This window comes from Sinorhizobium mexicanum, from assembly GCF_013488225.1.
In the GTDB taxonomy this organism is placed as follows: Bacteria; Pseudomonadota; Alphaproteobacteria; order Rhizobiales; family Rhizobiaceae; genus Sinorhizobium; species Sinorhizobium mexicanum.
Window position 1 is genome coordinate 3,850,722 of sequence record NZ_CP041238.1, and the last position, 55,617, is coordinate 3,906,338.

The window sequence follows — 55,617 nt, forward strand, 5'->3', positions numbered from 1 at the left end:
GCACGAGCGCCGCCTGGGCCCGGTCCAGTTCCTCGCGATTGTCGGAGGCGATGCGGTGCTGGTCGGCCCTGAGATCGAGACGGTCGAGATAGGGGCCATAGCCGAAGAACTCGGTCGCGGCGGAAATCGCCTCGCGTGTCTCGGGCGTCATCTGCGCCGGATTGCCGGGACCCGTGCCGACGATGAAAAGCTTGCCGGTCATCGCCTGTCCTCCCGGGGCCGGTCCGTCCATCCCGGGACGAGCACCAGTGAGAAATAGGGTGCCGCGTCGTCGGGCTTCTCGCCAAGCGGGATCATCGCGGAATCCTTCATCGTGCCGCGTTCGACATAAACGGCTGCGTCGAGCCTGCCGGCGGCGGCAAGCGCCCGGCGGATTTTCGGCAGGTTGCGGCCGACCTTCATGATCACTGCGGCCTCGGTATCGGCAAGCCGGCGCTGAAGCTCGCCCTCGCCCATCGTCCCGGGCAGAACCGAAAGGACATCATCGCCCTGGACGAGCGGCAGTCCTGCCAGCGACCAGCAGCCGGACATGGCGGTGATGCCCGGAATGACTTCGACCGGGAAGCGGCCGGCGAGCCGCACATGCAGGTGCATGTAGGACCCATAGAAGAGCGGGTCGCCTTCGCTGAGCACGGCGACCGTGCGCCCGGCGATAAGATGCGCCGCAACAGCCTCGGCGGAGGCATTGTAGAAATCGGTGATCTGGCTCTTGTAGGCGCAGTCGTCCTTGTCGATCTCGGTCGTCACCGGATAGTAGAGCGGCAGCTCGACGAGGCCCGGCTTCAGCAAGCCCTCGACCACCGCACGACCATTGCCGTTGCGCCCCGCCTTGGCGAAATAAGCGACGACATCCGCCTCGCCGAGCGCCCGCACCGCCTTCACCGTCAGGAGCTCGGGATCACCCGGACCGGTGCCGACGCCGATCAATCTGCCCATCTCGACCGCGCTCACAGGCCCGGCCTCGCGAGTGAGTTGAGCGCCGCGGCCGTCATTGCGCTGCCGCCAAGACGGCCGCGCACGATCGCGAAGGGGACGCCATACGAGTTTTCGGCAAGCGCGTCCTTCGATTCCGCCGCGCCGACGAAGCCGACCGGCATGCCGAGGATCGCCGCCGGCTTCGGCGCGCCGTCACGCAGCATTTCGAGCAGGTAGAAAAGCGCTGTCGGCGCGTTGCCGATCGCAACGACGGAGCCGGCCATCCGTTCGCCCCAGAGTTTCAGCGCGGCCGCAGAGCGCGTATTGCCGATCTCGGCCGCGAGCGCGACCGTTCGCGGATCGCGAAGCGCGCAGATGACGTCGTTGCCCGCCGGCAGCCGCGCGCGCGTCACGCCATGCGCCACCATTTCCGCGTCGCAGAAGATCGGTGCGCCGTTCTTCAGCGCGGTGCGCGCTGCGGAGACGAAGTCCGGCGAGAAGACGAATTGGCGTGCGGCCTCGACCGAGCCGCAGGCATGCACCATGCGCACGGCGAGATCGGCTTCCTCCTCGGAAAAGCCGGAAAGATCGGCCTCCGCCCGGATGATCGCAAAGGAACGCTCATAGATGGCGTTGCCATCGCGAATATAGTCGTAGTCCGGCATTTCTATCCCTGTTCAAACGCGGCGGCGATGCGCGCGGCCCCGAGCCGTGTAAGACAGGACCGCGCCGATTCGCCAGCGTCTTTGTTTTCCTTGACCAGCGCACCGAGATGCGCGAACGCGGATTTTATTCCATTCGCATCCGTGTAGGCGCTCGGCGCGACGGAAGCAGTACCATTTACGACAAGCGCATATCCTGATGGCGCACCGACAAGCGTCAGCTCCGCAGATGATGGTCGCGCGCATCCCTTGGGACAGCCGGAGAGATGCACGGTCAACGAACCGTCGAGCAGTTCGGGCGCGGCATCGACCATGACCCGTGCCACGGCTTTGGTTTCCATCAGTGCGGATGCGCAGGCTCCCGTGCCGGCGCAGGTGGCGATATGGTTGCGCGGATCGTCCGGGGCGATGCGAAAGCCCAACGAGAACGCGAGGCCTTGCATTATCGCAGCGGTTTCATGATCGAGTCCGAGCACGAACAGCCCGTGTCCCGGCGCAAGCCGGATCTCAGCCGCACCCAGTTCCTCGGCCTTGTGCAGGAGAGCCGTCAGGCTGGCCGCATCGGCCTGGGCGTAGGCGAAGCCCACGCCAAGCACGGTGGCGCCGTCGGCAAGCGTGTGCAGCCCGGCAACCGGCACGGCCGGTTCCATCGCCAGGATCGACGTCGCCGGCGAATACGCTCCGCCGGCCAATTCGTTTTCCACCACCGCCGCATCGAGATCACGGCCACGCGCGGCATCACCCATGGCGGCAAGCCTGCGGAGAACGGCAAGCAGGCCGGAAACGGCTTCGTGCCCATCGAGCAGTGCGACCGGCTGCGCCGTGCCCGCCGTGCCGCCTAGCGAAAGCAGCCAGGCCACGTCGTCATCCGTTTTCACCGCCTTCAAACGCAGGTCGGCAACGATGTTGTCGAGATGAAAGCGGCCGCCGCCGTCGATGATGATCGAGAGCTTCGGCGCGAGCTTGAGAGGCGGATCGAGCGCGGCGATCGCTTCGCGCAGCGCCAGCGCCAGCGGACGGGGATCGGCGATCTCGTCCGTATCGATCCCCGCAAGTGGCGGCATTTCAATCGCGACGCCGTCGGCGACCACAATGCCTGCTTCGCCGATTGCGGATGCGAGGCCGTCGACGTTTGCTGCTGTCAGGCCCCGGACCTGCAGGTTGCCCCGCGCCGTCACTTCCAGGATGCCATTGCCGAACTGCTCCGCGGCGACCGCAAGCGCCCGCAGTTCCGCTGGTGTCAAGCGGCCGGTCGCGGGCCGCAGCCGGACCAGCAATCCGTCGCCGGTCTGCATCGGCTTCGCAAGCGACGGACAAGCGCCCCGCCGCATGGATGCGTCGGCCCCGTCTGATCTGGGCGTGGCACAGCTTGTCATTGCTTTGGTCGATCCTCCCGGCACCAGGTAAGGGTCCCCGCCGCTCTCGATGGACGCTATATCACAGGTGCGCGCTTTGAGAGAGATCAAAGAGCAAGCGAGATCGCTGTCGCGCCCGCGGTGATTTACTCGTCGAAATCGGCGCCTTTGCGCAGCAGGTAGATATCCATGATCCAGCCGATGCGCTGCCGCGCCGCGGCCCGCACCCTGAGGATCTCCTCCTTCACGTCCGCGAGACGGCCGGAGATGATGATCTCGTCCGGCGTGCCAAGATAGGCGCCCCAGTAGATGGCGGCGTCCGGATCGTCGATCTTCTCGAACGCCTGCTCCCCGTCGAGCATGACCACCGCCGTTTGGCTCTTGTCCGGAAAACTTTCGGCCAGCCGCCTGCCGGTGGTGATCTCGACCGGCTTGCCGACGAGATTGAGCGGGATGCGGTGGCTGGCGCAGAGCGCCTGAAGGCTGGTTATACCGGGAACGACTTCGAAATCGAAAGCCACATGGCCTCGCGCTTTTACGCGATCCACAATGCGGATCGTGCTGTCGTAAAGCATCGGGTCGCCCCAGACCAGGAAGGCACCGGTCTGGCCTTCGGCGAGCTCGCCGAGCAGCAGTGCCTCATGGATCGCGGCAATGCTTCCGTGCCAGTCGTCGACGCTGCCGCTATAGCTCCGCCCCTCGGTCTGGCGCACCGGCACGGCGAACTCGACCGTGCGGCTGTCGCTTCTCGTCACGTAGCGCGCGCATATTTCGCGGCGGACCTCGGCAAGCTCGGTCTTCTTCGCCCCCTTGGTCGGGATGAACAGCACGTCGGCCTTGTTGAGGGCGTTGATTGCCTGAATGGTCACGTGTTCGGGATTGCCCGCACCGATGCCGATAATCAGGATATGCCGCATCTTCTTCCGCCTCACGTTGGTCGTGGGGCAGTCTTTCGCCGAAAGGAGGCAGCGGCGCAAGGTTTGTCAGCGACAGGCGCCGGCGGGACCGCGTCAGTCCGAGCGATTGAGCTCACAGACCGTCGACAAGCTCCGGGGTTTCCGGCAACCGCCAGTCAATCGGATCGAAGCCCTTGGAGACGAGGAAATCATTCGCCTTCGAGAAATGTCGGCAACCGAGAAAGCCCGAATGTGCGGAGAGCGGAGAAGGGTGCGCTGCCTTCAGCACGAGATGCCGCGATTGATCGACAAAGGCGGCCTTTCTTTGCGCGTAGGAGCCCCATAGCATGAAGACAACCGGTTGCTGCTGCTCGTTGATCACCCGGATGACGGCGTCGGTGAAACGCTCCCAGCCGCGCCCCTGGTGCGAGGCCGCCCGTCCCCGTTCGACCGTCAACACGCTGTTCAGGAGCAGCACGCCCTGGCGTGCCCAGCTCTCCAGGAAGCCGTGGCGGGCGGGCGGTATGCCGAGATCGTCCCGGAGCTCCTTGTAGATATTGACGAGCGACGGTGGCGTGCGCACGCCTGGCCGCACGCTGAAGCAAAGCCCGTGCGCCTGCCCGTCGCCGTGGTAGGGATCCTGGCCGAGGATGACGACACGCACCTTGTCGAGCGGCGTCAAATCGAGCGCGCGAAAATATTCGCTGCCCCTCGGGAAGATCTGCCGCCCCTCGTTCTTTTCCCCAAGCAGGAAGCGCTTGAGTTCGCCCATGTAGGCGCTTGAGAATTCCGGGGCCAATGCGGTCTTCCAGGTTTCCTCGAGCCTGATCGTCGGTTCCATATCCAGCCTCATTTCGCGTCGGCCAGAAATTTAAGCCGCTGAGCGGGCGCTGCAACTCGTCCCCCACGGATTTCGTTGTTGCATTCACCGTTCTGATTAGGCGGCTCGAAGAGCATTGTATTTCTCAAAATATAACGCTAACCAGTAGAGCAAATCGTTATATCCTTGGAAATATCACGACCGATGGAGGCACGAATGCAGAGGGGAAGAAGACACTGGCTCAAGGGACTGGTGCTGGTCTTGGGCATGGCCCTGACGGCCACGGCACCCGGTCCAGCGCAAGCGGCTGAAAAGGTAACCGTTTTCGCGGCGGCGAGCCTGAAGAACGCGCTCGACGCGATCAACGCCGAGTGGACCAAGCAAAGCGGTGGGCAAGCGACCGCTTCCTACGCCGCAAGCTCGGCCCTTGCGAAGCAGATCGAACAAGGCGCGCCCGCAGACGTCTTCATCTCTGCCGACCTTGCCTGGATGGACTACCTCGCCGACAAGAAGCTGATCAAAACAGACACGCGCTCTAACCTGCTCGGCAACCGCCTCGTCCTCGTTTCCGCAAAGCCGGATTCGACAGCCGTCGATATCAAACCCGGTTTTGATCTCGCTGCTCTCATCGGCGACGCCCGCCTGGCGATGGGCGCCGTCGACTCGGTTCCGGCCGGCAAATACGGCAAGGCGGCACTGGAGAAGCTCGGGATCTGGCCGGCGGTCGAACAGAAGGTGGCGGGCGCGGAAAGCGTGCGGGCGGCACTTCTCCTGGTGTCGCGTGGCGAGGCGCCCTATGGCATCGTCTACCAGACCGATGCGGTCGCCGATCCGGGCGTCAAGGTGGTGGGCACGTTCCCGGAGGACAGTCATCCGCCGATCACCTACCCGATTGCTATTACGGCCGACAGCAAGAGTGCCGACGCGGCCGCCTACATCGCGTTTGTCAGGTCGGCCAAGGCGGCAGCGCTCTTTGAGGCGCAGGGCTTCACGGTGCTCAAATAAGCCGGCGCGACACCGGTCCGCGGACGCGTGAGTGCCTGCTGAAATCATTATCGATTTATGGATAAGATCGAGTGGGCGTTCAGAGCGGGATGAGGAAAAGTGTCTGCGGTTTTCCGCTCGCATCCCGCTCTAACTTATTAGAATCGATTTCCGCGCCGCGGGTCAGACGGACCTGCGACGGAGGATTTGAGTGCGGAGGAAATTGGCGCTTGGAATGGATGGCATTGAGCGACGCCGAGTGGACGGCGGTCCGGCTGAGCCTGCGCGTGGCGACCGTCGCGATGCTGGGCAGTCTGCCGCTGGCACTGCTCGCTGCCATGGTGTTTGCGCGTGGGCGCTTCTGGGGCAAGTCGATCCTGAACGGCCTCGTGCATATGCCGCTTGTCCTGCCACCGGTGGTCACGGGCTTCGTGCTGCTGCTTCTTTTCGGTCGCCGCGGACCGATCGGCGCCTTCCTTGCCGAGAATTTCGGCATCGTCTTCTCCTTCCGCTGGACGGGTGCCGCGCTTGCCTGTGCGGTCATGGGTTTTCCCTTGATGGTGCGCAGCATCCGGCTGTCGATCGAGGCGGTCGACCGCAAGCTCGAGGACGCTGCCGCCACGCTTGGGGCCGGACCGGCATGGGTCTTCCTGACGGTCACGTTGCCGCTGATCCTTCCCGGCATCATCGCGGGTATGATCCTCTCCTTCGCCAAGGCGATGGGTGAGTTCGGGGCGACGATCACCTTCGTTTCCAACATTCCGGGCGAGACGCAGACGCTTTCCTCGGCGATCTACACCTTTACGCAAGTTCCGGGCGGCGATGCCGGGGCGATGCGCCTTGCCGTCATCTCGGTCTTCATTTCGATGGCGGCATTGATGCTGTCGGAGGTTTTCGCCGCACTCGCGGCGAAACGGTCGGTGGCGGCATGACTCTTGAGGTCGAAGCCAGTCACCGGATCGGTGCCTTCACGATCGACGCCGCGTTCACGTCCGACGGCAGCGTGACGGCGCTGTTCGGCCGCTCGGGATCGGGCAAGACGTCGCTGATCAACATCATCGCGGGACTTCTCCGTCCCGATGTCGGCAGGATCGTGCTCGACGGCGACGTGATTGCAGACAGCAGGAAGCGGATATTCACGCCGATCCACCGCCGTCGCTTCGGTTATGTCTTCCAGGAAGCGCGGCTTTTTCCGCACCTGAGCGTTCACAGGAACCTTGCCTATGGACGCTGGTTCGCCGGTGCGCAAAAGTCCGCCTCGGAATTCGGGCGGATCGTTGAAATGCTCGGCATCGGTCATCTGCTCGACCGTCGCCCCTCGACGCTCTCTGGTGGAGAACGCCAGCGCGTCGCCGTTGGCCGTGCGCTGCTCGCCTCTCCCCGCCTCTTGCTGATGGACGAGCCGCTCGCCGCGCTCGACGAGGCGCGAAAAGCAGAGATTCTCCCCTATCTGGAGCGGCTTCGCGACGAGACCAGAATTCCGATTGTCTATGTGAGCCACTCGGTCGCGGAGGTCGCGCGGCTGGCGGAGCGCGTCATCGTGATCGAGAACGGTCGGGTCAAGGCATCGGGCGACGCGGCCGTCATCTTGAGCCAGCCGGCAGCGGTGCACGCGATGGATTGGCGGGAGGCCGGCGCGCTGCTCGAGGGCGTGGTCGACAGCCACGACAGCGCGCACAATCTAACGGTCGTACGGGCGGGACAATGTCTCGTGCGCGTGCCGCAACTCTTTGTTCCGCCGGGTCACAGCGTTCGCCTGCACATCGCGGCGCGCGATGTGATGCTGGCCACTGCGCGTCCCGAAGGCATCAGCGCGCTCAACGTGTTCGAAGGAACGGTCATCGATCTTTCTCCCGATGAAAAAGGCAGCATCGACGTTCGCCTGCAGTGCGGCGGCAATGTCATTCTGGCCCGCATCACCGCCCTGTCGCGCGACGCACTCCAGCTTGCACCCGCGAAATCCGTCCACGCGATCATCAAGACCGTGGCGCTCGACCACTAAGCGTGGCGTGGTCACTCGTGCCGAGTCGCTGTCTCCATGGAAACAGCCGGTCGATCACGAACGGCCTCAAGCCAGTCGAGATCGTCATTGATTGCGGCGCAAGCCTTGGCCTCCATCGCCCGGAAGCGCTGGATCAGCATCTCGCCGAAAGCGGTGACAGCGGCACCGCCGCCCTGCTTGCCGCCGCGCTGCGATTCCACCGAAGGCTCCTTGAACATCCGGTTCAAGGCATCGACGAGCAGCCAGGCGCGCCGATAGGACATATCCATCGCGCGTCCTGCAGCGGAAATCGAGCCGGTTTCGCGGATGAGCTCCAGGAGCATGATCTTGCCGCGCCCAAGGCGATCGCCGGGCGGAAAGTCGATGCGCAGGACCGGGCGGAGTTTGTTGTCTTCGTCACGCATGCGGCGAGCATAGAGTCTCGGCCGAACCTCTGGAAGTCGGCCTGTGCTCAACCTTTCAGAGGGTCATGCCGCCGTCGATCACATGCACCTGGCCGGTCGTATAGGCAGATATATCGCTGCCGAGATAGACGGCGAGCGCCGCGATCTCCTCGGGCGTGCCGAGGCGCCCCATTGGCTGGCGTGCGATGAAGGCGGCGCGCGCCTGCTCGTAGTTGCCCTGCGCCCGCATCCGTTCCTCCAGCGACGGCGATTGCACCGTACCCGGCGCGATGGCGTTGCAGCGGATGCCCTTGCCGATAAAATCGACTGCGACCGACTTGGTAAGGCCGACGACCGCCGCCTTGCTCGCCGAATAGACGAAGCGGTTCGGGACGCCCTTCGGCGCTCCGGCGACCGACGACATGTTGATGATCGAGCCGTCGCCCTTTTCGATCATGCCGGGCAGAAAGGCGCGGATCATCCGGAACATCGATTTCACATTGAGGTCGAAGGCGAAGTCGTAGTCCTTTTCGCTCGCTTCAAGGATCGTGCCGGCATGGACGAAACCGGCGCAATTGAAGAGAACGTCGACAGCGCCGGTACGCGCTGCAAACTCGGCGATCGCCTGTTCGCTCAAGACGTCGAGCTTCGCCACCTCGATCCCCTGCGCCGCGAGTTCGGCAAGCTTTTCCTCATTAATGTCGGTCGCGACGACCGAGGCGCCCTCGCGCTTGAAGGCCTCGGCCGCCGCACGGCCGATACCTTGCGCCGCCGCCGTGATCACCGCCCGCTTGCCCGTCAGAAGTCCGCCCATGTTTTTTCCATCCATGCTTTAGCTCGCGGGCCTACGGCCCATTCCATGCCCGCCAGGAGACATCGAGGCCTGCTGATCTGTCAAGCGACCGATCGTCTCTTTATCGGAAAAAGACAGAAGGATCCTGCATCAGTTCAAGGGGGCGAAGGCCCCGAACTGATGTGGCAATTGCGCATCGTAGCCGGCGAATTGGTCGTACGGCCTTGATCGGGCGCGAGGAACGGTGCAGCGATTGCCAGAGCGGGATGAGGAAAAGCGTGCGCGGCTTTCCGCCCGCATCCCGCTCTTGCCTATTAGAGTCGATCACCCATACCCAAGAGGCACCCATGCCCGGTCCCGTTCTCGATTCTGTCACCACCGACGATTCGCTACCTCCGAAAGCCGAGGTCGTCATTATCGGCGGCGGCATCATCGGGGTCAGCACCGCGCTCTTCCTCGCCGAACGCGGCGTTCAAGTCGTGCTCTGCGAGAAAGGCGCGCTCGGCGGCGAACAATCGAGCCGCAACTGGGGTTGGGTGCGCGTCATGGGTCGCGACCGCCGGGAAATCCCGCTTGCTATGGCGGCACTGAAAATCTGGGACACGCTCGATGCGCGCGTCGGCGGCGAAACCGGATTTCGCCGCAGCGGCATTCTGTATGTTTCGGAGAGCGAACAGGATATCGCCAATCGCGATGCCTGGCTGGCGCACGCCAGGCAGCACGGCGTCGACAGCCGCCAGATCGGCCCGGAGGAAACGCAGTCCAGGATGTCGGGAGCGACCACCCGCTACAAAGGCGCGCTCTTTACGCCGAGCGACGGGCGGGCCGAGCCGCAGAAGGCGGTGCCGGCAATTGCCGCGGGCGCCAGTCGCGCCGGGGCGCATATCGTCACGGGCTGCGCCGTGCGCGGGATAGAGAGAAGCGCTGGCCGGATCAGTGCCGTGATCACGGAAAAGGGCCGAATCGAAGCCGCGGCCGTCGTCCTTGCCGGCGGTGCCTGGTCGCGGCTCTTCTGCAAGGGACTCGGAATCCGGCTACCGCAGCTGAAGGTGCGCAACACCGTGCTCAGAACGACGCCGGTTGACGGTGGACCCGAGGGCGCCGGCGCGACGGCGACCTATGCCTATCGAAAGCGGCTCGACGGCGGCTTTACCATCGCCGACGGCGGCGCCAACCTGCATCCGGTCGTCCCGGACAGTTTCGCTTTCTTCCGTGATTTTCAGCCTGCGCGAAAGGCTGAGGGCGAGGCTGTGCAGGTCGGCTTGAGCGCGCAGAGCTGGCGCGAACTCTTCGAGATCGCATCCGTTCCGCTCGACCGTCCGGGCGCCTTCGAACGCCATCGAATTCTAGATCCCCGGCCCGATCCGCGCTCCGCGTTAAGGGCGTTCGAGGCGGCAAGACAGGTCTTCCCGGCGCTGCGACAGACCGCGCCGCTGCAGATCTGGGCCGGCCTCATCGACGTGACGCCCGATGCCGTGCCGATCATTTCCTATGCTGAAAACGTCCCCGGGCTGACGATCGCGACCGGATTTTCCGGCCATGGCTTCGGTATCGGCCCCGGCGCTGGTCACCTGGTCGCCGATCTGGTCACGGGAGACCAACCGATCGTCGATCCGGCGAATTTCCGACTCTCGCGCTTCTCCGATGGCACGCCGCTCGAGATCGCGCCGCCGGTCTGAACACGCGGCTTCGAGCGTCGATCCCCGAACCGGCCGCGCAAGAAAATTTCTCGCAACGGTCGCTGCTGCCTGTTTCCCGCCGCGCACCCAAGACCCAATGGCAGTATTCTGTCTTTCTTCAGACGGCGGCCGGCCGAGACCGCGAAAACCCTTCATCTCCCCCTGAACTCATGGCAGTCTGTCAGCATGTATCCCCTTGGGAGAACGGGGATCGAGACGGCAAATCGGCGTTGGGCGGAGGAGTAAGCCACGGCGCGAGATCGTTGCCGTCACATGCCATGAGACCGGCAACGCCGTTCTCCCGAAGCATGATTTGCGTGCGATGCGCAATCCGGAAGGGAGGCCGGAACCCGCATGAGCGACCTCGACCGTTTGAGTTTGCATGTCCCCGAACCGGCCGTTCGGCCGGGCGGTCAGCCCGATTTCTCCAACGTCAAGATACCGAAGGCCGGTTCCGTTCCGCGCCCGGAGGTGGACGTCGCCCCGGAAGACATCAGGGACCTCGCCTTTTCCATCATCCGCGTGCTGAACCGCGATGGCGAAGCCGTCGGGCCCTGGGCCGGGCTCCTCTCCGATGCCGAGCTATTGGCCGGCCTCCGGCACATGATGATGCTGCGCGCCTTCGACGCGCGCATGCTGATGGCGCAGCGTCAGGGCAAGACGTCCTTCTATATGCAGCATCTCGGCGAGGAGGCGGTAAGCTGCGCCTTCCGCAGAGCCCTCCGCAAGGGCGACATGAATTTCCCGACCTATCGACAGGCCGGTCTTCTCATCGCCGACGACTACCCGATGGTCGAGATGATGAATCAGATCTTCTCGAACGAGAGCGACCCGTGCCACGGACGCCAGCTACCGGTGATGTACACCTCCAAGGAGCACGGCTTCTTCACGATTTCCGGCAATCTCGCCACCCAATATGTCCAGGCGGTCGGCTGGGCCATGGCCTCGGCGATCAAGAACGATACGCGCATTGCTGCCGGCTGGATCGGTGACGGCTCGACGGCGGAGTCGGACTTCCATTCCGCACTGGTCTTTGCATCGACTTACCGGGCGCCCGTCATCCTCAACATCGTCAACAATCAATGGGCGATCTCGACCTTCCAGGGCATCGCCCGCGGTGGCTCGGGTACCTTTGCGGCCCGCGGCTTGGGCTTCGGCATCCCGGCGCTGCGCGTCGACGGCAACGACTATCTCGCCGTCTACGCGGTCGCGCGCTGGGCGGCGGAGCGGGCGCGACGCAATCTCGGTCCGACGCTGATCGAATATGTGACCTATCGCGTCGGCGCGCACTCCACCTCCGACGACCCGAGCGCCTATCGCCCCAAGACCGAATCGGAGGCCTGGCCGCTCGGCGATCCTGTCTTGAGATTGAAGAAGCACCTGATCGTCCGGGGCGCGTGGTCGGAAGAGCGCCACGCCCAGGCGGAAGCCGAAATCATGGACGAGGTGATCCAGGCGCAGAAAAAGGCGGAAATCCACGGCACGCTGCATGCCGGCGGCAAGCCATCCGTACGAGATATTTTCGAGGGTGTTTACGCCGAGATGCCGCCGCACATCCGCCGCCAGCGGCAGAAGGCAGGGTACTGACATGGCCAGGATGACAATGATCGAGGCGGTGCGCAGCGCCATGGACGTCTCGATGGGGCGCGACGAGAACGTCGTCGTCTTCGGCGAGGACGTCGGTTATTTCGGCGGCGTTTTCCGCTGCACGCAAGGGCTTCAGGCAAAGTACGGCAAGACCCGCTGCTTCGACGCGCCGATCAGCGAATCCGGCATCGTCGGCACTGCCATCGGCATGGCCGCCTACGGGCTGAAGCCCTGCGTCGAAATCCAGTTCGCCGACTACATGTATCCGGCCTACGACCAGATTACCCAGGAGGCCGCGCGCATTCGCTACCGCTCGAACGGCGACTTCACTTGCCCGATCGTCCTGCGCATGCCGACCGGCGGAGGCATCTTCGGCGGCCAGACCCACAGCCAGAGCCCTGAAGCTCTCTTCACCCATGTCTGCGGCCTGAAGGTCATCGTTCCGTCCAACCCTTACGACGCCAAGGGGCTCCTGATTTCGGCGATCGAGGATCCCGATCCGGTGATGTTCCTGGAGCCGAAGCGGCTCTACAACGGCCCATTCGACGGCCACCACGAACGCCCGGTGACGCCCTGGTCGAAGCATGAGCTCGGCGACGTCCCGGAAGGCCACTATACGATCCCGATCGGCAAGGCCGAAATCCGCCGCAAGGGCTCGGCCGTGACGGTGGTCGCCTATGGCACCATGGTGCATGTCGCGCTCGCTGCCGCCGAAGAAACCGGGATCGATGCGGAAGTGATCGACCTGCGCAGCCTGCTGCCGCTCGATCTCGATACGATCGTGCAGTCAGTGACGAAGACGGGACGCTGCGTCGTCGTGCACGAGGCGACGCTGACCTCCGGCTTTGGCGCTGAGCTCGTGTCTCTCGTTCAGGAACATTGCTTCTATCATCTGGAGGCGCCCGTGGTCCGGGTGACCGGCTGGGATACACCCTACCCGCACGCACAGGAATGGGACTATTTCCCCGGCCCCGCGCGCGTCGGCCGCGCGCTCACCGAAGTGATGGAGGCCTGACGATGGGCGAGTTTATCCTGAAAATGCCCGATGTCGGCGAAGGTGTGGCCGAGGCCGAGCTTGTCGAATGGCATGTGAAACCCGGCGACCCGGTGCGCGAGGATATGGTGCTCGCCGCGGTCATGACCGACAAGGCGACCGTCGAGATCCCTTCGCCAGTGTCCGGCAAGGTGCTGTGGCTCGGAGCGGAAGTCGGCGACACTGTCGCCGTGAAGGCGCCACTCGTCAGGATCGAGACCGCCGCTGCAACCGGCGAGCCCCCGCCGGACAGCATCCCGGAGGCGCTTGCCGAAGAGGTGCTCGAAGAGCCCGTGGCCGTCTCTGCCCCGCCGGCGCCGAAAGCGCCGCCGAAGCCCGAGAGGATTGAGACAGGGCCAGCGCCGACCGGCGCGCCTCCGGCACGCGACATGTCGAAGAAACCGCTCGCCTCGCCGGCCGTGCGGCTCCGCGCGAAGGACAGCGGTATCGACCTCCGCCAGGTAACCGGGACAGGACCGGCTGGCAGGATCACCCATGACGATCTCGACCTTTTCCTCAGCCGCGGCGCCCAGCCGGCGCCGGCGATCACAGGTCTCGTCCGCAAGACGGCGGTGGAGGAGATCAAGGTCACCGGGCTCAGGCGTCGCATCGCCGAGAAGATGACGCTGTCCACCTCGCGCATTCCCCACATCACCTATGTGGAGGAAATGGACATGACCGCGCTTGAAGACCTGCGCGCGATGATGAACCGCGACCGCAAGCCCGATCAGCCGAAGCTGACGGTCCTGCCGTTCCTGATGCGGGCGCTCGTCAAGACCATCGCCGAGCAGCCGGGCGTCAACGCGACCTTCGACGATGGCGCCGGCATCATTCACCGGCATGCCGCCGTTCATATCGGCATCGCCACCCAGACCCCCGCCGGCCTGACCGTTCCGGTCGTGCGCCACGCCGAAGCGCGCGGGATCTGGGACTGCGCTGCAGAGCTGAACAGGCTGGCGGACGCCGCCCGCACCGGGACCGCGACCCGCGACGAGCTGACCGGTTCGACCATTACCATCAGTTCGCTCGGCGCACTTGGCGGCATCGCCTCGACGCCGGTCATCAATCACCCGGAGGTGGCGATCGTCGGGGTCAACAAGATCGCCATCCGTCCGGTTTGGGACGGGACGCAATTCGTACCGCGCAAGATCATGAACCTCTCATCGAGTTTCGATCACCGCGTCATAGACGGCTGGGACGCCGCGACCTTCGTCCAGCGGCTGAAGACGCTGCTCGAAACGCCAGCGCTGATTTTCGTTGAAGGATGATGCGATCATGAAGGAAATCTCCTGCAAGCTTCTGGTGCTTGGTGCCGGTCCCGGCGGCTATGTCTGCGCCATCCGTGCGGGCCAGCTCGGTGTCGACACCGTGATCGTCGAAAAGGCGAAGGCCGGCGGCACCTGCCTCAATGTCGGTTGCATCCCCTCGAAGGCGCTGATCCACGCAGCGGAGGAGTTTCACAAGCTCCGTGCCGCGGCATCCGGCAAGAGCCCGCTTGGACTTTCGCTGAGTGCGCCGGCGATCGACCTCGCGCGCACCGTCGCCTGGAAGGACGGCATCGTCGGGCGGCTGAACGGCGGCGTGACGGGCCTGCTGAAGAAGGCCGGCGTCAAGGCCGTGGTCGGCGAGGCTCGCTTCGTCGACGGCAAGACCGTGGACGTCGAGACCGAGACCGGCCTGCAGCGTATTCGCGCCGAGGCGATCGTCATCGCCACCGGCTCGGCACCGGTCGAACTTCCAGACCTGCCCTTCGGCGACAACGTTATCTCCTCGACCGGAGCGCTGGCGCTTAAAACGGTTCCTGAGACGCTGGCCGTGATCGGCGGCGGCTATATCGGCCTCGAACTCGGCACCGCCTTCGCCAAAATCGGTTCGAAGGTCACCGTGCTCGAAGCCATGGACCGTATCTTGCCGCAATATGACGCCGATCTTTCGAAGCCGGTGATGAAGCGCCTCGGCGAACTCGGCATCGATGTTTTCACGCGTACCGCCGCCAAACGCCTCTCGGCCGATGGCCGCGGTCTGCTTGCGGAAGAAAGCGGCCGCCCCTTCGAGGTCGCCGCCGAGAAGATCCTCGTGACCGTCGGCCGCAGACCCGTCACGGAAGGGTGGGGCATCGAGGAGATCGACCTCGATCGCGCCGGGAAATTCATCCGCATCGACGACCAGTGCCGCACCTCGATGCGCGGCATCTATGCGATCGGCGACGTCACCGGCGAACCGATGCTCGCACATCGCGCCATGGCGCAGGGCGAGATGGTTGCCGAGATCGTTGCCGGGCGTAAGCGGAGCTGGGACAAGCATTGCATCCCGGCCGTCTGCTTCACCGACCCGGAGATCGTCAGCGCCGGCCTTGCGCCGGACGAGGCGCGCGCGACCGGCGTCGAAATCAAGATCGGCCAGTTTCCGTTCCAGGCGAACGGCCGCGCCATGACGACGCTTTCCGAAGACGGTTTCGTCCGCGTCGTCGCGCGTGCCGACAATCATCTCGTGCTCGGCATCCACGCGGTCGGCCACGGCGTCTCGGAGCTCTCGGCGACCTTCGCGCTGGCGATCGAAATGGGCGCACGGCTCGAGGACATCGGCGGTACCATCCATGCGCATCCGACCCAGTCGGAAGCCTTCCAGGAGGCAGCCTTCAAGGCGCTGGGGCACGCGCTGCATATTTAAGAGGCGATAAGCGTCCTCGCAGGGAGGGACGGCCGCCCCTCATCCCGCTGCCGCGACCTTCTCCCCGCAAGCGGGGAGAAGGGGCAAGCCGTGTCCACTCATTTCCCATCACCGCCTACTTTTGAAGCTGGGGCGCGGGCCGGAATGTCAATTGCAGCATGGTAGGGCCAACGATCGAGTCGCGACCTCGTCCCCTCTTCCCGCCTGCGGGGAGAGGGCTAGTCCTCGGGTTAAACCCGAGGAGAGGGGGCAAACTCCCCTACTGCAGCAGTTCCAGCCCGACCGCCGTTGCCTCGCCGCCGCCGATGCAGAGCGAGGCGATGCCGCGTTTGACCCCGTTCGCCCGCATTGCATTCAGCAGCGTCACGACGATACGGGCGCCCGAAGCGCCGATCGGGTGGCCGAGCGCGCAGGCGCCGCCATGGATGTTGACGATCTCGTCGGAGAGACCGAGATCACGGATCGCCGCCATGGCGACGATCGCAAAGGCTTCGTTGATCTCGTAGAGACCGACGCTGCCCCTCTCCCAATTGAGCTTGTCGATGAGCTTCTCGATGGCGCCAATCGGCGCTGTGGTAAACCAGGCAGGCTCCTGGGCATGGCCGGCATGTCCGGCAACAATCGCGAGCGGTGTGAGTCCTCTCCGTTCCGCTTCGCTCGCGCGCATCAGGATCAGGGCGGCGGCGCCGTCGGAGATGGAGGAGGAATTGGCAGCCGTGACGCTGCCGCCGTCGCGGAAGGCAGGTTTCAGCTTCGGTATCTTTGCCGGATCAGCCTTCATCGGCTGCTCGTCGCGGTCGAGATTGGCGTTCCCGCGTTTGCCGCCATCGACGACCGCCACAAGTTCGCCGGCAAAGGACTTGTCCTCTGCCGCCTTCAGCGCCCTTTCGAGAGAACGCAGCGCGAAGGCGTCCTGATCGGCCCGCGAGAATTGGTAATGCTGGGCCGTATCCTCGGCATAGGTGCCCATCAACCGACCGGAATAGGCGTCCTCCAGCCCGTCGAGGAACATGTGATCCTTGACCTCACCGTGGCCGAGCCGGAAACCGCCGCGGGCCTTGGGCAGCAGATAGGGGGCGTTGGTCATCGACTCCATGCCGCCGGCGGCGATCACCGACGCGCTGCCGGAGAGAAGCGCATCATGTCCGAGCATCAGCGCCTTCATGCCCGAGCCGCAGACCTTGGAAACCGTGGTCGAGGGCGTTTCCTTTCCGAGGCCGGCGCCAAGCGCGGCCTGTCGAGCGGGATTCTGGCCGATGCCGGCCGGCAAGACATTGCCCATCAGGACTTCGTCGACCGCATCGATACTGGCGCGCTCAAGCGCCGCCTTCAGCGCGACGGCGCCGAGCTCCGGTGCTGTCAGGTCCTTCAGTCCTCCCTGAAAGGCACCCATCGGCGTGCGCGCCGCCGAAACGATGACGACCGGATCGCGATTGCTCATTGTAGTCCTCCTCACAGGAACCGTGCGGTCCTCAGCCCTCATCCCGCTGCCGCGACCGTCTCCCCGCTCGCGGGGAGACGGAATGCGCCGCCCGTGCCTGACCTCCCAGGCGTGGGCTTGACGGATGAGAAGCGTGGCGCCCCCTCGTCCCCTCTCCCTGCGTGCGGGAAGAGGGCTAGGGTGAGGGGCCGATCGCCTGCACTTCATTCAATCCGAGAACGACTATAGCCGCAGGATGCGGCGAGGCAATGGTGCCTCAGCCCATCCGTTCGGAGGCATAGCTTCCCGGGCTCGGCGGGAAGACGACGACGCGGTTGCCGTTGATGAAGCAGCGGTGGTGGATATGGGCGTGGACGGCGCGGGCGAGCACCTGGCTTTCGACGTCGCGGCCGATCGAGACATAGTCCTCGGCGCTTTGCGCATGGGTGATGCGGGCAATGTCCTGCTCGATGATCGGACCCTCATCGAGGTCGGCGGTGACGTAATGCGCCGTCGCGCCGATCAGTTTCACGCCGCGCTCATAGGCCTGCTTGTAGGGGTTCGCGCCCTTGAAGCTGGGCAGGAACGAGTGGTGGATGTTGATGATCTTGCCCGACATCTTCTTGCAGAGCGCATCGGACAAGACCTGCATGTAGCGGGCGAGCACGATCAGTTCGGCGCCGGTCTGCTCGACGAGTTCCATCAGCTGGGCTTCCGCCTTCGGCTTGTTCTCCTTCGTCACCTTGATGCAGTGGAACGGGATGTCGTGATTGACGACCACCTTCTGGTAGTCGAAGTGGTTGGAGACGACGCCGACGATGTCGATCGGCAGCGCGCCGATCTTCCAGCGGTAGAGCAGGTCGTTCAGGCAATGGCCGAAACGCGACACCATCAAAAGCACCTTCATCCGCTCTTCGGAATCGCGGATTTCCATCGTCATCTCGAAACGCTTGATAACCGGTGCAAAGCCTTCGCGCAGTTCCTCCAGCTTCGCCCCGTCCTGGCTGATGAAGCTGAGCCGCATGAAGAAGAGCCCCGTCTCGAGATCGTCGAACTGCGAGCTGTCGCTGATGTAACAGCCCTTTTCGGCAAGATAACCGGTGACGGCGGCGACGATGCCGCGAGTGGATTTGCAGGTGACGGTCAGCACGTAGCTTTTCATCGATGGATCTCTCTCTAGAGGTGTTTCCGGCCCCCTTTTGCGGGCAGTCACGCGAAAACTAGCGTGACGATTTCAGGCCCGCCGATCCATTCGCGACATCGGCTGGACGGAACAGGCCACGGCGAACCGTTCAGAATGGCGAATTTTGAGAGGCTCGGTCTTAACGGCTTGCGCGGTCAGGATGTGCGCGTGCGAAGGCGTCGATCTCGGCGCAACGCGCGTCGATCGCGACGATCCTTGGGCAAGCGGAGAGATCGACGCCCCAGCGCCGCGCGTTGTAGACCTGCGGCACAAGGCAGAAGTCCGCCATGGTCGGCCGGTCGCCGTGGCAGAACGCTCCGATGGACGGGTGATCGAGCATGCGCTCGAAGGCAGCAAGGCCTTCGCCGATGAACTTGAGCATCCAGGCGCGCCGTGCCGCTTCGCCGTCCTCGGCAGAGGCCATGACATAACCAATCACCCCGAGATTGCAGATGGGATGGATATCCATGGCGATGGCATGGGACAGCGCCCGCACCCGCTGCCGGCCGATCGCGTCGGCGGGCAGAAAGCCGCTGCCTTCCCTCGTCTCCGCCAGATACTCGATGATCGCCAGCGATTGGGTAAAACGTTCGCCATCGATATCGAGTACCGGCACCAGGCCTTGCGGATTGCGTGCCAGATGATCCGGCCCACGATGGGCCTTGGCGATGAGATCGACCGGAATGGAGGCGTAGGTCTCGCCGAGCTGATTGAGCGCGATCCGCACGCGATAGCTCGCCGACGAGCGCCAATAGTCGTAAAGAACCGTTTCGTTCACCCCGTTTGCCTCCGATCCGATCGGTTTCCCACTCCGTCAGGCGCGGACGGATTTTTCGACCGTCTGTTCGATGGCGCCGAAGATCGAATGGCCGGCGGCATCCTTCATCTCGATCCGGACCACGTCGCCGAATTTGAGGAACTGCGTTTTCGGAGCACCGCTGTCGATCGTCTCGATCATGCGCACCTCGGCGATGCAGGAGTAGCCGGCTCCCCCTGCCGCGACCGGCTTGCCCGGCCCGCCATCGAGCTTGTTGGAAACGGTGCCGGAACCGATGATCGTGCCGGCCGAAAGCGGCCGGGTACGGGCCGCATGCGCAATCAGTTGCGGAAAGTCGAAAGTCATGTCGACGCCGGCATTGGCGCGGCCGAACGGCTTGCCATTGAGGTCGACATTGAGCGGCAGGTGCAATTTGCCGCCGTCCCAGGCATCGCCCAGTTCGTCGGGAGTTACGGCGACCGGCGAGAAGGCGGACGACGGTTTCGACTGGTAGAAGCCGAAGCCCTTGGCGAGTTCGGCGGGGATGAGGCCGCGCAGCGAGACGTCGTTGACCAGCATGACAAGGCGAACCGCCCGCCGGGATTCCTCGAGGCTCGCTCCCATCGGCACGTCATCGATGATGACGGCGACTTCGCCCTCCATGTCGATGCCCCACGCCTCCTCGGCCATGATGATCGGATCGCGCGGCCCGAGAAAGCTGTCGGAGCCGCCCTGATAGATCAGCGGATCGGTCCAGAAACTTGCCGGCATCTCGGCGTTGCGCGCCTTCCTGACAAGCTCGACATGATTGACATAGGCCGAACCGTCGGCCCATTGATACGCCCGCGGCAAAGGCGAGGCCGCATCGTGCTCGTGAAAGCGCATCGTCGGCTGGGATCCAGTCTCCATGCCTTCCGCGACACGCGCAAGCCGTGGGCCTGTATGCGCCCAATCGTCAAGCGCCGCCTGCAGCGTACGGGCGATATGGCCCACCTCGGAGCAACGGGTCAGGTCTTTCGAGACCACGACGAGCCTTCCGTCGCGGGTGGAGTCTTTCAGCGTCGCAAGTTTCATGGAGTGGTGTTTCCCGATGTGTTCTGTTGATCCGCGCCGGGCGGCGCGGATGGAGGCTCACTACAGCGTCCTTTGCGCGTCTTAAAAGACGCGCGGCGCTGTAGGCAGCATGTCACGGTTCCTCACCGGATGTCACTTGATTCCGGGCGTGCCGTCGAATTTCCGTTCGAGCCCCGACCAGCAGTCGATGTAGTCGTCCTGCAGGGTCTCGAGCTCCGCGGCGAACTTCGTCAATTGCTGCGGGAATCGGGTCTCGAACATGAAGGCCATGGTGTTGTCGAGCTTCACCGGCTTCAGCTCCCCGTTCGATGCCTTCTCGAAACCGGTGAAGTCCGGCCCGTGTGGCAGCATCATGTTGTGCAGGCTCATGCCGCCCGGCACGAAGCCCTCCTCCTTGGCGTCGTAGCGCCCATAGATCAGCCCCATGAACTCGCTCATGATGTTGCGGTGGTACCAGGGCGGACGGAAGGTGTGTTCGGCGACCAGCCAGCGCGGCGGGAAGATGACGAAATCGACATTGGCCGTGCCCTCCTCGCCCGAAGGGGCCGTCAGTACGGTGAAGATGGACGGATCCGGGTGGTCGAAGAGGATCGCGCCGACCGGAGAGAAGGTTTTCAGGTCGTATTTATAGGGCGCGTAGTTGCCGTGCCAGGCAACGACATCGAGCGGCGAATGGCCGATTTCGGTGACATGGAAGGAGCCGCACCATTTCACATGGACGCGGCAAGGCATTTCCTTGTCTTCGTAGGCAGCGACCGGCGTCTTGAAATCACGTGGATTGGCGAGGCAATTGGCACCGATCGGCCCGCGATCCGGCAGCGTGAACTTCGCGCCGTAGTTTTCGCAAATGTAGCCTCGCCAGAGCTTTTCCTCGCTGAGCCGGGTGACCTTGAACATCGTCCCGCGCGGTACGACGCAGATTTCCGACGGTTCGACGTCCATCTTGCCGAGTTCGGTGAAGACGCGGATGGCGCCGGTTTCCGGCACGATCAGCAACTCGCCGTCGGCATTGAAGAAATAGTCGTTGACCATGTCGGCATTGAAGACATAGGTGTGGGCCGCCATCCCCGCCTGCGTCAGGACATCGCCGGCGGTCGTCATGGTACGGATACCTTCGAGAAAATTCAGCTTTCCCGAAGGCGTCGGCAACGGGCTCCAGCGCAGTTGACCGAGCGCCAGTGAATGCTCGGCAACGTGCGGCGCGGTCTTCCAATGCGGATAGTCGATCTTCTTGAAACGTCCGGTGTGCTTGACGCTCGGGCGAATGCGGTAGAGCCAGGAGCGCTCATTGGTGCCTCGCGGCGCGGTGAACGGAGAACCGGAAAGCTGCTCCGCGTATAGTCCATATTCGCATTTCTGCGGGCTGTTCTGGCCTTGCGGCAGGGCGCCCGGCAGACTCTCGGTCTCGAAGTCGTTGCCAAATCCGGGCATGTAGGAGAGCGCCCGTTCCGCGACCGTGCCGGCTTCGCCTTGCTTTTCCGCCTTTTCCAACATGGCTTGAACCTCCTCGTTTCCTCGGTATATTGGTTGCAATCGTAACTATTGATTTTGTAACTATCAAGGAAGGAAGCGATGGCGCGGGATGAGTTCGAACTGGAGAGCTTCCTGCCCTACCGGCTCAACCGGGCGGCGGAATTCGTCGCGCTGCGCTTTGCGGCGCAGTACCGGGCGCGCTACCAGCTCACCCGTCCGGAATGGCGAACGCTCGCCGCACTCGGCAGCTCCGGCCGCAGCATGACGGCGACCGAGATCGGCGCGCATTCCAGCATGCACAAGACGAAGGTGAGCCGCGCCGTCTTCAGCCTCGAACAGCGCCGCTGGCTGAAGCGCGAGGAGGACGGTCGCGACCGCCGTTTCGAGCATCTGGCGCTGACGCCCGCGGGTGAGCAGGCCTACAAGGAACTGACCGAGCTCGCCAGCCGCTATCAGGCCGAGCTGCTTTCGATGCTCGGAACGGAGGACATGAAGGCACTTTCCACGGGCTTGCGCGGCGTCGAACGTGCGATGAAGAAATCGGCCACGCCAGAAGGCGGCTAACCCTTCACCCGCTCCGGTATCGGCAGCCCTTCAAAACTCTTCAGCGTTTCGAGCACGATCGACGTCTTCACGTGCTGGACGCTGTCGTGCGGCAGCAGCACGTCGTTGACGAAACGTGAAAGCCCTGCGAGATCCGGTGTCACGACACGTAGGTGATAGTCCATCTCCCCTGTCAACGCGTAGGCCTCCAGCACTTCCGGCAAACCGGACACGAGCTTTCCGAAACGCTTGGCGTTGTCGCGATTGTGCGTGGCGAGCGTCACCGAGATCACCACCATCAGATCGAGCCCCAGCTTCTGCCGGTCGATCTGCGCCTGATAACCGGTGATATAGCCCTCCGTCTCCAATCGTGACCGCCGCCGCGAACATTGGGATGGGGAAAGCGCGATGCGCTCGGACAATTCGTTGTTGGTCAGATGGCCATCGCGCTGCAGTTCGCCGAGGATCTTGAGATCGAATCCGTCAAGCTGCTCCATTCATGCGTCCTCGCCTGCCCTGCCGCACAATTCATGCGTTGACTCACCAAAAACACGCAAGAATACAAGCATCATGCATCGGATCTGCGCCATACTCCAGCAAAGTTTGGAAGAATGAAGAGGAGGTTTCCGATGGGCCCGTTTCCGCACGACGCACCACCCCCAAAGATCAGCGCGGAGAATCCCGCCGGGACGGACGGCTTCGAATTCGTCGAATTCGCGCATCCCGAGCCGGAGAAGCTGAAGGAGCTCTTCGCGCGCATGGGATATGCGGCCGTCGCCAAGCACCGGACGAAGGACATCACTGTCTGGCGGCAGGGTGACATCAACTACATCGTCAACGCCGAGCCGGGCTCCCATGCCATGCGCTTCGTCGACAAGCACGGTCCTTGCGCCCCGTCGATGGCTTGGCGCGTCGTCGATGCGAAGCATGCGTTCGAACACGCCGTTTCCAACGGTGCCGAGCCTTACACCGGCAACGACAAGTGCCTTGATGTTCCGGCAATCGTCGGTATTGGCGGCTCGCTCCTCTACTTCGTCGAAACATATGGCGACAAGGGCTCGGCCTATGACGCCGAGTTTGAATGGCTGGGCGAGCGCGATCCGAAGCCCACCGGCGTCGGTTTCTACTATCTCGACCACCTGACCCATAACGTCTATCGCGGCAATATGGACAAGTGGTGGGCGTTCTATCGTGAACTGTTCAACTTCAAGCAGATCCACTTCTTCGACATAGACGGCCGCATCACCGGCCTCGTCAGCCGCGCAATCACCTCGCCTTGCGGCAAGATCCGCATCCCCTTGAACGAATCCAAGGACGATACCAGTCAGATCGAGGAATATCTGAAGAAGTACAAGGGCGAAGGTATCCAGCACATCGCGGTCGGAACCGAAGCGATCTACGACGCAACCGACAAGCTTGCGGAAAATGGTCTCAAGTTCATGCCCGGCCCGCCGGAGACCTACTACGAAATGTCACGCGAGCGTGTCCACGGCCATGACGAGCCGATCGACCGGATGAAGAAGCACGGCATCCTGATCGATGGCGAAGGCGTGGTGAATGGCGGCATGACGAAGATCCTGCTGCAGATCTTCTCGAGAACCGTTATCGGACCGATCTTCTTCGAATTCATCCAGCGCAAGGGGGATGAGGGCTTCGGTGAGGGTAATTTCCGCGCCCTATTCGAATCGATCGAGGCCGATCAGATCCGCCGCGGCGCACTTGGACCGCAGGCCGCCGAATAGGTTTCAGTGCCGAGAATGCAGAAAGGCCCCTCGCCGGCAGCGAGGGGCCTTTCGTTTGATGACGCCTCGGATGCTCGTCAGTTCCAGCGGGAACCAAGCCGCACTTCCGACATACCGCGGTCCGCCTCATGCGTGAAATAGCGGGAGGCGGCCTCCGTCCGGTTACGCACGTTCATCTTCTTGTAGATGTTGCGCACATGGACCTTGACGGTGTTTTCCGACAGGCCGAGACGATCGGCAATGATCTTGTTCTGTGTCCCCATGCAGATCAGATCGAGAATCTGCACCTCGCGCGCTGTCAGCACGCCCATGCCTGCATCGCGTTTCGGCTCCGGGGCAACAAAGGCTTCGACGACCGCTTCCCGCCGGACGCGAAGAGCTTCGCCGGCGAGCCTTACCGGAGCAAGGCGCCTAAGCAGCGCCGCCGGAAAATGTTCGCCGCCCTTCATCAGAAGATCGATGACGGTCAGGCAGACGTCCAGATGCAGATTGAGAGGCAGCACGCCGTGAATCAGTCCTTCATCGACAAAGCCAGCGATCGATGAATCGAGCGCCTCCGCATCCTCCACCACAAGCCCGATCGCGGCCTTCGGGTGGAATTCATGGATCATCCTGAGAACGGACGGAAAGGTCGCCACCGGTAAGCGATAAAGCATGACCAGCCTGACGTCGACGAGGTTGCCGTCAAGCAGGCTTTCCGGATCGGACAGACTGACTACATCCTGGCCCTGAAACCGCCCCCCGACCGCCTGCATCAGGCATTCAGCGAACAGGTCCACCTTGGCGAGCATTACGATCTTACTTTTCGTAGGTAATACTTTGTTGTTGTCTTCAAAATCGCTCAGGTCCGAGCTCGTACGGTACATTTATCCCCTCCTTGGGAAATTCCCATTTATTTTAATGGGTGTTCCAACCCCACTTGGAGCAGCCCGCGTTTGAAAAATTTCTTCAAATACTGCGCAATAATAACGAATAAAAAATTCGCTATAGCTAATGTATCGTAAAGATGGGGGAGGCGAAACCACCCAAAAGGGTTAGATGCTCGTCGGGTTCGCGTCTAAATCGTTCGAAAACGAACCAATTTTGGGCTAGTCGGCTTCGAAAGGGCGCTGAGCCAGGCACCCCTGGTTTTCGAGGGGGAATTCCAGGCGATCGCTGCCACTGGAAAAATGGTGGTGCGGTGGATGCCAGCCTTCGCTCGGACCGCGATGCGCGGCGCATGGGCGAGCCACGGGCATAGCTACAACGGATTATGCGCTACCCCCATCGAAGGTGGTAGATGCAGCATAAGACAACCAAAATTGGCATGCCACGGTTTTGCCGCGTGTACGCGACAGCGTCGTGCGAGCCAGCCTAACAATTTGAATTAGCCTATGAATTCCTATTGCTCGCCGATAGCCCGTATGACTGCAGGCCCCACCGCAAATAGAACCCCTCTCAAACGCAGTGTGCCAGATTCACAAGTATTAACATTACGTTAACCGCACTGATCGGCAAGGTGAAAGATTCAAAAAAGCCATTGAATACAAGAGACTAACCACAATTGATGTCTTTTACTCCTCCGCATTCGGGCTCACACTACCATCGTCGCGCTGGAGTTTGCACGACCCACGGACTGCTCTTGTATCATGCGTCGCAGCCGCGGAGTACATATATCGAGCTGCTACTCGACATATGATGTAACCAGTATTTGTAGTACGTAGCAATTTATGTCGAAGTACATACAAGCAATTATACTATGAATACAAAGGGAATATATCGGAACCCAACAGGCGAATTATCTTTTATAACGATTCGTCTGAACTTCAAAAGAGAGCCAGCTCCGCAAGAATCCTATAAAAGATGAAAGGGTTTCGGCGCTGGCTCCCTCTGCGAAGGGAGTTGTAGATGACCGATACCCCGTTAAAGGATTTTCGGGCCGACGACAGTATCAACACCGATGACGACTTGAAAGTTGGCGCGCTTGCCGACGGGCTTGCGAATGGCAGCGTCAATGTCCCGAAAGTCGACTTCGACGCGCCGAGCCATCGCAGCATTGCCGACGGCAACACCACCAGCAAGTTCGACGCAAAGGAAACCGTTGACCACCGCGACACCCATCCCTCCGTCAGTGAACCTCCTGCACTGGACGACACCAGCGGTTTCGGCAATGTCGGCATCGGGGCTGATGTCACGTTCGATCTCGGCGACGACCTTTCTTTCAGCTTGAACCTCGATCGCATCCTCGAGCATTCGCTGAGTGCCGTCGGCAGCGACGCCGGTTTCACCATCGTGCAGGCAAACACCCTCGCTGATCAGGACCATGCCTATAGCGTCAAGATGAGCAACGCCAATGCCGACAACGCTCCGCATGCGGATGGCGGGCATGCGGAAAGCGGCGACGGCATGCACTTCGGCACGAGCTCCGACTGGGATCTCAAGGCCGGCCACGAGCTTGATGCCGGTGCCAAGGCCGATGCGTCCGCGACCCTTGCAAACGGGGATTTCCATCAAGAGATCGTTCAGGGCGCGAACCTCCTTAGCAACGCCGTCGACGCCAATGTCGTCGGCGGCGACTTGCACGTGACGTCTATTGGGCAGGACAGCGACGGTTGATTGATCCTTGGAGACGAAGGCATGTGTGCTGGCTGGCCGCACCGGTGCACAGATGGATGGTTGATTTGGGGTCGGTTCAACGCGCCTTGGCAATCGCCGGTCGGCCCGCCGAGGTCTCCCTTTGCTGCCGGAGGGAAGGATCGGGGTAATGCACGCGGAGAAGGTCAACGAAATCGTCGCGCATTTCCTTGGGCTGTTCGGGACGGCGACCGATGAGGCACGCATAAGGCATCAATATCTGCAGGGAAGCGAAATCTGGAAGCCCGCACCCGAGGACACCGGCGGCGACACGCCGTTACCCCAGTTCAAGTGCTCTTTCGAACTGAAAGACTACGATCCGGACATTTCCTATCAACCATCCGGCTACCGGCTCGACGGCTTCGATTTCGTCGGGCGCACGCAATTCGCCGACGACCACGCCCCGGATCCGGTCTCGCTGGACGGCTTGGTCGTCCAGCCAACACTTTTCGACACCGTGGCCGGTCCGTCCGACATCGTACCGGACCACGCGGCAATGCATCATGCGGGACCACAACATGCGCCGATCGTCGAGGAGAGCCCGGATCCGGGCAGCGGCCAAATCCTGCAGGTCAATCTCATTCACGATGACGACGTCCTCAACATGAGCGGTTCACCGATGGACGCCGGTGACACGAGCTACGTCACCGAAAAGCTCGCGGAATACGTCGCGGAAGCAACGAGTGCCTCACCGCTCGCGCAATTGAGCCAGATCGACAGTGTCGATGCGCTTTCGGCACTTGCCGCGAATCTCAAGGCCCTCGCTGCGACGGTGCGTGCCGAAGAGCCGCAGACGCCGAACGATCCCGCTACGCCCGTGGACCATATGCCGGTCCCGTCGCTTGGAACGGTCGCGCCGGTCGATCTGCCGGAAGACGACGGCGGTACAACGGTTCTCGCAGCGGACGACATCGAAGGCGTCCATGTGAACGGCACGCCTGTCGAGGTTCTTCCCGAACTCGCCGACTTCCTGCCCGTTGGTCACTCCACCGCACTCCCATCCGCCGGCGCAAACGATGTCGACGAGGCGGTTCAGCCGGACAGCAACAGTGGCGGCACGCTGGACGTCGAGGCGGGAGCCAACACGGTCGGCAGCTTCGCAAGCATCGTCAGTGGCAGCGCAGCGGCATCGGTCACGGTCGTGATGGGCGATTACCACCAGATCGACGTCATCTCGCAATCCTACGTCTACGCCGATAACGGCAAGGTGAATGGCTCCTTCGCCGAGAGCGCTCACGAAGCCGTCTCGCAAACCATCGCCATGAACATCGCAAATTTCGAGCATCACGATTTCGAGGCGCCGGCACGCGAGACAGCAGACACCGCAGACCAATTGTCGGCCTTCCCGACGAGCTGGCGCGTCGACGTCGTCGAGGGCGATCTGTCGATCGTTCACTGGATCGAACAGTATAATTTCGTCAGCGACAACGATACCGTCGCGATCACGACCAGCGGCGTGGAAACGACCGTGCTCACGGGGGGAAACGCTGCGGTCAATTTCGCCTCGTTCCTCGATTTCGGCACTCAGCACGACCTTGTGATCGTAGGCGGCCATATCCTGGACATGAACATCATCAGCCAGGTCTCGGTCCTCTACGACAATGATCAGATCCAGGGCATCTCCGCCGGCAACGGCATCATCCTCGATGAAAGCGGCAATCTCGTCTGGAACAGCGCATCGATCGAAAACATCGGCGACAACGAGCGCTTCGAGGGCGTGCCGGACTATATGCACCAGGCCGTCGACAATATTCGCGAGGGCACGAACGACCTGCCGGAAGCACTGGCGCACGATCAGGACTTCGCGGGCTACACGGGCCTGCGTGTCCTCTACATCACCGGCAATCTCTATGACGTCAACGTCATCAAACAGGTCAGCATTCTCGGTGACGCCGACGCAGTCACCTACACCGCCGTCAAAGCTCCGGAAGGGACCGATACCGAAGTGACCGTGCACGTCGGCGACAATGCGGTGGTCAATGTCGCCCAGATCATCGACTACGACAGCTTTGGCCACACGACCTATGTCGGCGGCGAGCTCTATTCCGATACCATCCTTATCCAGTCCGGGATTGTCGACATCGGCCGGGATGGCGACACGTTGAACTTCCAGCCGGACGGGCTCGTAAACGAGGTGATTGCATTCGTCGGCGAAGACGATCCGGCACCGGGCCTCGGCGAGCACGCCGGCGATACCGCCAACGAGACGTCGTGGTGCGACAATCAGTGGAACGACGTCATGCACACGGTGCTGACATAACGGCGATCGCGAGGGAGTGCCATGAACCACCTTTCCAAACGGTATGTCGGTGAAGGCAAACCGTTGTCGCACTCCGCACCGGAGCTGAAACTACCTGGCACGCCCAAAGTTTCCGTCGATCCCATCAACAATGTCTGTGAGGAACCGAAAGAGTCCGATGAGGACGCAGAAGGCCCATCGCCGCCTCGGGAGCAGCCGGGCAGCGAAAAGAAAAAGACACGCGGCAGCGAAGGCGGCAAGAACGATGCGCTCAAGAGCCTGCCCAGTCGGCCGTTATCGCCGACGATCAACAACGAACCCGGCCCTTTCAGCGAGGGTGAGCGCCGTCCGACCGCGCGTGACACCGGCGGGAAGTCCGCAGCCGACAATGGCGGAGAGGGAAAGGACACGTTTCACAGGCGCACGGGGCCGGTAAACTTCGCTGCAAGCCTGCAAGACTGCCTGGCTGCCGTCCGGCACAACATGCTGATCGTTGTCGTCTTCACTGTCGCGATCAACATTCTCGTCCTCGCCATCCCGATCTACCTGTTCCAGATTTCCGACCGGGTGCTGACAAGCCGGTCGCAAGATACGTTGCTCATGCTGACGATCGCCGTCCTCGGCGCCATCGCTCTGCAGGTCATTCTTGACGCCATTCGCCGCTTCATTCTGATGCGGACCGCAGTCGAGATCGAAGTCCAACTCGGCGCACCGATCCTTAGCGCCGCGGCGCGGGCATCTCTGCACGGCAACGGACGAGACTACCAGGTGCTGAGCGACCTGCAGCAGCTTCGCGCCTTTATCACCTCCGGTACGCTGATCTCGTTCCTTGACGCACCTCTGACCCCGCTCTTCGTCGTCGTCGTCTATCTGATCCAGCCACAGCTCGGGCTGATTGTCGTCTCGTGCTGCATCGTTCTTTTCATCATTGCCTATCTCAACCAGAAAGCGACGACGCGCTCGTTCAGCGAGGCCAACAGCTACCTCGGCCGCGCGAATTTTCATCTCGATTCGATGTCGCGAAATTCGCAGATCATCAATGCGCTGGCGATGATTCCGGAGGCGGTGAAGATGTGGGGGCACGAGACGGCCGGCTCGCTCAAGGCGCAGGTCTATGCCCAAGACCGCAACATCATGTTCGCCGGCGCCTCGAAGGCGGTGCGCATGTTCACCCAGGTGGCGCTCCTCGGCTGGGGCGCGCATTTGGCGATGATGGGACAACTGACGGGCGGCATGGTCATCGCCGCTTCCATCATCGCGGGCCGTGCGCTCGCTCCGGTCGAAGGCGCGATCGAGGGCTGGAACCAGCTCAATCACTCGCGCACGGCCTATGGCCGGATCAGGCAACTTCTCCTGGGTTCGCCGCTGAATTTCCCCCGGCTGCGCTTGCCTAACCCGGAGGGCCGGCTCGATGTCGAACGCATCCTCTTCGTGCCGCCGCCACAGAAGCGCGTGATCCTCAACGGCATATCGTTCTCGCTCGCCAAGGGAGAAGCGCTTGCCATCATCGGCAACTCGGGCTCCGGCAAGACGACGCTCGGCAAGATGCTGGTCGGATCGATTCTGCCCACATCCGGCAGCGTCCGGCTCGATCTCATGGACTTGAGAAACTGGGATCAGCGTCAGTTCGGCGAAAGCATCGGCTATCTGCCGCAGGACGTGCAGCTCTTTCCCGGCACGATCAAAGCGAACATCTGCCGCATGCGCGACGATGTCGACGATGCCATGATCTACGACGCGGCCGTGCTCGCGGACGTGCATGACCTGATCGCCACGTTCCCACAGGGCTACGAGACAGTGGTCGCTGCAGACGGCGCTCCCCTTTCAGGCGGACAAAAGCAGCGGATTGCCCTCGCGCGAGCCTTCTTCGGCAATCCCAAATTCGTCGTCCTCGACGAGCCGAACTCGAACCTCGACAGCAATGGCGAGGCCGCTCTCGCCCGTGCGATTCTTCATGCGAAGAACCAGGGCATCACGACCGTGACCATCACCCAGCGCCCGGCCCTTTTGCAATGCGTCGACAAGATCATGGTCCTCAATGAAGGGACCGTCGCGATGTTCGGCGCGCGAAACGAAGTTCTCGCCGCGCTTGGCGGGGCGCCGAACCATGACGGAGCACAGCCTCGTATTCGCGGAGGTCGCCAATGAGCCCGAGCAGGAAAAGCTCCGATCCGCACAATGCCGCGGAATGGTATTCCGAGGTCCCCCGCTCGATCAGGCTCCACAGCTTCGCCGGCCTAGCCCTGATCGCGGCGTCCTTCGGCGGCTTCGGCTATTGGGCCTTCGCCGCACCACTGGCAGCGGCGATCATCGCCCAGGGAAGTTTCGTCGCCAACGGCAACAACAAGATCATCCAGCACCTCGAAGGCGGCATCATCGAGCAGTTGCTGGTCGACGAAGGAGACAAGGTCAGAGCCGGAGATATACTGGTGAAGCTCGACCAGACCCCGGCGCGCGCCAATGCGCGCATGCTCAACCTCAAACGCCTTCGCCTGGAAGCGGTGGTCGCGCGACTTCGGGCGGAAGCGATGGGCAGCGACACCTTCAAGGTACCGGAGATCGTCGCCGAGCAGGCGGACGATGCAGATGTACGGGCGATCATCGAAAGCCAGAACGTCATTTTTCAGAGCAAGAAGATCAAGCTGCGGGACCAACTGAACCTCATCGACCAGAACATTCGCTCCCTCGAATTTCGCGCCAAGGGTTACGATCTGCAGCGGGCCTCCTTCAACAAACAGATGGAGATCCTGGCGGAGGAGCGCGAATCCAAGAGCAGGCTGGCCCAAAGCGGCCTGATCAGACGACCTGAGCTCCTGGCGCTCGACCGGGCGATCGCCGACGCGATGGGCGAGATCGGCCGGCTCGAATCGGAAGTGAGGGAAAGCCAGACACAGATCGATCGCTATCGCCAGGAAGCTGTCATTGCCATCAACACCAACAAGCAGACCGCGCTGGACGGCCTGGAAGGGGCCGAGGCCGACCTTGATGCCGTGCGCCAGCAGGCCCGCGAGGCGGCCGAGGTGCTCGACCGTGCCACCATTCGCTCCCCGGTCGACGGCACGGTCGTGCGAAGCTATTTCCATACCGCCGGCGGCGTGATCGCGACCGGCAAACCGATCATGGAAATCCTGCCAGCCAATGTGCCGCTGATCATCGAGGCGCAGGTGCTTCGAACGGCCATCGATCAGCTCAAGGTCGGCGAGGATGCAACGATACGCCTTTCCGCGCTGAACCGCCGCACGACGCCCGTTCTGAAAGGCAAGCTCTTCTATGTCTCGGCCGATTCCATCGAGGAAGTGGCCGGCGGGCAGCAACGCGATGTCTACATCGTCCGCGTGGAGGTGCCTGCCAGCGAGATCAACCGCATCCACGGCTTCCACCCGGTACCCGGGATGCCGGCCGAAGTCCTGATCACCACATCCGAACGAACGTTCTTCGAATATCTGACGAAGCCGATCACCGACAGCATGTCGCGGGCGTTCAAGGAGACCTAAGAGGTAACGTCATGGCGGCGGCCCAGGAAGTGCTTTTGCTGGTTGGTCGCCTGAACTACGTCTGGACCAACACCGAAAGCCTGCTGATTTACATCATCGCGCACCTGCTGAAGGTCGACAAGGAATCGGCCATCATCGTCTTCCTGACGCTGAACACCACACGCGCGCGCATCGACCTCACGGAGCGCCTGGCAAAGCTGCCGGCGACCCCACCCGAAACGCGCGACCAGGTCCTGTCGATCACCGAGCGCCTGAAACAGCAGTCGAAAATGCGCAACAAGTACAGCCACTGTATCTACTCCTTCGATGAGCAGGGAGAGATATCGAGCACGCAGCTGATGCGCCTGGTCGAGGACGACAAGGAGGTTCGCTACGGCAAGGTGGAGCAACTCGACGCGCGCGAACTGGCGCGTCTCGAAAACGCGATCCGCGAGATCACCGACATCAGCAAGGCGCTCTGGTCGTTCATCCGCTCACGCCCCAATTTCGACGAGCGGCTGATCTGAGGCCGGCCCTATCGCGACAGGCGCATATGCCGATTGACGTCCTTGTAGAGCAGATAGCGGAAATTGCCCGGACCACCGGCGTAGCAAGCCTGCGGGCAGAAGGCGCGCAGCCACATGAAATCGCCCGCCTCGACCTCGACCCAATCCTGGTTCAGCCGATAGACGGCCTTGCCTTCGAGAACATAGAGCCCGTGCTCCATGACATGGGTCTCCGCGAACGGAATGACCGCACCGGGTTCGAAGGTCACGATGGTCACATGCATATCGTGGCGCATATCCGCCGGATCGACGAACCGCGTCGTCGCCCATTTGCCGTCGGTGCCGGGCATGGGTGCGGGCGTGATGTCGGCCTCGTTGGTGAAGAATGCCTCCGGCGCATCGAGCCCTGCGACAGCCTCGTAGGCCTTGCGAATCCAGTGGAATCGCGCTGGTACACTCCCATGGTTGCGCAGCCGCCAGGCGCTCGCCGGGGGGATGAAAGCGAAACCGCCCGGGCGAAGCACGTGCGGCCGACCGTCGAGTTCGACGGTAACCTCGCCCTCCATGACGAAAAGGGCGCCTTCGGCCGCGGGATCGAGTTCAGGGCGATCGCTGCCGCCGCCCGGTGCGACCTCCATGATATATTGCGAGAATGTTTCGGCGAATCCGGAAAGCGGGCGCGATAGAACCCAGAGGCGCGTGTTTTCCCAGAAGGGAAGATAGCTTGTGACGATGTCCATCATCACGCCCTTCGGGATCACCGCATAGGCTTCCGTGAAAACCGCGCGCCCGGTCAGCAGTTCCGTCTGCGTGGGCGCGCCACCCTTCGGCGCGAAGTACGTCCGTTCAACCAATTCCTGTCCTCCACGACATTCAATTTCGGCGCTGACTGCATGTTTCCTGCAACGCTGTAGGGTTCACCGTTACATCTTCCATTGGAAAAATGCGATCTTGATCAGTGTCGTATCCTCAAAGGAGCCGATGAATAGCCCCCCTGTCGCGAAATCACTTTCTTCAAGGCCTGCGGAATGGCCATCTTGCGCATGGTCTGCCAACAGTGCAGGCCCGGCGGATGCGTGCTCATGCGCGGCCGCCATATCGAACACCTGGATACCAGCGAATTTCCGGACTTTCGCCGCACGCGAGTGAGAGATCGCTTTCGGGCGAGTGCAGGGCTTTGGCCCGAAAGAGGCTCGCAGATCGAGCCGGTTCATCACCCTTTGCGCGCCGATGCGGCCCCGCTCACGGTTGTCGGACATGGACGCGCAAGACGCAGCGCCGATGGTCGCGCTATTTTGCGCGGATACGCCTGATGATTGCGGCATGAGAGCAGACACATGCAGCGAGGACGAGGACAAAAAGCGCGGTCCCAAGCGGCGAATGGGCGAGCGGCAGGAGGGCCCAGTCGCCGCGCAGCATCTGCGGCAGCGAGAGCCCCGAAAGACCAGCCTGGGCGATTGCCGCTCGCATCATGGCAAGCGCGGTCGCGATCAGCGCGACATGCGCGTGGACGAAACCTATGCGCGGATATCGGTCTGGGCGGATCGCCAGAAGGATGCCGAAAAGTGCTGCAAGTAGCAGAATTGTAGCAGCACCCCAAAGCCCGATGCCTGGGACGGCGAGAAGCATGAAGACCGGTTCGCGCATGACCGGAAGTATCGTCATGTAGAGAAACCAGGCGGACTCGCTCGCGGGATAATTTGCGAGCAGAACCATGCTGCCCAGAAACATAGCCGCCAAGCCATAGGCGCCACAGGGGCCGAGCCTAAGAACCGTGAGAACTAAAGCGCGCATGCGTTGGCATCCCCTTTGACTGGAGCGCGGCCGCTCTGACACTCTTCGTATATAAGATGACGCTTAACTGGGGCTTACCGATCGTCGCTTTCCTGCTCGGACCGGCACGACCGATTACACAGGCAACTCGACCGGAACATTGCTCATCGTGTATGTGTCGGCAAATGCCGACGCGGGCCTCAGATACACGATGTGTCTCTTTAATGCGACTCGTTGTTTCAATTCTTCATTTATTAGCATTTTTTCAGGAAGATTTCCCGTGAGTGCTTGCATGCGCAAGGCTACGCTGCCCAAAAACTGGGGGAATGAATGGCAACTTCTCAGGTCAGATCACGGATCAGATGCCTTACCTTGTTACTTGCGGGCGGGTTTGCGCTGGCCGGCTGTCAATCAGCTGCTTTCGATGACATAGCGGCGTTCGGCGACAGTGCGAAAACCCTCGAAGATGATTCGGCCGTCGCCTTCTACAAGAACGATGAGTTGGTAACGACGGGAAAGCTGCAGTTCCAGGAAAAGAACTACGGCAAGTCCTATGCCATCTACAAACGCGCCGTTGCGGTCTTCCCCAAGGATCCGTCCGCCTGGTTGGGCTTCGCCGCCTCCGCCGACATGATCGGCCGGTTTGATACCTCCGACCGTGCCTACCAGCAACTCTCCGGCATGATCGGCAACACGGCGGTCTACTACAACAATATCGGATATTCGCACCTTCTGCGGGGCGACTTGCCCAAGGCCCGGCGCTACTTCCTGAAGGCGTACGAACTCGATCCGACAAACGAGACCACGGCCCGAAACCTGGAACTCATGAAAAACAGCGTGAGGTTCGCGCAGCGATAGGGCCGAGAAAAGACAAGCCGTTTTGAAGCGTCCGGATCGGGACCATAGCCTATGAAGGGAAGCTCCGCTCCGACTGATCCATCTTCACGCGACTCTCGCAGAAGCCACCCCCTCGCGAAAATCTACAGCGCCGCGCGTCTGATCAGATGCGCAAAGGACGCATGCAGTAAGAACTACCGCACCTTCCGCAGAATAAGTTTGCCCTCGGGCGAGACCGATCGCTCGTAATGCGGCAAGTCCGCAACGGATACGCCGTCGGCATCGGCCAAGGCGAGGCTGTCATCCGCGGCCTCAAGTCCGACGGAGACCGTGGTCCCTGATGGCTCCAGCCGTTGTGTCACGCTCTTTCCGGGCGCGCTCATGATCAGGCTTCCGCCGGAGGCAACCAGACCGGAACGCATGCCGGCATCAAAATCGGCGACTTGTTTGCGTAGGCTTTCCAAACGCTGGCGGACGATTGCCACGTCCTCGCCCTTGGCACTTCTGGCTATGTGCCGGCCCTGCTTGTCGACCAGCTCTTTCAGGCCGTCGATCGAGCGCTTGAGCGCGGCAAGCGTCTCGCGGCTTTCGCGCACATCGGCAGCATTCTTCGCCGTGTAAAGGAGAATGCCGGCATTGATCGGTAGCAGCAACAGCGCAATCGCAATCAGGGAGGCGCCTTTCGAACGGCTCGGCTCTTTCGCCGGCCGCTCGCCGCGTTGCCTCGCGCCGTCAGGTTCGACATCGACATCCGGAATAGTGGTCATTCGCATCACTCCGCCGCAAGCAGGGCCAAGTCCCTGAAGTTCATCGCATCAGTATTTCAGGTATTCCTTAATAACACACGCAACCTACAGCACCGCGCGTCTGATCAGACGCGCAAAGGACGCTGTAGCACTTTGAATTGGTGCATGTTTTTGTCCTTAAATCGACTGCGATTGAAGGAAACATGCACTAGTCCAGCGTGAACACACCCTCCCACGCCCGCTCCAGCATTCCCAGCGAAGCCACCTTCGGCATCGTGTTGAACTCGCAATAGGACCTGATGAAATCCAGCAGGTACTTCGGGTGGTAACAGGACGCCAGCGATGCGCCGCAGTACTTACGCTCATAGAACAGGTGCAAATCACTGGCCTTTATCTCTACCGCGACTTCGCGTGCATAAGTCTCGAAGATCCGGATATATTCGTCCTTCGAGGGGTTATTCACAAATATCTTGTACTTGAGGCGCCGCAGACCCGCCTCGTCGGAGAGATCCTTCGGGGCGATATTGGTCGAGAAAACCACAAGCTCATCGAACGGGACCTTGAACTTCTTGCCCGTATGCAGCGTGAGAAAGTCGTATCCGCGCTCGAGCGGCACGATCCAGCGATTGATCAGCGCCTGCGGCAGCACCTGCTGGCGGCCGAAATCGTCGATGATGAACACGCCTCCCGAGGCCTTCAGGTGCAGCGGGGCCTCGTAGACGTTCGAGCCGTCGCTGAAGGCCAAATCGAGGAGGTCGAGCGTCAGTTCGCCGCCGGTCTTGATCACCGGCCGCCGACATTCGACCCATCGCTGGTCGGCCTTGGGATACGGATTTCCCGACGCCTCGGAAACCGGCCGGTGCACGGCCTCGTCATAGAAGCTGATCACATAGCCGCCGACCTCGACAGCATAGGGCACCCAGATCGTCTGGACAAACAGCCGCGCGGAGCGTTCGGCGATGCTGGTCTTGCCATTGCCCGGCGGTCCGTAAAGCAGGATGGACTGTCCCGAATTCATGGCCGGACCAAGCTTGTCGACGAGCGACGGCGATAGCACCAGCCCCTCGAGGCTTTCGATCAACCGGTCTTGGGTCACCCGCTCATGGTGGATCGACTGCAATCCGAGCTGCCGGCAGAAGGCGTCGAGCGACACCGGCGCCGGTCCGACATATTGCGATTGCCGCAACGCCGCCTGCGCGTATTCGAGACCCTTCGTCGAAAGGGCGTAGCGGATGTCCGATTTGACGTCCTCGCCGGCGAGCCCTCTCGCTTCGAGGAAGGCAAGCTTCACCAGCTCCTTGACGAGCTGATTGACCACCGCTTTCGGCAATTTCATCCGGCCGGCGAGATGCGACGGGGTGACGGTATCCTGCTCGGCTGCGCATTTTGCTGCCAGGCGCAGCATGAAGGACAGTTCGAGGCCGGTTTCCCCCACGCCAGCGGGTGCCAGCGGCATTCGGGGATCGAACGTCAGCGCGAGGTCTTCACGGCCTTGATCGGGCGAATAGTGCATGGAGACCTCGCTGTTTTAACCGCCGGGCTTGAGGCCGGAGAGAAGACTGACGACACGAATGACGATGGGCACGAGCACGATGATGAGGCTCACTGGAAACAGGAAGGCGCCGAGCGGCAGCAGCATCTTGATCGGCAGGGCATTGGCCTTCTCCTCGGCCCGCACCACCCGAAGGTCGCGCATTTCCTTGCTGTAGACGCGCAGCGTCTGGGTCACGCTGGTTCCCAGTTCCTCCGACTGGCGGAAGAGCACGGAAAGCGCACGCGCCTCGTCGATCCGCAAACGCGCCGCTAGGTTGGCCAAGGCCTCGCGCAGCCGGCGTCCGCCGCGCACTTCCAGCATCATGATCGAAAGATGCAGGCCGAAATCCTTGCGCTTATCGACGAATTCCCGGGCGACGCGGTTGGCCGCCGCTTCCAGGCTCATGCCGGCGTCGAGGCAGACGATCAGCATGTCCATGAAATCGGGAAACAGCCGGCGATATTCCCGCTCCTTCGCGTCACCGCGCCGGTCGATATAGATATTGACCAGAACAAAGGTGATGCCGGCCGCAAACATCGCCATCACGAGGATGGCGAACTGTGACAGTTCGGGAAGGAAGCGGCCGAGAGCCCAGACGGTGACGGCCACAATGCCCAGACACACGACGGCGCGGATTACCTGAAACACCGTCACTGCGTTGGCGCTGAAATAGCCGGCACGGATCAGCCGGTTCTGGGTGGAATTCGCGTTGGTGTCGCGTCGGGTGATCTCGAAATAGCGGCGGATCAGACGATTTTCGGCCTCGCCGAGATCGGCGATTGCGGCGTCTCCCAGCTGGAATTCTTCGCTACCCGCCTTCGCGCTCGTTTCCGACAGCCGGACGCCGACCTCGCGCCGCCGGAAGATCAGTTCGGACGCTGCGCCGGAAAAGATCAGCACCGAGAAGAAGACGATGAGGTAGATCCCGTACTCGCTCGACATCGCCGCCTCAGTACTCGAAGTTGACCATCTTGTAGAGAATGACGTTTCCGACCGCCATGATGGCGAGCAGCACGGTGACGACGATCGTCCCGTAGCCGCTATCCCAGACGGGGTCGAAATAGGTCGGCGAGAGCGCCTTGATCAGCGCGTAGAGAAGGAACGGATAAAGCGACATGAAGATCGCGGTGATGCGCCCTTCCGACGAGATCGCCTTGACCTTGGCCTTCAGCATCGACCGGTCGCGCAGAGTCTTCGAAAGGTTCTGCAGGATTTCGACGAGATTGCCGCCGGTCCCGGCCTGCACGCTGAGCGAGATCGCCAGGAGGTTCAGGTCCTCGACACCGACGCGGTCGGAAAGATTGACGAGCGCGTCGTCGAGCGTCACCCCATAGGTCAGTTCATCTGACAGCAGGCCGAACTCGCTGCCGATCGGATCGGGCATTTCGCGCGCGACGAGCGCGATCGCCGCCGGCAGCGGATGCCCGGCCGCAAGGCTTCGATTGGCCACATCGAGCGCTTCGGGAAGCTTTTCCGTAAACTTGCGCATGCGGCTCGCCCGTGCACGCCAGACGAGAAGCACGGGAACAAGGAGGCAGACCGCGAGAAAAACGGGAATCCGGATCAGGTTGCTCGGCACAAGGAACTGGACGACAAACCAGACAAAGAGTGCGCCCGCGACCGCAAAGAGCAGAAATCGCTTCGCATCGAACTTGATGCCGGACTGGGTGTAGAACTGCCTCAGCCGCTGCATCAGGGGAAGCGATCGCCAGTCCTCGCCGGCACCGCGCTGCTTCAGCATGTCGCGGTAGGCCTTGCCGTGATCCTCGCTGCCATCGAGCAGGCTCAGTCGACGGTTCACCGCCCTGTGGCGTTCGGACGTCCGGAAGTAGCCACGCAGCAGGGCTTCGGCGGAAATCAGCGCCGCGATGAACACGGCCACGTAAAGCAGGATGAGCGTCATGATTGGGCAGGCCCCGTTTGCAATGGTCTGCCGGGTTCGAAGATCGCGGCCGGCACCGCGATCCCGAGTTCGGCGAATTCCTCGACGAAGCGCGGGCGCAGGCCAGTCGCGCGGAATTCGCCCTGGATGCGGCCGTCCTCTCCCGTGCCCGTCTTCTTGAAGCGCATGATCTCCTGCATCTGGACGACCTCGCCCTCCATGCCGGTGATCTCGGAAACCGAGACGATCCTGCGGCTGCCGTCGCTCAGGCGCTGTACTTGAACGATGAGCGTGATGGCGGAGGCGATCTGCGAGCGGATGCTGAGCTGCGACATCGGCATGCCGGCCATGCCGACCATCTGTTCCAGTCGACCGACCGCATCGCGCGGCGTGTTGGCATGGATGGTCGTCATTGAGCCTTCGTGGCCGGTGTTCATCGCCTGCAGCATGTCGAACGCCTCCTCGCCACGGACCTCGCCGACGATGATCCGGTCGGGCCGCATGCGAAGCGCGTTTTTCAGGAGTTCGCGCTGGCGAACCTCGTTGCGGCCGTCGAGCGTCGGCGGCCGGGTTTCCATCCGGCCGACATGCGGCTGCTGGAGTTGCAGTTCGGCCGCGTCTTCGATGGTGATCAGGCGCTCTGCCGGCGAAATCTGCGACGAGAGGGCATTGAGCAGCGTGGTCTTGCCCGAGCCGGTGCCGCCCGAAATGATCATCGACACCTTGCCCTTGACCGCGGCGCTCAGGAGGATGCGCATGGCGTTCGCCATCGCGCCGTTTTCGACGAGGCGCTCGAGCGTCAGCGGCTTGCGGGTGAACTTGCGGATCGAAACAAGCGGGCCGTCGACGGAGATCGGCCGGATCGCGACGTTGACGCGCGAACCGTCCTTGAGGCGGGCATCGACCATCGGCGTCGATTCGTCGACGCGGCGACCGACAGCCGAGACGATCTTGTTGATCACCCGGAGCAGGTGATCCTCATCCTTGAAGCGGACGGCGGTGCTCTCGAGCCTGCCGCGCCGTTCGACATAGACGCTCTTGTGGCCGTTGATCAGGATGTCGGCGATGGTCTCGTCGGCGAGCAGCGGCTCGATCGGCCCGAGGCCGAGCATCTCGTCGGTGATGTCGCGGATCAGGTCGTTGATTTCCACCGCATTCAGCGGGAAATTGTTGCGCCGGATATAGTCCTTGACGAGCGGCCTGATCTCGGTCGCGATCTCTTCGTTGTCGAGCGTGTCGAGAATGCCGAGGTTGATCCGGTCCAAGAGATAGCGGTGCAGGTTGACCCGTTCGGCGACCATATCCCGGCCGAGCGGCGTATCGTCTTCGGCCACGGCAGACGCAACGGCGGCTTGAGCGACCGGGGCGGCCACGTTCGCGGCCGGGCCGGCGGGAGGCGCATCGGCGCTTTCCGGGAACTCACGCTCGTCCGGCTGCTGCTTGTAGAAACGTCCCATGAACCCGGTTGCCATCAGCCTTTCACTCCGTTCGACTATTTCACGATCACCGTCGTTCCGACTTTCACTCGGTCGTAGAGATCGATGACGTCGGCATTGCTCATGCGGAAACATCCGGAGGACGCAAAATCGCCGACCGTTGACTGCTCGTTCGTCCCGTGAATGCGGTAGAGCGTGTCGGCCTTTCCCCGGTAGAGATAGATCCCGCGCGCGCCCATCGGATTGAGCGGCCCGGCCGGGACCAGTTCGGGAAGCTCCGGCGCGCGCGCCTTCATCTCGGCCGGCGGCCGCCAGTCGGGCCATTCGGCCTTTCGGCCGACCTTCACGACACCGCTCCAGCGGAAGCCGTCGCGGCCGACGCCGATCCTGTAGCGGATCGCCCGGTTGCCGGAGACGACGAGATCGAGCGTTCGGTTGTCGCTGACGATGACGATCGTGCCGGCCGGGTAGTTCTGCTCCGCGGTCACCACGACCCCCGTGGCCGGCCCCAGGCTTCGCGGCACCAGGCCGGTCGCCAGAGCCGCGACCGGGGAAGCCGCAAGAGCGAGCGCGGCGGCTATGAAGATCGCCCGTAGAGGCGCTCCGCCCGTGCGCCGCGCCGGCATTTCCTCGCTGCCCATCCGCATGTGTGCCATCATCGGACAAGCGCTCCGAGCTTGTTGACGGCCTTGCAGAAGCCGGAGCGCGCGTTCACCTCGAAGGGCAGCACGCCGCGGTTCAGCGCTTCGCTGAGCGTATCCCAGTCATAGGCAACGATATGGGCGTGCGTGTCCTTGAAGACCTTGTCCACCTGCTGCCGGCGCACGCCGAGACTGAAGAGCTTGGTGCGATATTTGTTGATGACGACGAAGATCGAATCCGCATTGCCGCGCAGCCGCACAAGGTTGAGGAAGAGATCCTTCGCCTGGTGGAGTGCCGGGATCGTCATTTCGGTCACGATGTAGACGCTGTTGACCGATGAAAGCACGTCGGTTTTCCACGGCGTCTCGTAATAGGGTATGTCGATGACCGTGTGATCGCTCTCGAAGGCCGCGACGTCCAGCATGCGCAGCACCAGTTCGGCGCCCTTGGCCGCGAGAAGCACCGACGGCTGCTTGAACGACAGCAGGGAAAAGCCGCCCGAGTGACGCTTGCGCACCAAGTCGATGAATTCGAGATCGACGCGCGACGGATTGGTGATGACCGGCTTCAGGTCGTAGTCGCTGACGAGGTTGAGATAATAGCCGAGCGACCCGGAGGAAAAATCCATGTCGAACAGATCGACGCGCGGCGCGGCGTTTTTCGTGGGCTGGGCAAGGGCATGGGCAAGCGACGAAGAAATGACGCTGGCGCCCGCGCCGCCAACGGCGGAGACGACCGCGTGGACCCGGCTGTCGGAGGCCCCGCTTCCCGGTGCATGCGTCGAGATCATGTCGATCAGCGAACGGCGCTCCAGCGGCTTCTTCAGCCAATCGTTGCCGTTCAACCGGAAGAGCAGCCGCAGCATTTCATTCGGCAGATCTTCCGAGACGACGACGAGCGGAATGTCGCGATGGCGTCCGCGGAAGGCAAAAAGCTCCGGACGGTTGAGCATTTCGCCGTTGTCGACGTCGAGAACGATCAGGTTGAATTGCGTCGGATCGAACCGCGCCGCCTCGCCAAGCGCCTTCAGCGCCATATGGCGTACCTCGTAACGAGACAACGAGCCGAAGGTGTCGAGCATGAAGCTCGCAGCCGCCGCGTCGTCGGAGAGGACAAGGATCTTGGTGGATGCTGCGAAGTTCATATGAGCTGTCATCTCGCTTTCCCACGCATTATCAAGGGTTCAGCAGGTTGAGCACGTCTTCAGGTCTTCGGTGGTGATCGTCACCGGATGGGCGGGAATGGTAATGTCATTGAGTCCGAGCAGACCGCCGAGCATCGGCAGGTCAAAGGTGATGTTGCGGACTTCCAGCCGCATGGTCAGCACCGGCCCCTCGGGCCGACCCCAATAGCCGAGGCCCGAGCGCTGATAGGTCACCACCAGATTTGCCGGCTGGATCCGCCAGTTGAGATCGCAGATGCCGGGGCGCGGGTCGCCGACCGCACAGTCGCCGTCGCTCCCCGTGACGATCCGGGTCAATTCGGCGCTGCAATTCGCAAGAGCTGGCCCGCAAGTGGAGGAGATCGCCGAATTGTTGGGTGTCGCCGTCCCGTTGTTCAACGGATTGTCCGCTTCCGCCGGGAAGACCTCGTCGAAGTCCGAAGTCAGCGGATCGGAAACGGCCGCAAGCCGAGCGCCATATTGCAGCGCCTTGACCGTCTGGTTCCACTGCGACATGGCGTAGCCGAACTCGACGAAGGCGGCGAATACCAGCAGCACGATGGGAAACGTGAGCAGGGCCTCGGAAAGCGCAATGCCGCTTTCGTCCTGGCGGAACCCGGTCTTCCGCGTCGGAAAGACCGATCCACTGGGCGTCGTTGCACAAGCCGCACCGCCCTCATCCCTGTGCTTGTTACAAGGATCCAGCCACGGTGCGTCTGCACCGTGAAGGTCCTCCGGCTCGACAGTGAAACGAACACCGCCGCGTCGCCGGTACTGATTCTTCTGCGCCGCCGACGCGGCGCTACTGGATTGCTGTGACAAGCACACGAACGAGGGAAGCGCGAGCACGCAGACATCACCTTGCGCAGCGCGCCTGGCCAGCGGAGCACCCTGCCCCATCTGGTCGGTCAGAATCCATTTCTGTTGGCCTGTCCGATTGGTCACCATCCGATATACCTCTCTTCGTGCGAGGCGTTGATGGTGATGGCGTCGATGCCGAGCCAGCCGAACAGGGGCGAGGCTTCGTATTGATGCGTCGTGGAAATGGTGAAGTTACCGTCCGCATCGACGGCGACATTGCCCTTGGCGTTAACGGCCACGACAATATCGGCAAGATTCGGCCCCCAGCCGGGAACGCGCAACTTCGCATTCGCTGCCGGGCTTTGCGTCCCATAAAACGCGATCAGCTTCGCTGTGCTTGCACTGCAGTTCGAAACGAAGGTTTCTGTCTGCCGGCAACGCGACATATAGCGGGCGGCATCACGCAGGCCGGCGTCGATCTGCATCCGCTCCCAAAAGATATTGCCGAATTCCAGGATGCCCGCGGCAAAGAGCGTGACGAACGGCACCGCCACCAGCGCCTCGGCAAGCACCGCGCCCTCCTCCCTCGCGAGGAAGCTCGGACAGAACCGAAGGCGGATGAAGTTTCGGAGCGCCGTCATCTGACCAGCTCCGCTTCTTCCCGGAGGAATTCGTCGAGTGTGCCGCGTCCGCCCTTTCCGGTAATGTCGATCATTTCCAGTGACAGATAGCGTTCGCCGCCGTCCTTGATCGCTGGCTTGGTCAGGAACATGCGGGCAAAGGCGACGGCCTGCGTCTCCTTGTGGCCGTTCAGATGGCCGACGGCGTTTTCGTAACCACAGTTGACGATGGCGGCGAAAATCTCGCGGCGATCGCCATAGTCACCACTCGTATAGTTTGAAAGGTCCGGCCCCGTATAGCATTGACCGCCTGTCAAGGGCGCGCCCTTTTCGCCATTTGCCGAGGCGTGGTTGATGAGAGTGGAATTGTTGAGCTCGTAACGATAGACGTCATAGGCTGATGGCTGCGATGGCGAGCCGGTGGGAGACGGGTAGCTGGAATAGTTGCTCAGGATCGCCCCGACCGAGGGAGCGGCCGTTCCTTGGGCCACGTTCCAATAGGTCCCGTACTGCCAATCGTTGCCGCTGCTGATCTTGCCGCCGGCAAGCGAGGTCATCGACGCTCCGTAGCCGAGCGGCACAGCCTGGGTGATGACGCCGACGGTGCTCCCGGCCATGACTGGGTTGTACTCGCCGCAGATCTTGTTGGCACCGCCCGTTTGCGTCTGCGCGGAGCGCACGTTGCGAGCCGGCCTGTAGCGGCCGTCGTCATGCGCGCTCCCGAATGACCCCGAATAGTAGCCGAAGCGCGTATTCAGCCCCGCCTCGACCGGTCCGGCCATTGCGCCGGTCTTCGTTTCCAGCGCGTGCTGCTTGTAGCAGACGCCCGGCGAACCCGTGGCCAGGGCTTCGGCCAGCACGTTCGCGCCATTGCCGTAGGTCCCGAGAAACCCGAAATTTCCGGGTCCTGGCGCGGACGAGGACGTGCTGTGGAGTTCGATCTGTCGCCCATAAAGATTACCGGTCGCGAAATTCGTGTGCAGCGCCTCGATCGCCTGTTCGTTTGCGGCAGCGCTGGTGTTGCCGGGCGGCTCGAACGGATTGCAGATATAGATCGGCGTCACGTCGCAAGCGCTCGCCCGATAGACCGCGACCGCTTCGGCCGAAACATTGATCGTGTCGCGGTTGAATCCCACCGGAAGCGGGAAGATTGTGGTCATCGCCTGATCCTTGGCGACGACTCGGGCATAGGACGCCTCGCTCGCTGTCGTCGCCACCATGGCTCCGGTGATCGGATCGTCGTCGCTCGCGGGAATTTCCTTTAGGTAGGTAACGGTGACCGTGCTTGCGGCATCATCACCCGCATCGTAGGCGACAGTTATGTAGGAGCCGAGCGACATGCCCGCGCCGCCACCGCCGAAGGCTGCGCTGTTGGCGAGCGTCTCGATCGCCGCATTGGCCCGGTCGATCGCATCGTCGCGGCCGTCGAGTTCGCGGGCACCGGCGAGCGCCATGGCGTCGACGGCGTTCTGGAGGTCGGTGTGGAGATTGCCGGTGCGGCCGACATCGATGACGAGCAGGGAAAAGCCGAGGAGCAGCGGCATGGCAATCAGCGTCAGAGCAATGACGTAGCCACGACGGTCGTCCCAGAAGCTTTTGATAGCCTTACGCAACATTGGCATGCCCCTCGGATCGCGGCGGTTCGGCCGCCGTGCTGTTCTGTTACATTCCCCTCCGGCGCCCCCGCCGTTCACTCTCTCTTGCGGCCATCGTCAGTATCCCCCGCCGTTGCCGCCGTTGTTGCCGCCGCCCGTTCCAGGCGGCATCGTGGCCGCCGGCAGGATCACTGCCGTGGGCGCCGGTGCGGCGCCGTTCTGCCCTGCGCCCTGATAGGTGCGGATCACCCGGTTGATCACCTTGCCGTCGCTCGGAATGCGCGTGTTATACGCCACCCTTGGGAAGGGATCCTGCGTATGGATGCCCTTGTTGGCCTCCACCGCGTTTCCAAGCCCGAAGGTGATCGAATCCCTGTGGTTCAGGTAGTCAGCGCAGCCGGAAACGAGGCTCGCGGCGGCAATGACCAGCACTGCGCGTTTATTTCTTCGCAACGGCAAGTTGGCCTCCCACATCGAGATCAAGACGATGGCCGTAGGGCCCCTTGACGCCTTCGCCATCGCGGAAGCGGCGCAGCATGTCCTTGTCGACTTCCAGGATGCCGAGGGCAAAAAGCTCCCAGTCGTTCGACGAACGCGTCTGGTCGAGCGGGCTGTAAAGGTCCTCGCCGGGTGCGGACGGCCGCACGATGTGCGGGGTGACGATGATGACGAGATCGGACTCCCGCTTCAGGAAGCTCGTTGAGCGAAACAGCGCGCCGATGACGGGAACCTGCGACACCCACGGTAATTGTTGAACGTCCTTGGCATTGACCGCCTGCAGCAACCCGGCCATCGCGAAACTCTGGCCGTCGCGCAGCGCGACCGTCGTCTTCGCCGCGCGCGAGATGAAGCCGGGATTGCCGTTGACGTTGATCGAGGTATCGAGCTCCGACACTTCCGGCTCGATCTTGAGACTGATGAGCCCGCTGTCGAGCACCACCGGCGTGAAGGTGAGCCTGACGCCGAAGGGCCGATAATCGGTTTCGGTCGCGACCGTCGCGCCGTTGGCCACCGTGGTCTGGATCGGCACCTCGCCGCCGGCGTGGAAGCTCGCGGTCTCTCCGCTCATGGCGATCAGGTTCGGCTGTGCCAGCCGGCGCACCAGTCCCTTCTGCTCCAGCGCATTGATGACGACGTCGATCCGACCGCCGGCAATCTCCAGCACCTTGGCAATCAGTTGCCCGAAGGGCTGCATGCCGGTCGCCGCTCCTGCGGCGTCTTCGAGCGTGCGGACGAGTTGACCGTCTTCGTCGACCGTAATGCCCTGGCTCGTCGTGGCCTTGCCGATGCCGTTCTTGCCCTGCCCGGACCAGCCGATACCGAGGTCGCGGCCGGTCTGGCGCGAGGCCTCGATCACCCGCACTTCCAGCATGACCTGCTGGGAATCGGCGACGCGCAACTGGTTCAAGACCGGTTGATCGGAATAGGACTGGGCGATCTCCAGCACGCGCTGCAGTTCGACAGCATCGCGCACGGTGCCGGTGAGACGAATGCGGTCATTGGAATTGAACACCCGGACCTGCGACGACGGTGCGGCCGAGCGAATGGCCGCCGCCGCTTCGGTGAAATCGCTGGCGACGCGGATGTCGATGACGCCGAGAAGGTTCTTGTCGTCGTCGTAGACCGAGATATTGGTGGCGCCGATCTGCTTGCCGCGGATGAAGAGCGACCGGTCGGAGAGCGGCACGACGTCGATGAGATTGGCGCTGCCGATGACCAGGTCGCCGAATGGTTTGGCGGTCCTGATCGTCATTGTGTCGTTCGGCGGCAGCGTCACCTGCTGCACGGATCCGCCGAGGTTGATGAACTTTTCCTGGGCGTCCGCCTGCCCGGCCGATCCGGGTCCCAGAAGGCCAAAGGCCGAAATTGCCGCGACCAATGCCGCGAGGGACCTGGCTCGCGCCGCCCCCTTCATGCTTCCCCTCAACATTCCTGCCTCAGCCCCTCTCCTCGCAGTCCGGCCCGCCTCCCCTCAGATCAATTCACTTCCGGGAATTGCTCTAACGGCAGGCCGCATTTTGATGTCACTGGATCAGGCCCACCCGATGCTCCTCACGTTTGGTCGTGTTCCAGACACCCACGGTCGCCCACTTCGGTTCCACCGGCAAGACCGGCTCAACCTTGCGCTCGACGATTTGCACCTGTTTCTCGCGAACAGGCTGCTTCATCTTGCCTTCGACAGAGTCGATCCGGCTTCCCAACTCGTCGCCAACCTTGCGCACGAGCTTCTCGATAGTCTCGAATCGCCCATCATCAGTATTGTTGGCGAGTTCGGTCGAAATCAAGCCGCCACCGAGATCCGCGATAGTGATCGGTCGCGTCTGTTCGACATTCGAGGAAGCGATATTGCGCAGCGCAAGCGACAAGGTGCCGATCGTGGAGCCGAGCGTCAGGCGCTGCGCCTCGTCGGTCGTCACCTCGAAAGTGACCGTCTTGACGACGGAAGGCTCGTCCTTGCGCTCGTCCGCCGTCTGGTCCACCGCCAGCACCTTCACCCCCTGTAGCAGAACGTCGACATAGGTCCGCTCGCTATTATTTTGCTGATTACCGACAACACGAGTCAGGAGCACGTCGACGCGATCGGAAGGCCGCACGAAGCCGGCAACGCCGAGCACATCGTTGACGCGGATGGAGATCGCCTTCATACCCTGGTCGAGCGCCGCCGAAAGGGTCGCCCGTTCACCGGCGCCGGTAATCTTCGACGCGAGCACAGGCTCGCCCGGATCGATCGCCTCCATCGCATAACGCGGCGCGTCATCATTGCCGACAACTGTCTCGATAGTCTGGAACGAACCATCGGGTCGCTGCTCAGAGGGCCAGGGAATGGTCTTGAGGTTTTCTGGTCGCACGCGGTCCCCGAAGCGCATGGACTTGGCTGCGACTACGAGCGTTCTCTGTTCGGATTTCGGCGCGTTGGCCACCGCAAGCCGCGCCTGCTGGTCGGTCAGATAGGTTCTGGTCGCAAAAACCGCGGCAAAGGCAAGTAAAACAGCAACAGCGAGACTAACGATCGTTGAGGAACGCATCGCCGATACTCCATACGTAATCGAAATACTTTTCGACAATTGCTAAAATAAAGGAGAGGAGTTAACAAAAACCCCTCTCCTGCGTCATTTTACGGAGTAGCCGGTGTGGCCGCATCATCCAACCTTAGGAAAAAGGTCCCCCAGCCGTTCCATGCCGTGGCAAGGTTGCCGCCAGCGGTGGTAACGGCAAGGATCACGCCGCCCACAAGAAGGCCAAGGAGAACCAGATATTCCGACAGCGCCACGCCATCTTCTTCCCGCGCGAAAGCGCGTACTTCAGACAAAAGTGCTTTCATCGAGAATTACCTCCAAAATATTTGGCGTACCGCATTTTCCCCCGGCTCGCCCGTCATCGAGACCGCCTCTCCGACTATCATGATTAATAATCTCTTAATTATTATATCGTCAACTACTGAAATGTAACCGGTTTCGACATCTCTATTTTATGGTTAAAATCGAAACTGGCAACCAGTTGGAATATTTCGCAACACCTCTGCCGCAATGCGACACACCGAAATATTTCTTGATGTTTTTCTAACCCGAAAGACTTAGAAAAACTGCGAGGCAATCGCTTTTATTGGTGACATCGGCCAAAAACGAAGGAGAAAAGCGAAATATGATACAAACAGTCAACATTTTTACTGTTCTATCAGTATTACTTTTCCTCTATGCCGCCTGGAGCGACTTCCGCAGCTGGAAAATCCCGAATGCCGCCGTTCTCGCCCTTGTCGGCCTCTATGCCGTCAACGCCGCAGTGGCGCTGCTGACGACCGACGATATCGGCGCAGCGCTCTTTTCCTGGGCCGGGATCGGCGGCGATGTCGGCGCCGGCCTCCTGCTCTTTGCGCTGGGGTTCGCTCTCTGGCTTTTCCGCCTCTTCGGCGCGGGCGACGCCAAGCTCTTCCTGCCGATCGGCCTATTCGTCGGCTGGCATGGCATGCTTCCCTTCGCGATCTTCCTGTTGATCGGTGGCATTTTCACGATGCTGGCGCTGAAATTGCCGATGCCACTGCAACTGGCACACTATGCCGTAGTCATGCGTCTTCAGGAAATCCGCGCCACCCGCAAGATCCCCTACGGCGTAATCATGGTCGCCGCCGCGCTCGCGGTGATGGCCTTGCGCCCGGCGGTAGCGTAGGCATGGGACTTTCGCAGGCATGAACAGGGCCAGATACCCCAGGACGGCAAGGAGAGCCAGGACGAAGATTGATTTCCGCTTCGATCAAGTTCAAACGCCCTGGCGGGTCTCCTACCACTTTTGAGTAGTACCCCTAATCCTTGACTGCAACTTTCGATGTGAGACCCTACAACTGCCCATTGTAGTTTGTTGGGGCTTATGGATTCTGTAGCGCCCTCCGGATATGACCGAAGCTGTGATCGGCGTGGCGCATCGAGGCGGCCATTGGCGTAATCTGGTATCTCGTGAGGCGCCATGCTTGAACTGTTAGACCTCAAGGCGACCCTGATCATCGCCATGATCTTCATTCCGCTCGAGCGGCTTCTTCCGCTCCATGCTGACCAGAAAGTGCTGCGAAAGCACTGGCTGAATGACGTGATCTATCTCGTCTTCAACGGCATCCTGATCAAGCTCGGTTTCCTCGCCGTGGTTGGCCTGCTGATGATCGCCATCCGTTTCGCGGTCCCGGAAGGCCTGACCGGTATTGTGCAAGCTCAGCCGGTGTGGCTGCAGGCGGTCGAGGTCGTCCTTGTCGCCGATACCGGTTTTTACCTGGCACACCGCGTCTTCCATGCCGTGCCCTTCCTCTGGAAGTTCCACGCTATCCATCACAGCATCGAGGAAATGGATTGGCTGGCCGCCCATCGTGTTCATCCGGTTGACCAGATCGTGACCATGACGGCCTCTCTGCTCCCGGTTTATGCCCTTGGTTTCTCCGGGGCGGCGGTCGCGGTCCATGCTTTGGTTTATCAGGGGCAGTCGCTTCTGATCCATTCCAACACGCGGATCAGGTTCGGTCCTCTCAAATGGGTGCTAGCCTCATCACAATTCCATCACTGGCACCACGCCAACGAACGGCAGGCTTACGACAAAAATTTCGCCGGGCAGTTGCCCTTCATCGATGCCCTGGCAGGCACCCTATACATGCCTGAGCGGATGCCGAGGGTATACGGCACCGACGAACCGGTGCCGCCGCTCTACCACCAGCAACTCGCCTATCCGCTCAAGCAGTTTGCCGGCCGAGTACCGGCGGGTGGGCTATCAGAAGAACCGGGAGACGCGCGCCCATGATCGGCAGGCTCGAAGATATTCTTGGTAAGGTTTTCCTCATCCTTGTTTTCTTTTTCCTCGCACTGCGGCAGGTCGCCTCAATCGTCTCGATCATTCGGCTTCGCGGTAGCGTGGAATTCTGGCCGCTCGTCTTTTCTTCGCGATCGCTGGGCTTGCTGTTCTTGTGCTTGGTTATCGGCCTAACGGTGATCCGTCTGCCGCCACGGCAGAGCGCGGAGGGGATAGAGCCCCGACTGAGCGCGCTCGCGGGGACGTTTGGGCTGACGGTCCTCGTGGTGCTGCCACGCGGAACGATCGGACCGGGGGCATTGATCGCGTCGACCGTCCTGATCCTCATCGGTACGGCACTGTCGATCTACTGTCTCTTCTGGCTGGGGCGCTCGTTCTCGGCGATGGCGACGGCTCGCAAACTCGTTACCACCGGGCCTTATGCGATCGTTCGCCATCCTCTATATGCTGCGGAGGCAATTGGCGCCGTCGGGTTCCTGATCGCGAACTGGTCGCTGGCTGCGTTGCTGGTCGGTGTCGTCCACTTCGCATTTCAGTTCAGGCGGATGTTCAACGAGGAGCGCGTCTTGCAACGCACCTTCCCTGAATACGCCAGCTACGCCAGCAGCGTTCCCATGTTCATTCCAAGGCCGTCGACTCCCGTGGCGAGGGTAGGAAGATGAGAAGTCACTGATCTGGCGTTGGTCGGGAAACTTGTTATGCCCAGAACCGCGGCCCTTGCGGCCTTCCTGCTATCCCCCCGCAAGGGAAGGATCGGCCGGAGGCAACAGCCGCCGACGCAGACGTCGCGTTTGGTGGCGCATTCGAGCGCTTCCGGATTCTCATCACGAATCGGAATTCTTTTCGCTTCTCTTCGGCGTTTTTCCCGCGATATCAGTAACATGCGCGCGCTGATATTCATGCTGCGCCGGTTCGCAGTCAGCCTTGCCCTAGTCGTGCAGCACGATGATTATGTCGTAGACAGGCTCAAATGGCGTCGCAGCACGCTCTAATATCCGGCCAAACACCAACTAGGGTCGCACTCATGGCAGAGTTTCCGCAAAAGGCGAAGGTCGTAATCATTGGGCTCGGGGGCATCGTTGGCGCGTCGATCGCGCATCACCTGATCGAGCGTGGATGGGACGATATCGTCGGCATCGACAAATCCGGCATTCCGACCGACATCGGCTCGACGGCGCATGCCTCCGACTTCTGCTACACGACCAGCCACGACTTCCTGTCCTGCTGGACGACGCTCTACTCCATCGATTTCTACGAGAAGATGGGTCATTACGCCCGCGTCGGCGGCCTTGAAGTTGCCCGTGTCGGCGACGACGGCCGCATGGATGAGATCAAGCGCAAGGTCGCCTCCGGCAAGGCCTTCGGCACACGCGCGCGCCTCATCGAGCCGCCGGAGATCAAGGAGAAGTTTCCGCTGATCGAGGAAAGCATGGTGCAGGGCGGGCTCTGGGATCCGGACGCCGGCCTCGTCATCCCGCGCTCGCAAACCGTTGCCGGCAAGCTCGTCGACCAGGCTGTCACCGCCGGCAAGCTCCAGGCTTTTGCCAACACGCCGGCCCAATCCCTCATCGTCAAGGACGGCCGCATCAAGGGCGTGGTCACGCACCGCGGCACGATCGAGGCCGATTACGTCATCGTCTGCGCCGGGCTCTGGGGCCGGCTGATCGCGGAAATGGTGGGTGAGGAACTGCCGGTCATGCCGGTCGACCACCCGCTCACCTTCTTCGGCCCCTACAACGAATTCGAAGGAACCGGCAAGGAGATCGGCTGGCCGCTTTTGCGCGACCAGGGCAACTCCGCCTATATGCGCGACACCGGCGATCCCAAGACCGCCGAGGGCGGTCAGATCGAATGGGGCTATTACGAAGAGACGAATCCGCGGCTCTGCCATCCGCGCGAGCTTCTCGAAAAGCATGAAGCCCGTCTTTCGCCCTCGCAGCGCGACCTGGAAATGGAACAGATCCTGGAGCCCCTGGAGCGGGCGATGGAACTGACCCCGATCCTTGGCGAGCTCGGCTACAATGAAAGCCACTCCTTCAACGGCCTGCTGCAGGTGACGACGGATGGCGGACCCTCCGTCGGCGAAAGCCAGAAGGTCAGGGGCCTGTGGTACTGCGTCGCCATCTGGGTCAAGGACGGTCCCGGCTTCGGCAAGCTCGTCGCCGACTGGATGACCGACGGACGCACCTCGATCGACCACAACAAGATCGATTACTCGCGTTTCTACCCGCACATGCTCCAGGAGAAGTTCATTGAAGGCCGGTGCGGCGAGGCCGCGCGAAAAATCTACAATCCGGCCGTCCATCCGCGCGAACCCTATGACACGGGCCGTGGCGTGCGCCGCTCGCCCTTCTGGGAGCGCGAGAAGGAGCTCGGCGGCTACTTCATGGAGCTCGGCGGCTGGGAGCGCGCCCACGGCTACGCCGCCAACGAGCACCTGCTCGAGAAATACGGCGACCGCGTCCCCGTGCGTGAAAACGAGTGGGACAACCGCCATTTCTGGCGCGTATCGAATGCCGAGCATCTCGCCATGAGCGAGGACTGCGGCATCGTCAACCTCTCGCACTTCTACATGTTCGACGTCGAGGGCCCGGATCATGTCGAGCTGATGGAATGGCTCTGCGCGGCCAAGATCGGCGGCGACGCCAATATCGGCAAGGGCATCTACACCCACTTCCTCGATGACGAGGGGATGGTGCGCGCCGACTTGACCGTCATTCGCATGGCAGACCGCTGCCGCGTGATCGACGGTGCCGACGCCGGCCCGCGCGACTTCCACTACGCGCGCCGTGTTGCCGAGGAGAAGGGCTTCAACGTGACGGTCACCGACGTCACCGAGAAATACGTGACGATCGGCCTTTGGGGGCCGAACGCACGCACGACCCTGCAGAAGGTCGTCGAGAACCCCGAAGGCCTGACGCCAGAGAACTTCCCCTTCGCCGCGATCAAGCCGATTCGGATCGCCGGCAAGGACGTGACCGCATTCCGCATCTCCTATGTCGGCGAGCAGGGCTGGGAACTGCACATGGCCTATGGCGATGCGCTCGCCGTCTGGGACGCACTCCGGGCAACCGGCGTGATGGCATTCGGCGTCGAGACCTATGCCAACAGCCGCCGCATGGAGAAAAGCCTGCGGCTGCAGAACGCCGATCTCCTCACCGAATACAACCTGCTCGAAGCCGATCTTGCCCGTCCGAAGGTCAAGGAGGCCGACTTCCGCGGCAAGGCCAAGCATCTCGAACATCGCGCCCGCCCGCATCAGCCGGCGATGCTTTGCACGCTGGTCATGACGGACAATGTCGATTCCAAGGGCGTCGCCCGCTATCCGGTCGGCATCCTGCCGGTCATGGATCCAGAGACCGGCGAAACGCTCGTCGACGAACTCGGCCGCCGCTCGTTCACAAGCTCGATCGCCTACGGTCCGACGATCGGCAAGAACATCGCGCTGGCCTATCTTCCCTGGTCCCATTGCCAGGTGGGCCGCAAGCTCAAGGTAGAATATTTCGGCGAGACCTACCCCGTCGAAGTCGCGGGCGTCGGCTACAAGCCGCTCTACGACCCGGAGAACCTCAAGCCCCGGACCTAGTGCCGGCGCTTTGCAGCGTCCGGAGAAACTCGACACAATGACGACACGCGAGCCTGCTCAAGACCGAGCAGGCTCGCTTTTTTTTGCGGCAGCAATCCAAAGGGCCACAGCGTCCTTGCACGTTTGATAAGACGTGCGGCGCTGTAGGCAATTTCGGTGATTACCTCTCGGTCTTGGCTGAGGCCTTCGCCGCTTCGGCCTCGCCAATTGCCGTGGCGCATTCCTCGCAGCAGACTTCCACGGTCTTGCCGCCCAGCTTGACCTTGATGCTCTGTTGATCAAGCTCGCAATCGCAGGCTGCACAGGTTTTCGGGGTCATGGTGTTCGCTCTCCTCTTTCGTCGTTGCTTCGACGCCCGCAAGAAGACCATGCCTGATTCCATCGCGCTGTCAGATTTTTTAGCGACCTGATGCCCTTGAACGCGACGCGCTTCACCGCAGGCGAAGCGTGCGTTGAAATTCGGCCGGCGTGCGACCATAGGCCTGTTTGAAGGCGGAGCTGAAATGGCTGTGGCTGGAAAAACCGAGCTCGAGACCGAGCGCAGTCAGATCATGATACGAACCGAGCAGGTCCAGGGCCCGCGCCAATCGTAGACGCAACTGGTAGCGGTAAAGTGGCATGGCCTCGACCTGCTGGAAGAGCTGCGTCAGATAGACCGGCGAGACGCCGACCTCTTTCGCCACCTCGCCCAGCGTCCAGCGCCGGCCAAGATCGGCCGAGAGCACCAGCTTCGCCCGATCGACCAATTTTCTACCGCCATAGGTGCCGGCCGCTCCATGCGAAGTCGGCTCGCCAAGAGAGCGCCTGATAAGCGTCAGCGTAAGGGTCTCGGCTTCCAGCGTCTCGGCAATGCCGCGGCCAAGGCTATGGCGCAACAGTGCGACCAGCGCCTGAGCGCGCGCATCGATCCTTCGGCGC

At 62.1% G+C, this 55,617-nt stretch carries 54 protein-coding genes (2 of these 54 running past the window's edge); 20 read left to right on the top strand and 34 right to left on the bottom strand.

Features of this window, described 5'->3' with window-relative positions; genetic code table 11:
* The 6 genes from FKV68_RS18110 to ung all read right to left on the bottom strand — a co-directional run.
* On the bottom strand, window positions 1-202 hold the 5' portion of the coding sequence (locus tag FKV68_RS18110) for a precorrin-3B C(17)-methyltransferase (RefSeq protein WP_180939163.1). 563 nt of this gene lie to the left of the window's left edge; the window shows 202 of its 765 coding nt (coding positions 1-202); its start codon is at window positions 200-202; the stop codon falls past the left edge of the window.
* A complete protein-coding gene (locus FKV68_RS18115) occupies window positions 199-951 on the bottom strand; it encodes a precorrin-2 C(20)-methyltransferase (protein WP_180939164.1) in 753 nt (250 codons plus the stop codon). Before FKV68_RS18115 ends, FKV68_RS18110 begins: the two co-directional genes overlap by 4 nt.
* Window positions 948-1,580 (bottom strand): precorrin-8X methylmutase, encoded by a 633-nt coding sequence (locus tag FKV68_RS18120; RefSeq protein WP_180939165.1) that lies wholly within the window; start codon window positions 1,578-1,580, stop codon window positions 948-950. Before FKV68_RS18120 ends, FKV68_RS18115 begins: the two co-directional genes overlap by 4 nt.
* 2 nt (window positions 1,581-1,582) lie before the next feature.
* Complete coding sequence (cobG, locus tag FKV68_RS18125; RefSeq protein ID WP_180939166.1) at window positions 1,583-2,953, bottom strand: precorrin-3B synthase; 1,371 nt, start codon at window positions 2,951-2,953, stop codon at window positions 1,583-1,585.
* A 125-nt stretch (window positions 2,954-3,078) separates the two neighbouring features.
* Entirely contained in the window at window positions 3,079-3,849 is a 771-nt protein-coding gene (gene cobF / locus FKV68_RS18130) for a precorrin-6A synthase (deacetylating) (protein WP_180939167.1), read from the bottom strand.
* A gap of 112 nt (window positions 3,850-3,961) precedes the next feature.
* On the bottom strand, window positions 3,962-4,669 hold the full coding sequence (gene ung / locus FKV68_RS18135; protein WP_180939168.1) for a uracil-DNA glycosylase: 708 nt from the start codon (window positions 4,667-4,669) through the stop codon (window positions 3,962-3,964).
* 195 nt (window positions 4,670-4,864) lie between these two features.
* Here ung and modA point away from each other — a divergent pair, with 195 nt between their 5' ends.
* From modA to modC, 3 genes are all read left to right on the top strand, one after another.
* Window positions 4,865-5,653 (top strand): molybdate ABC transporter substrate-binding protein, encoded by a 789-nt coding sequence (modA, locus tag FKV68_RS18140; RefSeq protein WP_180939169.1) that lies wholly within the window; start codon window positions 4,865-4,867, stop codon window positions 5,651-5,653.
* Window positions 5,654-5,871: 218 nt separating this feature from the next.
* Window positions 5,872-6,564, top strand: a complete 693-nt coding sequence (gene modB / locus FKV68_RS18145; protein ID WP_180941558.1) for a molybdate ABC transporter permease subunit — start codon at window positions 5,872-5,874, stop codon at window positions 6,562-6,564.
* A complete protein-coding gene (gene modC, locus FKV68_RS18150) occupies window positions 6,561-7,634 on the top strand; it encodes a molybdenum ABC transporter ATP-binding protein (RefSeq protein ID WP_180939170.1) in 1,074 nt (357 codons plus the stop codon). The genes modB and modC overlap by 4 nt, the downstream gene beginning before the upstream one ends.
* A gap of 11 nt (window positions 7,635-7,645) precedes the next feature.
* On the opposite strand, the gene FKV68_RS18155 is transcribed toward modC, so the two are convergent.
* Window positions 7,646-8,038, bottom strand: a complete 393-nt coding sequence (locus FKV68_RS18155; RefSeq protein WP_180939171.1) for a winged helix-turn-helix domain-containing protein — start codon at window positions 8,036-8,038, stop codon at window positions 7,646-7,648.
* A gap of 55 nt (window positions 8,039-8,093) precedes the next feature.
* On the bottom strand, window positions 8,094-8,831 hold the full coding sequence (locus tag FKV68_RS18160; RefSeq protein WP_180939172.1) for an SDR family oxidoreductase: 738 nt from the start codon (window positions 8,829-8,831) through the stop codon (window positions 8,094-8,096).
* 326 nt (window positions 8,832-9,157) lie between these two features.
* Between FKV68_RS18160 and FKV68_RS18165 the strand changes: the two genes are divergently transcribed.
* From FKV68_RS18165 to lpdA, 5 genes are all read left to right on the top strand, one after another.
* Window positions 9,158-10,489 (top strand): NAD(P)/FAD-dependent oxidoreductase, encoded by a 1,332-nt coding sequence (locus tag FKV68_RS18165; protein ID WP_180939173.1) that lies wholly within the window; start codon window positions 9,158-9,160, stop codon window positions 10,487-10,489.
* Between the two features lie 354 nt (window positions 10,490-10,843).
* Entirely contained in the window at window positions 10,844-12,076 is a 1,233-nt protein-coding gene (locus tag FKV68_RS18170; RefSeq protein WP_180939174.1) for a 3-methyl-2-oxobutanoate dehydrogenase (2-methylpropanoyl-transferring) subunit alpha, read from the top strand.
* Window position 12,077: 1 nt separating this feature from the next.
* Complete coding sequence (locus tag FKV68_RS18175) at window positions 12,078-13,091, top strand: alpha-ketoacid dehydrogenase subunit beta (protein ID WP_180939175.1); 1,014 nt, start codon at window positions 12,078-12,080, stop codon at window positions 13,089-13,091.
* A gap of 2 nt (window positions 13,092-13,093) precedes the next feature.
* Window positions 13,094-14,377, top strand: coding sequence for a dihydrolipoamide acetyltransferase family protein (locus tag FKV68_RS18180; RefSeq protein WP_180939176.1), 1,284 nt, complete (start codon window positions 13,094-13,096; stop codon window positions 14,375-14,377).
* A 7-nt stretch (window positions 14,378-14,384) separates the two neighbouring features.
* Window positions 14,385-15,779, top strand: coding sequence for a dihydrolipoyl dehydrogenase (gene lpdA, locus FKV68_RS18185; RefSeq protein ID WP_180939177.1), 1,395 nt, complete (start codon window positions 14,385-14,387; stop codon window positions 15,777-15,779).
* A 259-nt stretch (window positions 15,780-16,038) separates the two neighbouring features.
* Here lpdA and FKV68_RS18190 read toward each other — a convergent pair whose 3' ends face one another.
* The 5 genes from FKV68_RS18190 to hmgA all read right to left on the bottom strand — a co-directional run bounded on the left by FKV68_RS18190 (window position 16,039) and on the right by hmgA (window position 21,707).
* Window positions 16,039-17,220 carry an acetyl-CoA C-acyltransferase gene (locus tag FKV68_RS18190; RefSeq protein ID WP_180939178.1) on the bottom strand — a complete coding sequence of 394 codons (1,182 nt, stop codon included), beginning with the start codon at window positions 17,218-17,220 and terminating at the stop codon, window positions 16,039-16,041.
* Between the two features lie 256 nt (window positions 17,221-17,476).
* On the bottom strand, window positions 17,477-18,361 hold the full coding sequence (gene purU / locus FKV68_RS18195) for a formyltetrahydrofolate deformylase (protein WP_180939179.1): 885 nt from the start codon (window positions 18,359-18,361) through the stop codon (window positions 17,477-17,479).
* A 160-nt stretch (window positions 18,362-18,521) separates the two neighbouring features.
* Window positions 18,522-19,160: a maleylacetoacetate isomerase gene (maiA, locus tag FKV68_RS18200; protein WP_180939180.1), complete on the bottom strand. Its 639-nt coding sequence runs from the start codon at window positions 19,158-19,160 to the stop codon at window positions 18,522-18,524.
* A gap of 36 nt (window positions 19,161-19,196) precedes the next feature.
* Window positions 19,197-20,213: a fumarylacetoacetate hydrolase family protein gene (locus FKV68_RS18205; RefSeq protein WP_180939181.1), complete on the bottom strand. Its 1,017-nt coding sequence runs from the start codon at window positions 20,211-20,213 to the stop codon at window positions 19,197-19,199.
* A 132-nt stretch (window positions 20,214-20,345) separates the two neighbouring features.
* Window positions 20,346-21,707 (bottom strand): homogentisate 1,2-dioxygenase, encoded by a 1,362-nt coding sequence (gene hmgA, locus FKV68_RS18210; RefSeq protein WP_180939182.1) that lies wholly within the window; start codon window positions 21,705-21,707, stop codon window positions 20,346-20,348.
* Between the two features lie 78 nt (window positions 21,708-21,785).
* Here hmgA and FKV68_RS18215 point away from each other — a divergent pair, with 78 nt between their 5' ends.
* Window positions 21,786-22,250: a MarR family winged helix-turn-helix transcriptional regulator gene (locus tag FKV68_RS18215; RefSeq protein ID WP_180939183.1), complete on the top strand. Its 465-nt coding sequence runs from the start codon at window positions 21,786-21,788 to the stop codon at window positions 22,248-22,250.
* On the opposite strand, the gene FKV68_RS18220 is transcribed toward FKV68_RS18215, so the two are convergent.
* The gene (locus FKV68_RS18220) at window positions 22,247-22,726 is read right to left on the bottom strand and encodes an Lrp/AsnC family transcriptional regulator (protein ID WP_180939184.1); all 480 of its coding nucleotides are present in this window, start codon (window positions 22,724-22,726) and stop codon (window positions 22,247-22,249) included. The two genes, FKV68_RS18215 and FKV68_RS18220, sit on opposite strands and share 4 nt — an antisense overlap.
* A gap of 132 nt (window positions 22,727-22,858) precedes the next feature.
* Between FKV68_RS18220 and hppD the strand changes: the two genes are divergently transcribed.
* Window positions 22,859-23,971: a 4-hydroxyphenylpyruvate dioxygenase gene (gene hppD, locus FKV68_RS18225; RefSeq protein ID WP_180939185.1), complete on the top strand. Its 1,113-nt coding sequence runs from the start codon at window positions 22,859-22,861 to the stop codon at window positions 23,969-23,971.
* Window positions 23,972-24,048: 77 nt separating this feature from the next.
* Here hppD and FKV68_RS18230 read toward each other — a convergent pair whose 3' ends face one another.
* Entirely contained in the window at window positions 24,049-24,837 is a 789-nt protein-coding gene (locus FKV68_RS18230) for a helix-turn-helix transcriptional regulator (protein WP_180939186.1), read from the bottom strand.
* A 1,021-nt stretch (window positions 24,838-25,858) separates the two neighbouring features.
* Here FKV68_RS18230 and FKV68_RS18235 point away from each other — a divergent pair.
* The 5 genes from FKV68_RS18235 to FKV68_RS18255 all read left to right on the top strand — a co-directional run bounded on the left by FKV68_RS18235 (window position 25,859) and on the right by FKV68_RS18255 (window position 32,823).
* Window positions 25,859-26,566 (top strand): fibrinogen-binding protein, encoded by a 708-nt coding sequence (locus FKV68_RS18235; RefSeq protein ID WP_180939187.1) that lies wholly within the window; start codon window positions 25,859-25,861, stop codon window positions 26,564-26,566.
* A gap of 148 nt (window positions 26,567-26,714) precedes the next feature.
* Entirely contained in the window at window positions 26,715-28,844 is a 2,130-nt protein-coding gene (locus FKV68_RS18240; RefSeq protein ID WP_180939188.1) for a hypothetical protein, read from the top strand.
* A 21-nt stretch (window positions 28,845-28,865) separates the two neighbouring features.
* A complete protein-coding gene (locus FKV68_RS18245; RefSeq protein ID WP_180939189.1) occupies window positions 28,866-30,971 on the top strand; it encodes a type I secretion system permease/ATPase in 2,106 nt (701 codons plus the stop codon).
* Window positions 30,968-32,317 (top strand): HlyD family type I secretion periplasmic adaptor subunit, encoded by a 1,350-nt coding sequence (locus tag FKV68_RS18250; RefSeq protein WP_180939190.1) that lies wholly within the window; start codon window positions 30,968-30,970, stop codon window positions 32,315-32,317. Before FKV68_RS18245 ends, FKV68_RS18250 begins: the two co-directional genes overlap by 4 nt.
* A gap of 11 nt (window positions 32,318-32,328) precedes the next feature.
* Window positions 32,329-32,823, top strand: a complete 495-nt coding sequence (locus FKV68_RS18255; RefSeq protein ID WP_180939191.1) for a hypothetical protein — start codon at window positions 32,329-32,331, stop codon at window positions 32,821-32,823.
* Window positions 32,824-32,831: 8 nt separating this feature from the next.
* On the opposite strand, the gene FKV68_RS18260 is transcribed toward FKV68_RS18255, so the two are convergent.
* The 3 genes from FKV68_RS18260 to FKV68_RS18270 all read right to left on the bottom strand — a co-directional run bounded on the left by FKV68_RS18260 (window position 32,832) and on the right by FKV68_RS18270 (window position 34,596).
* Window positions 32,832-33,656: a bifunctional allantoicase/(S)-ureidoglycine aminohydrolase gene (locus tag FKV68_RS18260; RefSeq protein WP_180939192.1), complete on the bottom strand. Its 825-nt coding sequence runs from the start codon at window positions 33,654-33,656 to the stop codon at window positions 32,832-32,834.
* Between the two features lie 69 nt (window positions 33,657-33,725).
* Window positions 33,726-34,061 carry a hypothetical protein gene (locus tag FKV68_RS18265; protein WP_180939193.1) on the bottom strand — a complete coding sequence of 112 codons (336 nt, stop codon included), beginning with the start codon at window positions 34,059-34,061 and terminating at the stop codon, window positions 33,726-33,728.
* A 31-nt stretch (window positions 34,062-34,092) separates the two neighbouring features.
* Window positions 34,093-34,596: a hypothetical protein gene (locus FKV68_RS18270; RefSeq protein WP_180939194.1), complete on the bottom strand. Its 504-nt coding sequence runs from the start codon at window positions 34,594-34,596 to the stop codon at window positions 34,093-34,095.
* Window positions 34,597-34,905: 309 nt separating this feature from the next.
* Here FKV68_RS18270 and FKV68_RS18275 point away from each other — a divergent pair, with 309 nt between their 5' ends.
* Window positions 34,906-35,433, top strand: coding sequence for a tetratricopeptide repeat protein (locus tag FKV68_RS18275; protein ID WP_180939195.1), 528 nt, complete (start codon window positions 34,906-34,908; stop codon window positions 35,431-35,433).
* A gap of 173 nt (window positions 35,434-35,606) precedes the next feature.
* On the opposite strand, the gene FKV68_RS18280 is transcribed toward FKV68_RS18275, so the two are convergent.
* The 14 genes from FKV68_RS18280 to FKV68_RS18345 form a co-directional block, all read right to left on the bottom strand.
* Complete coding sequence (locus FKV68_RS18280; RefSeq protein WP_180939196.1) at window positions 35,607-36,179, bottom strand: hypothetical protein; 573 nt, start codon at window positions 36,177-36,179, stop codon at window positions 35,607-35,609.
* Between the two features lie 187 nt (window positions 36,180-36,366).
* Complete coding sequence (locus tag FKV68_RS18285; protein ID WP_180939197.1) at window positions 36,367-37,671, bottom strand: ATP-binding protein; 1,305 nt, start codon at window positions 37,669-37,671, stop codon at window positions 36,367-36,369.
* 15 nt (window positions 37,672-37,686) lie between these two features.
* Entirely contained in the window at window positions 37,687-38,634 is a 948-nt protein-coding gene (locus FKV68_RS18290) for a type II secretion system F family protein (protein ID WP_180939198.1), read from the bottom strand.
* Between the two features lie 7 nt (window positions 38,635-38,641).
* A complete protein-coding gene (locus FKV68_RS18295) occupies window positions 38,642-39,595 on the bottom strand; it encodes a type II secretion system F family protein (RefSeq protein WP_180939199.1) in 954 nt (317 codons plus the stop codon).
* Window positions 39,592-41,046 (bottom strand): TadA family conjugal transfer-associated ATPase, encoded by a 1,455-nt coding sequence (locus FKV68_RS18300; protein WP_180939200.1) that lies wholly within the window; start codon window positions 41,044-41,046, stop codon window positions 39,592-39,594. Before FKV68_RS18300 ends, FKV68_RS18295 begins: the two co-directional genes overlap by 4 nt.
* A 20-nt stretch (window positions 41,047-41,066) precedes the next feature.
* Window positions 41,067-41,636, bottom strand: coding sequence for a L,D-transpeptidase (locus FKV68_RS18305; protein WP_180941559.1), 570 nt, complete (start codon window positions 41,634-41,636; stop codon window positions 41,067-41,069).
* A gap of 29 nt (window positions 41,637-41,665) precedes the next feature.
* Window positions 41,666-42,808 carry a pilus assembly protein gene (locus FKV68_RS18310; RefSeq protein WP_180939201.1) on the bottom strand — a complete coding sequence of 381 codons (1,143 nt, stop codon included), beginning with the start codon at window positions 42,806-42,808 and terminating at the stop codon, window positions 41,666-41,668.
* 27 nt (window positions 42,809-42,835) lie between these two features.
* Window positions 42,836-43,408, bottom strand: a complete 573-nt coding sequence (locus FKV68_RS18315; RefSeq protein ID WP_246452587.1) for a TadE/TadG family type IV pilus assembly protein — start codon at window positions 43,406-43,408, stop codon at window positions 42,836-42,838.
* Window positions 43,409-43,755: 347 nt separating this feature from the next.
* A complete protein-coding gene (locus tag FKV68_RS18320) occupies window positions 43,756-44,256 on the bottom strand; it encodes a TadE/TadG family type IV pilus assembly protein (RefSeq protein WP_180939202.1) in 501 nt (166 codons plus the stop codon).
* The gene (locus FKV68_RS18325; protein ID WP_425347641.1) at window positions 44,253-45,857 is read right to left on the bottom strand and encodes a pilus assembly protein TadG-related protein; all 1,605 of its coding nucleotides are present in this window, start codon (window positions 45,855-45,857) and stop codon (window positions 44,253-44,255) included. The genes FKV68_RS18320 and FKV68_RS18325 overlap by 4 nt, the downstream gene beginning before the upstream one ends.
* Before the next feature lie 90 nt (window positions 45,858-45,947).
* The gene (locus tag FKV68_RS18330) at window positions 45,948-46,304 is read right to left on the bottom strand and encodes a pilus assembly protein (RefSeq protein WP_180941561.1); all 357 of its coding nucleotides are present in this window, start codon (window positions 46,302-46,304) and stop codon (window positions 45,948-45,950) included.
* Window positions 46,270-47,760: a type II and III secretion system protein family protein gene (locus FKV68_RS18335; RefSeq protein ID WP_180939204.1), complete on the bottom strand. Its 1,491-nt coding sequence runs from the start codon at window positions 47,758-47,760 to the stop codon at window positions 46,270-46,272. The genes FKV68_RS18330 and FKV68_RS18335 overlap by 35 nt, the downstream gene beginning before the upstream one ends.
* A 94-nt stretch (window positions 47,761-47,854) precedes the next feature.
* Entirely contained in the window at window positions 47,855-48,856 is a 1,002-nt protein-coding gene (gene cpaB / locus FKV68_RS18340; protein ID WP_180939205.1) for a Flp pilus assembly protein CpaB, read from the bottom strand.
* Window positions 48,857-48,945: 89 nt separating this feature from the next.
* On the bottom strand, window positions 48,946-49,152 hold the full coding sequence (locus FKV68_RS18345; protein ID WP_180939206.1) for a hypothetical protein: 207 nt from the start codon (window positions 49,150-49,152) through the stop codon (window positions 48,946-48,948).
* 320 nt (window positions 49,153-49,472) lie between these two features.
* Here FKV68_RS18345 and FKV68_RS18350 point away from each other — a divergent pair, with 320 nt between their 5' ends.
* From FKV68_RS18350 to FKV68_RS18365, 4 genes are all read left to right on the top strand, one after another.
* Window positions 49,473-49,994, top strand: coding sequence for a prepilin peptidase (locus tag FKV68_RS18350; protein ID WP_180939207.1), 522 nt, complete (start codon window positions 49,473-49,475; stop codon window positions 49,992-49,994).
* A 294-nt stretch (window positions 49,995-50,288) separates the two neighbouring features.
* A complete protein-coding gene (locus tag FKV68_RS18355; RefSeq protein WP_180939208.1) occupies window positions 50,289-51,104 on the top strand; it encodes a sterol desaturase family protein in 816 nt (271 codons plus the stop codon).
* Complete coding sequence (locus FKV68_RS18360) at window positions 51,101-51,775, top strand: methyltransferase family protein (RefSeq protein WP_180939209.1); 675 nt, start codon at window positions 51,101-51,103, stop codon at window positions 51,773-51,775. The genes FKV68_RS18355 and FKV68_RS18360 overlap by 4 nt, the downstream gene beginning before the upstream one ends.
* 362 nt (window positions 51,776-52,137) lie before the next feature.
* Window positions 52,138-54,699: a GcvT family protein gene (locus FKV68_RS18365; RefSeq protein WP_180939210.1), complete on the top strand. Its 2,562-nt coding sequence runs from the start codon at window positions 52,138-52,140 to the stop codon at window positions 54,697-54,699.
* Window positions 54,700-54,859: 160 nt separating this feature from the next.
* Here FKV68_RS18365 and FKV68_RS18370 read toward each other — a convergent pair whose 3' ends face one another.
* Both FKV68_RS18370 and FKV68_RS18375 read right to left on the bottom strand, forming a co-directional pair.
* Complete coding sequence (locus FKV68_RS18370; protein ID WP_180939211.1) at window positions 54,860-55,018, bottom strand: hypothetical protein; 159 nt, start codon at window positions 55,016-55,018, stop codon at window positions 54,860-54,862.
* Window positions 55,019-55,130: 112 nt separating this feature from the next.
* Window positions 55,131-55,617: the 3' portion of a helix-turn-helix domain-containing protein gene (locus FKV68_RS18375; protein WP_180939212.1), read on the bottom strand. The gene runs 344 nt beyond the window's last position; 487 of the gene's 831 nt are visible here — the last part of the coding sequence; the start codon falls outside the window, past its right edge; the stop codon is at window positions 55,131-55,133.

Excerpts from the sequence above, each read along its gene's own strand:
- FKV68_RS18120 (WP_180939165.1), bottom strand. The coding sequence starts at position 1,580 with ATGCCGGACTACGACTATATTCGCGATGGCAACGCCATCTATGAGCGT.
- cobG (WP_180939166.1), bottom strand. The coding sequence starts at position 2,953 with ATGACAAGCTGTGCCACGCCCAGATCAGACGGGGCCGACGCATCCATG.
- cobF (WP_180939167.1), bottom strand. The coding sequence starts at position 3,849 with ATGCGGCATATCCTGATTATCGGCATCGGTGCGGGCAATCCCGAACAC.
- ung (WP_180939168.1), bottom strand. The coding sequence starts at position 4,669 with ATGGAACCGACGATCAGGCTCGAGGAAACCTGGAAGACCGCATTGGCC.
- modA (WP_180939169.1), top strand. The coding sequence starts at position 4,865 with ATGCAGAGGGGAAGAAGACACTGGCTCAAGGGACTGGTGCTGGTCTTG.
- modB (WP_180941558.1), top strand. The coding sequence starts at position 5,872 with ATGGCATTGAGCGACGCCGAGTGGACGGCGGTCCGGCTGAGCCTGCGC.
- modC (WP_180939170.1), top strand. The coding sequence starts at position 6,561 with ATGACTCTTGAGGTCGAAGCCAGTCACCGGATCGGTGCCTTCACGATC.
- FKV68_RS18155 (WP_180939171.1), bottom strand. The coding sequence starts at position 8,038 with ATGCGTGACGAAGACAACAAACTCCGCCCGGTCCTGCGCATCGACTTT.
- FKV68_RS18160 (WP_180939172.1), bottom strand. The coding sequence starts at position 8,831 with ATGGGCGGACTTCTGACGGGCAAGCGGGCGGTGATCACGGCGGCGGCG.
- FKV68_RS18165 (WP_180939173.1), top strand. The coding sequence starts at position 9,158 with ATGCCCGGTCCCGTTCTCGATTCTGTCACCACCGACGATTCGCTACCT.
- FKV68_RS18170 (WP_180939174.1), top strand. The coding sequence starts at position 10,844 with ATGAGCGACCTCGACCGTTTGAGTTTGCATGTCCCCGAACCGGCCGTT.
- FKV68_RS18175 (WP_180939175.1), top strand. The coding sequence starts at position 12,078 with ATGGCCAGGATGACAATGATCGAGGCGGTGCGCAGCGCCATGGACGTC.
- FKV68_RS18180 (WP_180939176.1), top strand. The coding sequence starts at position 13,094 with ATGGGCGAGTTTATCCTGAAAATGCCCGATGTCGGCGAAGGTGTGGCC.
- lpdA (WP_180939177.1), top strand. The coding sequence starts at position 14,385 with ATGAAGGAAATCTCCTGCAAGCTTCTGGTGCTTGGTGCCGGTCCCGGC.
- FKV68_RS18190 (WP_180939178.1), bottom strand. The coding sequence starts at position 17,220 with ATGAGCAATCGCGATCCGGTCGTCATCGTTTCGGCGGCGCGCACGCCG.
- purU (WP_180939179.1), bottom strand. The coding sequence starts at position 18,361 with ATGAAAAGCTACGTGCTGACCGTCACCTGCAAATCCACTCGCGGCATC.
- FKV68_RS18205 (WP_180939181.1), bottom strand. The coding sequence starts at position 20,213 with ATGAAACTTGCGACGCTGAAAGACTCCACCCGCGACGGAAGGCTCGTC.
- hmgA (WP_180939182.1), bottom strand. The coding sequence starts at position 21,707 with ATGTTGGAAAAGGCGGAAAAGCAAGGCGAAGCCGGCACGGTCGCGGAA.
- FKV68_RS18215 (WP_180939183.1), top strand. The coding sequence starts at position 21,786 with ATGGCGCGGGATGAGTTCGAACTGGAGAGCTTCCTGCCCTACCGGCTC.
- FKV68_RS18220 (WP_180939184.1), bottom strand. The coding sequence starts at position 22,726 with ATGGAGCAGCTTGACGGATTCGATCTCAAGATCCTCGGCGAACTGCAG.
- hppD (WP_180939185.1), top strand. The coding sequence starts at position 22,859 with ATGGGCCCGTTTCCGCACGACGCACCACCCCCAAAGATCAGCGCGGAG.
- FKV68_RS18230 (WP_180939186.1), bottom strand. The coding sequence starts at position 24,837 with ATGTACCGTACGAGCTCGGACCTGAGCGATTTTGAAGACAACAACAAA.
- FKV68_RS18235 (WP_180939187.1), top strand. The coding sequence starts at position 25,859 with ATGACCGATACCCCGTTAAAGGATTTTCGGGCCGACGACAGTATCAAC.
- FKV68_RS18240 (WP_180939188.1), top strand. The coding sequence starts at position 26,715 with ATGCACGCGGAGAAGGTCAACGAAATCGTCGCGCATTTCCTTGGGCTG.
- FKV68_RS18245 (WP_180939189.1), top strand. The coding sequence starts at position 28,866 with ATGAACCACCTTTCCAAACGGTATGTCGGTGAAGGCAAACCGTTGTCG.
- FKV68_RS18250 (WP_180939190.1), top strand. The coding sequence starts at position 30,968 with ATGAGCCCGAGCAGGAAAAGCTCCGATCCGCACAATGCCGCGGAATGG.
- FKV68_RS18255 (WP_180939191.1), top strand. The coding sequence starts at position 32,329 with ATGGCGGCGGCCCAGGAAGTGCTTTTGCTGGTTGGTCGCCTGAACTAC.
- FKV68_RS18265 (WP_180939193.1), bottom strand. The coding sequence starts at position 34,061 with ATGTCCGACAACCGTGAGCGGGGCCGCATCGGCGCGCAAAGGGTGATG.
- FKV68_RS18270 (WP_180939194.1), bottom strand. The coding sequence starts at position 34,596 with ATGCGCGCTTTAGTTCTCACGGTTCTTAGGCTCGGCCCCTGTGGCGCC.
- FKV68_RS18275 (WP_180939195.1), top strand. The coding sequence starts at position 34,906 with ATGGCAACTTCTCAGGTCAGATCACGGATCAGATGCCTTACCTTGTTA.
- FKV68_RS18280 (WP_180939196.1), bottom strand. The coding sequence starts at position 36,179 with ATGACCACTATTCCGGATGTCGATGTCGAACCTGACGGCGCGAGGCAA.
- FKV68_RS18285 (WP_180939197.1), bottom strand. The coding sequence starts at position 37,671 with ATGCACTATTCGCCCGATCAAGGCCGTGAAGACCTCGCGCTGACGTTC.
- FKV68_RS18290 (WP_180939198.1), bottom strand. The coding sequence starts at position 38,634 with ATGTCGAGCGAGTACGGGATCTACCTCATCGTCTTCTTCTCGGTGCTG.
- FKV68_RS18295 (WP_180939199.1), bottom strand. The coding sequence starts at position 39,595 with ATGACGCTCATCCTGCTTTACGTGGCCGTGTTCATCGCGGCGCTGATT.
- FKV68_RS18300 (WP_180939200.1), bottom strand. The coding sequence starts at position 41,046 with ATGGCAACCGGGTTCATGGGACGTTTCTACAAGCAGCAGCCGGACGAG.
- FKV68_RS18305 (WP_180941559.1), bottom strand. The coding sequence starts at position 41,636 with ATGCCGGCGCGGCGCACGGGCGGAGCGCCTCTACGGGCGATCTTCATA.
- FKV68_RS18310 (WP_180939201.1), bottom strand. The coding sequence starts at position 42,808 with ATGACAGCTCATATGAACTTCGCAGCATCCACCAAGATCCTTGTCCTC.
- FKV68_RS18320 (WP_180939202.1), bottom strand. The coding sequence starts at position 44,256 with ATGACGGCGCTCCGAAACTTCATCCGCCTTCGGTTCTGTCCGAGCTTC.
- FKV68_RS18325 (WP_425347641.1), bottom strand. The coding sequence starts at position 45,857 with ATGCCAATGTTGCGTAAGGCTATCAAAAGCTTCTGGGACGACCGTCGT.
- FKV68_RS18330 (WP_180941561.1), bottom strand. The coding sequence starts at position 46,304 with ATGTGGGAGGCCAACTTGCCGTTGCGAAGAAATAAACGCGCAGTGCTG.
- FKV68_RS18335 (WP_180939204.1), bottom strand. The coding sequence starts at position 47,760 with ATGTTGAGGGGAAGCATGAAGGGGGCGGCGCGAGCCAGGTCCCTCGCG.
- cpaB (WP_180939205.1), bottom strand. The coding sequence starts at position 48,856 with ATGCGTTCCTCAACGATCGTTAGTCTCGCTGTTGCTGTTTTACTTGCC.
- FKV68_RS18345 (WP_180939206.1), bottom strand. The coding sequence starts at position 49,152 with ATGAAAGCACTTTTGTCTGAAGTACGCGCTTTCGCGCGGGAAGAAGAT.
- FKV68_RS18350 (WP_180939207.1), top strand. The coding sequence starts at position 49,473 with ATGATACAAACAGTCAACATTTTTACTGTTCTATCAGTATTACTTTTC.
- FKV68_RS18355 (WP_180939208.1), top strand. The coding sequence starts at position 50,289 with ATGCTTGAACTGTTAGACCTCAAGGCGACCCTGATCATCGCCATGATC.
- FKV68_RS18360 (WP_180939209.1), top strand. The coding sequence starts at position 51,101 with ATGATCGGCAGGCTCGAAGATATTCTTGGTAAGGTTTTCCTCATCCTT.
- FKV68_RS18365 (WP_180939210.1), top strand. The coding sequence starts at position 52,138 with ATGGCAGAGTTTCCGCAAAAGGCGAAGGTCGTAATCATTGGGCTCGGG.
- FKV68_RS18370 (WP_180939211.1), bottom strand. The coding sequence starts at position 55,018 with ATGACCCCGAAAACCTGTGCAGCCTGCGATTGCGAGCTTGATCAACAG.